Below are 57,671 nucleotides of genomic sequence, written 5' to 3' on the forward strand. Positions count from 1 at the left end.
TCTCATCCGCCGTGGAATTCAGCACGGGATACTTGCGCTTCATGTACCACAGGCAGGCGAATCCGGAGACTCCTTGGGAAAGGATCGTGGCATAGGCCGCACCCGCCACATCCCAGTGGAAGACCAGGATGAACAAGAGATCCAGGAAAATGTTCAGAACGGAGGAGAAGACCAGGAAGTACAGCGGCGTCTTGCTGTCCCCCAGCGCACGGATGATGCCGGAGACCATGTTGTACAGGATGGACAGCGGGATGCCCAGGAAGATGATGCGGATGTAGATCGTCGCCCGGTCCATGATGTCGTCCGGCGTGGACAGCAACGCCAAAAACGGCCGGCAGGTCAGGACGGTCAGCACCGTCATGCCGATGGAGAACAGGATACACAGCTGTTTGGTATTGGACACGTACTTGCGCATCAACGAATAGTCCTTCGCCCCGAACCGTTGGGCGATGGGGATGGTGAAGCCTGCGCACAGCCCCATGCAGAATCCGTTGATCATGAAATTCATCGAACCGGTCGAACCGACGGCCGCCAATGCCGCAACTCCCAGGCTTTTTCCTACAATAATGGTATCCACCACCGTGTAGAACTGCTGGAACAACGCACCCAGCCATACGGGGAGCAAAAATGAGAGGATCAGCCCCATCGGGCGTCCTTCGGTAAGGTCCTTGGTCATGCAATCGAAATGTAGGGGAAAACCGTTCCCTCTGCAAGAGGGTACCATATGTTTTCCCGATGAAAGGGGATCCCGAGGAGAAGCTGGAGGGGTTTGCCCTGCAAACCCCAACCTCGAGACCCCCGAACAGGAATTCCGCTCAGCTCTGGAACTTCCAGATGAAGTCGTCGACCATCAACTGATGTTCCAGATCCTCCGGCTTGGTGTCAGCGGTCAGATGGACGAATTCGATGCCCATGATCCTCGCCCAATCGCGCATCATTTCGGCCGTCACATCGTAGCTGAGCACCGTGTGGTGGGATCCCCCTGCGGTGATCCAGCACTCCAACGCCGTCTCGAACTCACCGGGGGACTTCCACATCACCCGGGCGACGGGAAGATTCGGCATGTCCAAAATCGGCTTGACGCATTCGATGTCCTGGCAGATCATCCGCATCCGCCCGCCCAAGTCAATCAAAGAGACGAACACCGCCTTCCCCGCCTTGCCTTCGAACACCAGACGTGCGGGATCTTCCTTTCCACCGATCCCAAGCGGATGCACCTCCACACGGGGTCGACCCTCGGCGATGGACGGACAAACTTCCAGCATGTGGGCGCCCAGACTGTATTTCTTCCCCGGGGCGAGATGGTAGGTGTACACCTCCATGAACGCCGAACTGCCGTTCTCCTTCAACCCCATCTTCTTCATCACGGCGGTCATGGCACTGACCTTCCAATCCCCTTCGGCGCCGTAGCCATATCCTTGGGAAAGAAGGTGCTGGGTTGCCAGTCCGGGAAGCTGCCGCATGCCGTACAGATCCTGGAACGTATTGGTGAACGCGCCGCACCCTTCGGCATCCAGCATCCGGCGCATGCCGATCTCTTCCCGTGCCTGGTAACGGATGGCGTCGATGTTGTCCGTGTTGAAGTCGTAGGAGGCGCGATAGGTGTCCATCAGGGCATCGACGTCCTTGTCCGTCACGTTCTCCATGTATGCGTCCAGATCCCCGACCGGCCAGGTGTTCACCTCCCAGCCGAACTTCTTCTGCGCCTCAATCTTGTCCCCTTCGGTTACGGCGACATCCCGCATGTTGTCTCCGAAGCGCATCACTTTCAACGAACGGGACGCAGCCACGCCGACGCACACCCGCATCCAGTCGGCAAGCCGCGTCTGGACGCTTTCTTCCTTCCAGAACCCGGCGATCACCTTGCGAGGCTTGCGAAGCCGCGCTCCGATGAACCCATGCTCCCGGTCCCCATGGGCTGCCTGGTTGAGGTTCATGAAATCCATGTCAATTTCTTCGTTGGGGATGTCCCGGTTGTACTGGGTGGCCAGATGGCACCACGGTTTCTGCAGGTTCTCCAACGCGTTCAGCCACATCTTGCTCGGACTGAACGTATGGCACCAGGTGACGATGCCCAGACACTCCGGACGATAGTTCGCCTCCCTGACAAAGTCAGAGAGCTCCTTGCTTGTCTTCGCCGTACCTTTGTAGACCAATGCGTAGGGAAGATGGCGGGACAACTCGCCTGCCATTTCCTTGCCACGCGCCTCGACCGTATCCAGCACTTCCGGACCATACAAAAATTGGGATCCGATCACCAGCCAGAATTCCTTTTTCATTGTGCATCCCCCTTCTTCGCCCCGTGTTTCCGATTGAGCACCAAGCTCTGGACCACCAGGAACAGACAAATCATGATAGCGACCGTGATGTTGGTCCACCACGCCTCATCCAACCCCAGCGACGTCACGATGTTCTTGATGGTGCTGAGGCTCAAGACGCCGAACAACGTACCGATGATGTTCCCCACACCACCGGTGAGCATCGTCCCTCCGATGATCGAAGAGGCGATGGCGTTCATTTCCGCTCCCGTCGCGTGGCTCGGAGAACCCGAACCGACATGGAGGAAGTAGACGAAGCCTCCGATACCGGCCAGCAAACTGCACATCAGGTAAGCGATGAACTTCGTCCTCCGGGCATTGACCCCCAGCATGATGGCGCTCTGCAAGCTGCCGCCGACCGCATAGAACGAACGGCCGAGCTTCGTCCAACGAAGGATGAAGAAGAGCACCGCCACCACAAGGAGCGCCACCACCACCCCGATCTCCACATAGGCGGGCACGTACTTGCCCAGCTTGTTCACCGCTCCCATGAACGGTACGTGAAGCCGAGTAGCCTTCAAGGCTTGAAACGCCGCGTTCTTCACGTTGAACTGGGTGTTGTTCACGATGGTCGTCATGCCTTTGGCGAAAAACATGCCGGCCAGCGTCACGATGAACGGCTGGATGTCCAGGAACGCCACCAGGAACCCCTGGACGATCCCATAGGCAAGCCCGATGCCCAGGGCGAGCATCGCGGCGGAAAAGACCGTCCCCCCATGATAGTCAAGATGCACCGCGCAGCTCATGCAGACCAACGCCGTCAACGTCCCGACGGAAATATCGATGCCTCCGGTGATCATTACCAGACTCATGCCGCAGGATAGGATGATCAACGCGGCGTTCTCGTTCAGAATGTTGAAGAATGCCTGGGGCTTGCGGAATCCCGCCCCCAGGAAGACCACCGCGGCAAGATACATCAGAAAGAACACCACGATGGTGATGAACAGAAGCATGTTGGTGTCCGACAAACTGGTGAACCAATTGGTTCGTGTCTTGGTCGTTTTCATTTTGCCATCCCCTCAGGTACGGTCTTCCGCGGAGAAATCCGCAGATGGCCTGTTTTGCTTTGGCAAGGAGCCGACGCACCGTCGGCGTGCTCAGCACGACGAGGATGATGACCACCACCGCCTTGTACGCGGGAAGCGCGCTGGAGGAGACATTGAACTTGTACAGCGTCGTCGTCAGGAACTGGATGACGTAGGCGCCCAGGATGGAGGCGCCCATGTTGAATTTGCCGCCGGCCAGAGAGTTGCCTCCCAACGCTACGGCAAGGATCGCGTCCATTTCGATGTCCTTGGCGATGACCGAATAGTTGATCGTGGAGAACCGTGACACCTTGATGAAGCCTGCTACGGCGACGCACAGGCCAAGAATCACATAGGTGAGCAGCTTGACCGTCTTGGGGTTGATGCCGTTCAGCCGGGACGCGCTGGCGTTGATGCCCACCGCCTGGGAGTACAATCCCAGATTGGTGCGCTTCAGCACCAGACTGATGACGATCATGCAGATGATGGCGATGAACACCGGAGTAGGGATCGGAATGCCGGGAATGTAATTGCCGAAGTATCCGAACCTCGGATCACTGATGATCGGGAGTTCGTTGTTGTTGATCCACGCACCGATGGAACGACCGGCGGTGTACAGGATCAACGTGGCGACCATCGGCTGGATGTTGAAATAGGCGACCAGCACGCCGTTGAACGCGCCGAAAAGCATCGCCACCATGCAACTGACCAAGAACGCCACGATGATCGGCGCCTGCAGCGTCTCAGGACGGGAATTGGTGCCGCACAGCACCCGGAGCACCACGCTTCCGCTGATGGCGATCGCCGCGCCGACACTGATGTCCTGTCCTCCGGAGGAGGCGGTGACCAGCGTCATGCCGATGGCAAGGATCACCAGCTCGGACGCGTTGTCCAGAATGGTGATGAGATAGCCGGAAAGCACCGGATACCCTGCGTTGTTCTGGGAGAGCGTGATCTTGAAAAACGACGGATCGGCGATCAGATTGAACACGACCAGCCCCAACAACGCCGCCAGCGGAATGAAAATCTGCTTGTTCGACCCTCTGAATGGATTTCTTCCTTTCATTTCTTGCCATCCCCCCCTGCGATCGTCATCATGATGGTATTCTGGTTCATGCGGTCCCCAGAGAGTTCCCCGACCATTTTCCGGTCCCGCATGACAATGAGCCGTGTGCAGGTACGGAGCATTTCATCAATTTCCGAAGAGATGAACGTCACGCTCTTTCCCTGTTCTTCCGCAAGCCTTCTGACCAGCTTCTGGATCTCCACCTTCGTCCCGATGTCAATGCCACGGGTAGGCTCGTCCAAGATCAGGAAATCCGGATTAGCCAGAAGCCACCGGGACAGGATCACTTTCTGCTGGTTGCCACCGGAAAGCGACTTCACCGGCGTATCCTGCGATGCCGTCTTGATATCAAGCAACTTGATGTACTTTTCAGCGAACTGCTGTGCCTGGGAGTATTTGATGGGATGTCCGAATCCCTTGAGGACCTGCAGCGCCAGGATGATGTTGTCCCGTACGGACAAATCCCCGATGATGCCATCGTTCTTCCGGTCCTCGGGAAGATAGCTGATGCCACTTCGCATCGCGTCGATCGGTTTGGCGATCTTCACCTTCTTTCCATTGACCTTCACCACACCGCCGAGCACATGGTCGGCGCCATAGATGGCCCGGACACATTCGCTTCTGCCCGACCCGAGGAGACCGGTGAACCCATTCACTTCTCCTTTTGGGCACGATCTTCGTGCCATTACCCAAAACGTGTACGTTAACGGATGTACAACTTTATTGTAGGCCTCGTTTTTCCCAGCTGTCAACAAAAATTATCGGGAGTTGTCAAAATCCTGCCTATCCCCTCCTTCCGGTTGACAATTCCTGGTATTCCACAGATGCTAAAAGCAGTGAGGTGCACATGAAACGTATCATCCTGCTTCTCGTAGCGGTATCTCTGGCCTGTTCCATGGCATTCGCCGATTACCTGTACGACCAACCAGACTCCCTTCTCGGAGTCCGCTCTGGGATGACCTGGGCATATCAAAATGACACCCGAACCCCGTTGTTCGACGCGGAAGTGAAACTGATCAAATTCCTTTCCGCCGACCTTACCAAAGGTTTTGCCGTGGGGCTGGGTATGGAAAAACCACTGAGCGGGACCAACCAAAATGATCTTCTGTTCCTCACCGACCTGGGGTTCGTGCAGCGGAAATTCATCAACCAGCAACTGTGGCTTGCGGGGGAGCTCGGCATGTTCGTCCGGCTTCGTTCCCATCAGGGGACCCTGTCGGCAGCATACGGACCCATGGGGGACGTTTCCCTCACCCTCGCCTTGAACCAGGATGCCAATCTTTCCGGTGGCGGTACCATACGGTTCCCATTGGGCGGAGAGGATGCAGACGGCATCGCCATCTCCCCATACCTGATGGTTACGCTTCGATTCTGAGGAAAAAAGAATGGTCATTTATTTCAGCGGTACAGGAAACAGCAGGTTCGGAGCGCGCATCATCGCCCAGACGCTGGGAGACGAACTCTGCTCTCTGACGGATATGCTGCGTGACAAAACCAAGGGGCTCCACTCGGAGAAACCGTGGGTGTTCATCACCCCAACCTATGCCTGGCGGATGCCACGCTTCGTCGATGCGTGGATACGACGCACCACGTTCACCGGCAGCACCAAGGCGTACTTCGTCATGACCGCAGGCGGTGGTGTTGGCTCCGCCGGAAGGTGGCTCCAGCTTCTCTGCAAGGCAAAAGGATGGGAATACAAAGGGCCTTGGCGCCGTCCGCATGGGTGAGAATTACCTGGCGTTGTTCCCTGTCCCCACGTCGGAACAAGGGCTGCGGATGGCGCAGACACGCCGCACCCGCTTTGAGAAATTCGCCCATACCATCCAGGAAGGGGGAGTGATTGAGACGGACCGCTCGATGACCCGCATGGGATGGCAGAGTTACGTCACCAATCCGTTCTTCTATGCGTTCATCGTCAAGGACAAAGGATTCTGGACCACCTCAGCCTGCATCCACTGCGGAAAATGCGCCACCGCCTGCCCGCTGGAGAACATCACCATGGCAGGCGGGAATCCCCGGTGGAACGGCAATTGCACCCACTGCATGGCCTGCATCACCACCTGCCCCGTCCAGGCCATCGAATACAAGCACGCCACCCAAGGGAAACCCCGGTATCATTTGGATTGATCAGGCACAAAGCGTGCCAGCACCAAGGCATTCCCATGGCTGTCACGCTTCCACCCTACGATGTCCTTTGGCTGCAACGCTAATGGTGCGCTGACCGTCTCCGTCCCATCCGACAGCAGGACGACGAGCTGATGGGTGGTGGGGATGAAATAGGCAGGGTTCCCCTGCACATCCCCCACCTTGATGCGCCCCGTTCCCTGAGGGATGACGGGTCCGTCTCCATAGGGGAACAACGAAGAGAGGATCTGTACCTCCGCCGTCTGGATGGCCACATCACGTCCTGAAGAACCATCGCCACCACGCTTTCCCCATCCGATGGTGTACATCACCCCATTTTCAGCGGGAACAACCTTCCCCACTCCGTCAAACGATTGGACGGGAAGGACAAACGGACCATCCCCATCGGGAAAGTGAAGATACCGGATGTCATCTTTGTCATAGCTGACCGAAGAAGGGATCCGGGCGGCCAGCCAGCCCTGCCGCTCTTCCACCACCTCCACCAGGGCCAAAGGCACGATAGGCGCTTCTTCCGTCCGCAACGTATTCCCGTCCAATGTGATCCGATGGGAGATTATTCCCGTCCTGCTCGTCATAGTGGAATGAAACGGAGGCGGGATAAGCATTGGTAACCAATTGCTCTCGTGTCACCGTCCGTAGCTGCGCTCCCAACAGCCGGCGTGCATCCGTTTCCAGTGAGGCTCATCCGATCCCGTCACCACCGACATACAAGGACCCGTCGCACTCTCAGCGACCACGCCCTGGCTGGAGTGACACCCCCTCATCCGTCACATACCCGACGGATGACGTCTTGACGTCTGCCGATGACTCCTTCACCGGTTCAGGCACCACCGTTTCTTCCACCGATGGTTGTTTTTTGCATCCTACGACAAACGTCAGGACGCCCAACAGGATGATCACTCCACGTAGTTTGCTTTTCATGGGATCATCGTACCGGGAAACCCGACAAAAAGGAACGGGGAGACTCAGCTACACTCCTGATTGATGGAAGCGATCAAACGGGGAAGCTGAGGCTCGAACTTCACTCCATACCAGTGCTGGGGATCATCCACCGTCCCTTCAATGCAGGAGAGGGTGTAGTCCGCGGCGATGCGCGCCGCGTCAAACAACGGGATGCCCCTGAGCAGGGAGCCTACGAACGCCGAGGCGAACACATCCCCCGTCCCATGACAGCTCCGTTCGATCTTCCGATGGCGGTACAGTTTCCTCTCCTTCCCGTCGGCGACGATCACGCCGGTCACCCCAGGTTCCAGGCTGACGCCTTTGAGAATCACCGTCTGCATGCCAAGCGAGGCAAGCGCATCAAGCAACCCATCAATGTAGGCTTGGTCGTATGTTTCCCGATAGGGAAGCCCGGTCATCAGAGAAGCCTCGGTGATGTTGGGCAGCACGATGTCTCCACTGGCGCATAGTCCCGTCATCGCCTTGACGAAGGGAACGTCAAATCCGGGATACAGGTTTCCGTTGTCCGCCATGGCGGGATCGATGATTCGTTTGGCTCCCGGTCTCCCCATGGAGGAGAGGATATCCTTCACATAGGAAATCTGCTTCACGCTGCCAAGATATCCGGTGTAGAAGGCGTCAAACAGGATGCCTTCCTTCTCCCAATGTTTCTGAATCAACGGAATATCCTCCGTCAGATCACGGAACGTATACCCCTTGAAGCCCCCGGTATGGGTGGAGAGCACGGCAGAAGGAAGCGGACACGCTTCCAGTCCGCAGGCAGAGATGATGGGAAGCGCCACAGTAAGGGAACACTGCCCGACACAGGAGATGTCCTGGATGGTAAGCACACGAAGATAGGCCATATGATTCCTCCCGGAAAACAATTTCCCCCATGGTATCCGTTCTCTTGAAGAAGAACAACCGACGGCAGGTATCAGCAAAGAAAAAAATCTCTTTTGTTTCCATCCAGAACAGGATGATGGATAATTACCTTATCACGAACTTCACCGTCTGGAAGGAGGAACGCATCATGGGCGAAGAAGTCTTCATCGTCATTGCCATTGTCGTCGCAATCATCATCTGGTTGATCTGCAGGGAACTCAACTGCTGGTATTGGAAAATCAACAAACGGATAAGCCAGTTGGAAGAAATGAACACCAACCTGGAACACATGAACAAAACGTTGGAACACATCGTCTCATGTTTGAGAGAAACACCAAAACGCCAGGAGACGCTTCCCCCACCCCAAGGGTGACATCCATCCCATTTTCGTCCCCTAAAAGATGATTGCCATTTTCCAAGAAATAGGATAGGATAACCATCGTCACGAAACGCGCTTGTAGTCCAACGGTTAAGACGCGACCTTCCCAAGGTTGAGACGCGGGTTCGATTCCCGTCTGGCGCTCTTTCCTCCCCGGTTATCAAAACCGGGGTTTTTTCTTTTTATAAGCCATGGTACCGCCCTCTACAACGAATACGTCACCCCCACCGTCACCTGCAGGTCATCCGTTTCCGAACCTTTGCTGTTCTGCCAATTCCAGATCTTGAGGTAATCCGTCTGGCAGAACAGATTGAGATGGGAAGTGAACGTGTAATTCCCTTTGATGCCCACCACCATCGTATACGAGGCGGCGTTTCGTGTCGTCTGGGCATCAGAGTCGTTGAAATTCATCGTCTGGTGACTGGTTGTGGGGCTGGTGTTGTCATCATCCCGTCCAATCCGAGTCCATGCGGTGAATGCGTCGTGGGTCCCGTGGATCATGAAGAACCCGTTTCCTTCCACTGACCATTTGCCAAACTGTTTCAGACCCCCATTCAGGTTGAAGACGATGGCGTCACACCCATACCGGTATCCCAGAAACGTCGTGTGGTAGAAGAAATCGTTATCCACATGGAATTCCCGGAGTGCGACGACATATCCCAACCCATAGGAATCCTGGGTATAATCGCCATCATCACGCAAATACAGATACGGATCCGTATAGGCGGCTTCCAAAGAAGCTTTCGCCACGACCCCCGCAGTTCCGACCGGTCTTTCAAACCGGAGGCCCAGCAGATAGCCCATGGCATTGGGATTGATGGCTCCGGTACCCACCAGTTCGTTGGATGCTGCGAATTCATCCATAACAACCTGTCCGTAGATGTTGAAATGAACCCAAGGCGTCCAGTCAAGTTCCAGACCCAACAACGAATTTGCGTTGGAACGGATGTACAGATCATGGTAGATGACCGCCGGTGACAACACCCGCAAATCCAAGGAACTCGCTTTATTCTGATACATGATGCCCTCGGTAAGCGTGAACCCCACCTTGTCATGGAACATCCTCCATTCCAGACGGTGTGCCATGAACATGAAGATCCCATCGGACGTTGCCTCACCGGCATTGGTTCCCTGATCAACCACCCTCTTCCCCCAGTACGCATCCGGATACGGAAAGAACGAGGTGACGAACGTGTATTTGTACGATTTGCCGAACGCGGTGAAACGCGCCATGTTGTGGTACTTCAGATTGTCCCCCAGAAACAGATTTCCCGTAACACCATTGCCCCAGGAGAGCCGATCCCTCCCCACCTGGACACTCCACCATGGCCCGCCCATGGCGACGAACGCCCGGTACGGGACATTCATGTCGATATCAGAGGATGTCGCAGGATATACGAACGGAAGATTGGTGGAAAACGTCTGGGATCCGAATCCACGACGAAGGGTATAGGTATTACCAATGGAGATTTCCGAGTATCCGTACATGTTGTCACCCGGCCAGCTCTCCAACGAAAACGTCAGCGCAGGCTTCTGATCCAGAAACCCGCGGACCCATTGGTCCCTCCCGACAAAGTCCGCCGTATTGGTATGGGCGTACCCCTCCAACGTGGCGTCCACCCCCCAGGTGAAACTCACGCCCTTGGGATCGGAGATCTGTGGTTCACCCGCAAACGTATCTTCAATGTATTGATAGGTCTTCCTTGCAGAAGAGGAAAGTTTTGTCTGATCAATCTTCTCCAGCATCTTCGCCAGCTCCGCCTGGCTGTACGGAGCCGTGCCGGATGGCTGGGCAAGCCCTTGGTCGAGGTACAGCACCCGAATGGCGTCAACCACCTGACTCTGTACCGGATATATCTTTTGCTGGTTCGGCTGAGCAGCCCATCCCAACCCCGCAGCCACCCATAGCACGAAAAAAAGGAAGCTCCATTTTCCTTTTTTCACAGTTCCTCCCCCGTTTGAACACAATACCTGTTTTACGGTGTATTATCAAACATTTTCTTCCAACGAGTCTTTTGGAATGTTTACAAACGAAACAAAAATATTTTGCACAACAGAGGTCATAAGAAGCCCTCGCGCGCCCTCATTCCTGTCATACACATCTGGGTAGTTTCTGTGGAATGCCGCAATATGCATTCTCATTATCTCACAAATACAACGGTACAGTTGTCCAAAAAATAACAGATTTTGTCATTCTAAACGCAATCAAAAAACTCGTATACATTAAAGATTCACAACGGGATTTTTGGGGTGTATACTTGTGACAAAGGGTTGCAGGAGGAGGTTTTTGTATGGTTACGTTCTTCATTGCGGTCATCGCATTGGTCGCAGGCTATTTCCTCTATGGGAAATTTGTAGAAAAAGTATTTGAGCCACAACCGAACAAAGTCACACCGGCTATGGCGAATCCGGACGGAGTCGATTACGTCCCGATTTCCAACGGAAAAGCGTTCTTGATTGAACTCTTGAACATTGCTGGTCTCGGCCCGATCTTCGGCGCCATCTCTGGAGCGCTGTGGGGTCCGAGTGTGTATCTGTGGATTGTCGGCGGCACGATCTTTGCCGGTGGTGTCCATGACTACATGTCAGGCATGCTGTCTGTCCGCAATGATGGAGCAAGTATCTCCGAACTTACCGGTAAGTATCTCGGACCGGTGATGAAGAACATCATGCGGGTATTCAGTGTCGTCCTCCTCGTCATGGTCGGCGTTGTGTTCATGGTCGGACCTGCCGGTCTGTTGGCAAAACTGACCCCGGCCTGGCTGGACATCAGAGTATGGACCGTCATCATTCTGGCCTACTACTTCCTCGCCACGCTGCTGCCCATCGACAAGATCATCGGAAGAATCTACCCGATCTTCGGCATCTTCCTGATCGTCATGGCTCTCGGCGTCTCCATCTCCACCATCGCCCATAACGGAACCCGCCCGATGATGGAAATGACGTTGGCCAACCTGTATCCGTCGGCCAGCCAGAAACCGATTTGGCCGTTGATGTTCATCACCGTCGCCTGCGGAGCCATTTCCGGCTTCCACGCAACCCAAGCTCCGATCGTCTCCCGTACATTGGAAAATGAGAAAGACGGCCGGAAGATCTTCTACGGCGCCATGGTCGCTGAAGGCGTCATCGCCCTGATCTGGGCATCCGCCGCCATCGCGTTCTTCTGGAATCAGGATGGAGGATCAACCGGACTGAAGGCACTGCTTGACATCCAGGGTGGCAACTCCAACTCCGTGTATGAGATGTGCATTGGACTGCTCGGCAAAGTTGGCGGACCGATCGCCCTGATCGGCGTCATCGTCTGCCCGATCACCTCTGGTGATACTGCCTTCCGCAGCGCCCGTATGGTGATCTTCGACTGGTTCAAGATGGATGAGAAAAAAATCAAGATCAGATTGTCCGTCGCCGTTCCTCTTCTGTTGATCGGCTACGCCATCTCGTTCATCAACTACAGCGTCGTCTGGAGATACTTCTCTTGGTCCAACCAGACGCTGGCCATGATCGTACTGTGGGTCGCCGCCGCGTACTTCGCAACCAACTACGCCAACAAGAACAAGTGCTGGATCGCTGCGGTTCCCGCCACGTTCATGTCGGCAGTGAGCGCAACCTATCTGATGTACGCTCCGGAATGCTTCAACCTGGGAAGGCTCGGGATGAAGGGCATCACGATCTCCTACACCGTAGGCATCATCGTCGCCGCCATCTTCCTCTCCATCTTCCTTGCCACCATCTATCGCCATCCGGCGGAGAGTCTGGCTCGCCAGAAGCTGGTTGTCCTGCAGAGAAAGGAATCGGAAGTCGCGTAAGCTTGGTTCACGAAAAAACAGGGTCGCCCACATGGACGGCCCTGTTTTTTCTTGTGCGAAGGATGATCAATAGTTGACCAGATTGTAGTTCTCGATCGCCTTGTTGATCTCTTTGACCATCCCGTCCAGCGTCTGTTGGGCGTTCAGTTCCTTGTTCGCCAGCCGGGCGATGTACTCCTGGTTGATCTGCCGGGCCTGGGAGAAGACGGACAGAAGGGCACCGGCGTACTGCGGCTTGGATGCGTGCAGCTGGTCCAACGCCACCTGGAACTGCGGGTATTTCGCCACGTTGTCCTTGAACGTCTGGGTGGACTGCGCCGCCACCGTTACCGGGAAATACCCCGTCTTGGAATTCCAGAACGCCTGGTTTTCAGGATTGACCATGTATTTCAGGAATTCCCATGTGGCATCCATCCGCGCTTGATCCTTGGTATCCATCATCCACAGCGAGCCACCACCGACGGACACGCCGCCGATGTCGTCCTTGTTGATGGACGGGAAGTATGCGACACCCAGCTCGAATTTGTCCCCGATGTTGGTGAGCAGGGACTTCAACGCGGCGGTGCTTTCCAGCGTCATGGCGATATCACCGCTGATGAACGCCGCTTTGGCGTCGTTGTTCCCCTGGTTGAGGTACGGCATCACCCCGCTGGAGAGCAGTTTCTCCCAGGTCTGCACGATCTGCAGCCCCGCCCCGTTGGAGTCAAAAGCCACCGCCGTCGCCGGCTTGGCGCCACGTCCGTTGTTGTTGTTGGCGTACTGCTTGCCCATCTTGCCGATCCACTGCTCGAAGAACCAGCCATAGTTGCCCATGCCGAAGCCGTAGCGCTTGACGGTTCCGTCGGCATTGGTCTGTTTCAGCTTGGCGCTCATCGCGATGATGTCGTCGAAGTTCTTCGGCACGTCGGTGATGCCCGCTTCCTGCAACGCCGTCTTGTTGTAGTACAGGATCGGGGTGGAACTGTTGAACGGCATGGAGTACAACGTCCCATCCACCGTATAGTACGCGGCAATGTTCGGCTCGATCTGGCTGACGTCATACTTCGTCTTGTTGATGAACGTCTGTACCGGAGTGATCCATCCGGAGTCGATCATGTACCGGGTGCCGATGTCGTACACCTGGATGATGTCACACGGATAGTTTCCGCCGGAAGCCTGGATCTTGGAGAACTCATCATCATAACTGCCCTGGTACTGGGCCGTCACATGAATTTTCCCCTGGTAATCCTGGTTGAACTTGTCTACCAGCTGGTTCATCGCCTCCCCGTTGACGCCACCCATGGCGTGCCAGAAGGTAAGCTCCACCGGTCCGGAAGGAGCGGCGGCCTGCGTGACCGTCTCCGAGGAACCGGCCCCAAAAACCATCGAAGCCGAAAGTACGGCGACCATGGCCAACAGATACCATTTTCTCATACAGCACCTCCAATGTGCTCTCAGCCCTTCACCGCGCCTGCCATCAGGCCGTTGATGAGCTGTTTGTTCAGAAATACGAAGATGGACAAGGAAGGGACGACGACGATCACCACGCCTGCCATCATCAACCCAAGGGACTCCGCATCGACGTCGTACAGCATCGAGATGCCGATCTGCACCGTGCGGAACTGTTTGGAATTGGTCACCAGAAGCGGCCACAGATACTGGTTCCACGTCATCAGGAACTCATAGGCGCCCAGCGCTCCCAGCGCCGGTTTGGACAGCGGGATGACGATGGAAAGCAAAAACCGAAGGTCGGAACAGCCATCCAGCATGGCCGCCTCATGCAATTCCTTGGCGAAGGTCAGATAGTACTGCCGAAGCAGGAAGATCCCCATGGCGCTGGTCAGGTACGGGATGATCAGGGCGGAATAGGAATCCAGCATCCCCCACCCGCTGATCGTCAGGTAGTTGGCCACGATGGTCACTTCTCCGGGCACCATCATCGTCGCCAACACCAACAGGAACAGCACCCGCTTTCCCTTGAACTCCAGGAAGGCGAAGGCGAACGCCGCCAGGGAGCAGGTGATCATCTGGCCCAGCATGACGGAGACGGAGACGATGAACGAGTTGAGGATCATCCGAAGGAAGTTGTAGTACGGGTTGGTGAACGCCTGGATGTAGTTGGCCCAGCTGATCGCGCTGGGAAGCAACCGGCTCTGGTAAATCTCATCGGCAGGCATCACCGAAATGGCGAACGTGTACAGAAGCGGCACCAGAATGATGGAGAGGAGCGGAATGTTCAGCAGAAGCAACTTGACGTTCCACGGTTTATGTTCACGCATCAGTACGACACCTCCCGCTTCTCAAAGCGGAACTGCACCAACGTGATGCACAGGATGATGAGGAACAGGACCACCGAACGGGCCGCCGCCGCGCCGAAGCGGAAATTGCGGAACGCATCCTTGTAGATCGACCAGACCATCACGTTGGTGGCGTCTCCCGGACCCCCTTCGGTGAGCAGCTTGATCTGGCTGAACGTCTGGAACGCGCCGATCACATCGATGATCACCTGGAAGAACAACGTCGGGGAGATGCAGGGAAGCGTAACGGAGAACAGCCGTCTCCAGTACCCCGCGCCATCCACCGCTGCGCTGTCATACAGTTCCTTGGGAACGTTGCGCAGTCCCGCGCTGATGAAGATGAAGTTGATGCCGCACTGCAGCCAGATGGTCAGCATCGCAATGCTTACCAGGGCGTACCGCCGGTCTCCGGTGAAGTTGATCCGTGTCCCCAGCAGCGTGTTGATCAACCCGTTGGTCGGATGGAGGATCATCCGGAACGCCATGGACGCGGCGGCGTTGGCGATGGCCACCGGCATGGCGTACACCGCGCTGATCACCCCGGATCCCTTGTACGAGGACTCGGTCAGCAGACTGGCGACGAGTCCGACCAACAGACCACCGATGGTGACCATCACGACAAACTGGAAGGTCACTCCCATTCCCCGCCAGAACGACGGGTCGGTGAACAATGTGACGTAGTTTCCCCGGGAAGTGAACCCCACCCAGAGTTTCGGTTTTCCGTATTTGTCCGTCAGAAATCCGCTCAACCAGATGGTCCGGAAGAACGGCAGGTACAGGAACAGGATGAACACCACCGTGGCGGGAAGAAGAAACAGATACGGCTCACAGATGGTTCCAAGGGTTTTTCGTTTGGTTTGCACGGCCCCATCGTCCAATACCAAGATGAGAAAAGTGAAAAGGATTGATGAAAAAACGATGAAACCGAAACCTTGAGGGAATTTCCGTTTGACGATAAGCTGAGAAAGGCATGGAGGTTTTCATGGACCAAATCATCACGTCTCTTCTGGAAACGGACCAGTACAAGTTCAACATGGGGCAGGTTGCCTTTTCCCAATTCTCCTCGATGATCACCACATGGCGGTACAAGTGCCGAAACGAGGAGGTGCGGTTCACCCAAGAGATGTGCGATGAGATCAACCACCAGATCGACCGGTACTGCACCCTCACGTTCTCCAAAGACGAACTGAAACAATTGAAAGGAAAGATCCCCTGGCTGTCCCAGAGCTACCTGCAGTACCTCAGGCTGTGGCATCCGCTCCGTGACCAGATCCACTGCGCGTTGGCAGAAGACGGGAAGCTGGACCTCTCTGCCGAAGGACCTTGGTGCCAGACGATCTACTACGAAGTGCCGCTGCTTGCCATCGTCAACGAAGTGTACTTCCGCTACGCCTACCCCTCCACTGAGTACCAGAAGCTGGTCGCCTCCCTGTACCAGCGTCTGGAGGAAAAGATCCAGGCGCTGCATACCGGCCAATATGTCATCGGGCCCTTCTCCGAATTCGGCCTGCGCCGCCGTTTCAGCGCCCAGACCCAGTACGACATCGTCAAAACATTCGCAGAACGGGGAAAAGAAGGATACCTGGGAGAGAGCGTGTTCGTCGGCACGTCCAACGTCTACCTGGCCTGCCAGCTGGGCATCAAGGCGATCGGCACGATGGCCCACGAGGCCATCGAGGTGATCGGCCAAGGAGATCCTTCCCGCAACCCCGCCTACTCCAACAAGTTCATGATGGACGCCTGGCACCATGAATTCGGACTGCTCAACGGCATCTACCTGACGGACTGCATCGGAACCCGATGCTGTCTGCTGGATCTGGATGATACGGAGTGCCGCCTCTGGGACGGTTTCCGCCATGACAGTGGCGATCCCCTTGCCTGGGGAGAGCTGATGCTCTGCCACCTGCAGGAGCACCACATCGACCCGAAGACCAAGACGCTGCTGTTCTCCGACAACCTGACCTTCGAGCACGCCTCCCAGCTGTACGCGGCGTTCAAAGGCAAGGCAAAGCTTGCCTTCGGCATCGGCACGTACATCGCCAATGACACCGACGTCCCACCGCTCAACCAGGTGATGAAGATCATCAAGGTCAATGGCAACCCGGTGGCCAAGCTGTCCGACACGCCGGGAAAAACGATGTGCGAGGATCCCGGATACGTCGATTACCTGCACCGGGCCATCGCCTGGCGTCTGGCCCACGAGGCGGGCACGCCATGTTCCTGATGATCGGCGTCACCCAGCGGAGAAAGGATTTCCCCTACGCCCAGCCGATCCAGTGCGCCGTCTGCGGCAAGTTCGGCCGCTACCAGGTGTTCATGACCTACTCCGTCCTCCTGCTGTTCTTCATTCCCTGCTTCACCTGGGGACGGAAGTACTACGTGCAGACCAGTTGCTGCGGCACGCTGTACCAGCTGGACAGCGCGGTGGGGGCCGCCATCGCCCATGGGGAGGAAGTCCCTATCCGTCAACAGGACTTGACGATCATCGGAACGGGGCCGAAACACTGCCCCTCCTGCGGATCCGAGGTTCCCGAAGACGCCAGCTACTGTCCGCATTGCGGGACAAAACTGTAAATCAGGGTAGCCACAAACCAGGCAAAACCGTACACTGGAGCCATGTACCACGCGCCTAACCGCAGCTATCCCGTCGGAGTGCTGTTCAAACGATTCAGTCCCTATCTTCTCCGTTACAAATGGTTGATGATCCTTGACCTGTTCTGCGCTTTTCTCACCACCCTCTGCGACATCGTCCTTCCCAAGATCATGAGCTACCTGACCAACTCGGCGGGATCATTGACCGTCGCCATCGTGGTGCGGATCGCCACGCTGTACGGCGTGCTGCGGATCATTGACGCCGTGGCGAACTTCTACATGGCCTCCCAAGGGCACATCATGGGGGTCCACATCGAGACGGACATGCGGCGCGACGCGTTCGACCACCTGCAGCAGATGAGCTACACCTACTACGCCAACACCAAGATCGGGCAGATCATGGGGCGGATCACCAACGACCTGTTCGACGTGACGGAGTTCTCCCATCACTGCCCGGAAGAGTTCTTCATCGCGTTCGTAAAGGTCACGGCATCGTTCGTCATTCTGCTTCGGACCAACGTCGTCCTGACGTTGATCGTCTTCGCCTGCGTGCCCCCGATGATCATCGTCTCCACCATCCTCAACCTGCGCCTGCGCGACGCGTTCAAGGTGCAGCGCCACCAGATCGGGGAGCTGAACGCATCCATCGAGGACAGCCTGCTGGGGGAGCGTGTCGTCAAGGCGTTCGCCGCGGAAGACGCCGAAAAGAAGAAATTCGAGGAAGGGAACAAGCAGTTTGCAGATACCAAGACGAAGACGTACTATTCCATGGCTGCGTACTCCACCTCCACCCGGCTGTTCGACGGCCTGATGTACCTGGTGGTCATCACCTCGGGAGGTTTGTTCCTGCTGAAAGGAAAGATCAACGCGGGAGACTTGGTCGCCTACGTGCTGTACGTCTCCACCCTGATCCTCACCATCCGCCGCATCGTCGACTACGCCGAGCAGTTCCAGCGGGGCATGACCGGCATCGAGCGGTTCCTGCAGATCATCGACGCCCCGGTGGAGATCGTCGACGCGCCGGACGCCAAGCCCATTGTGGTCACCCATGGGGAAATCGTCTTCCAGCACGTATCGTTCGAATATCCCGACGACCACAACAGGGTGCTGCGCGACGTCAACCTGACGATCCACGGTGGGGAGAACCTCGCCTTGGTCGGACCGTCCGGTGGGGGCAAGACCACGCTGTGCAATCTGATCCCCCGTTTCTATGATCTTACCAGCGGCCGCATTTTGATCGACGGCCAGGACATCAAGGGAGTGACGCTGAAGAGCCTCAGGCAGTCCATCGGCGTGGTCCAGCAGGACGTCTACCTGTTCAGCGGCACGGTACGGGAGAACATCGCCTACGGCAAGGAGGGCGCCACGGACGAGGAGATCGTCACGGCGGCCAAGCTCGCCGGCGCCGACGGATTCATTTCCCTCCTTCCCGACGGTTATGAAAGCTATATTGGGGAGCGTGGCGTCAAGCTCTCCGGAGGACAGAAACAACGCATCTCCATCGCCCGGGTGTTCCTGAAGAACCCACCGATCATTCTGCTGGACGAGGCGACCAGCGCGCTGGACAACGAAAGCGAGATTCTGGTGGACCAGAGTCTGGAACGCCTGTCCCACGGACGGACCACGCTGACCATCGCCCACCGTCTGACCACCGTCCGGCACGCCGACCGGATCCTCGTCCTGGGCAAGGAAGGGATCGAAGAGGAAGGCACCCACGACCAGCTGCTGGCCAAAGGCGGCGTGTACTACCGCCTGTGGAACGGCGTGCTTCCCGACGCATGAGGAAATGCGCCTTCGCATCCCAATCTCCCGTTTCCTTGTTGTTCCACACCGGCAGATGAGGTTTTCCCAAAAAAGATTTGACAGCGCCCCCGAAGGGGGGATACAGTGTTGGGTATAAAATAAGTGGAGGCATTATGGCCACAGTACAACTCAAGCACATCAGTAAGGTGTACGAGGGCGGAGTGAAGGCTGTCAACGATGTCAACATCGACATCAAAGACCAGGAATTCGTAGTTCTGGTCGGACCTTCAGGCTGCGGGAAGTCAACCACGCTGCGTATGATCGCAGGTTTGGAAGACATCACCAGCGGCGAGCTCCTCATTGACAACAAGGTTGTCAACGAAGTTCCCCCGAAGGACAGAGACATAGCGATGGTATTCCAGAACTACGCTCTGTATCCGCACATGACCGTCTATGACAACATGGCGTTCGGTCTGAAAATCAGGAAATTCCCCAAGGAAGACATTGACCAGCGGGTCAAGGAAGCGGCGAAGATCCTGGAGATCGAAGAGCTGTTGGACAGAAAGCCGAAGGCTCTCTCCGGTGGTCAGCGGCAGCGTGTCGCAGTCGGACGGGCAATCGTCCGTAAGCCAAAGGTATTCTTGTTTGACGAACCTCTGTCCAACTTGGACGCGAAACTTCGTGTCCAGATGCGGGCTGAGATTTCCTCCCTGCACAACCGTCTGAAGGCGACGATGATTTACGTCACCCACGACCAGGTCGAAGCGCTCACCATGGCGGACAAGATCGTCGTCATGAAGTTCGGCGTCATCCAGCAGATCGGCGGACCGCTCGAACTGTACAACGAGCCGCAGAACAAGTTCGTCGCCGGCTTCATTGGCTCTCCTCCGATGAACTTCCTGGAGACCAAGGTGGAGAAGGATGGCGAAGACGTCTACGTCAATGAAGGCTCCTTCCGTCTGAAAGTGTTGCCTGAGCAGGCGCAGTTCCTGACTCCGTACATCGGCAAATCCGTCGTGTTCGGCATTCGTCCGGAGGATGTGACCTTCAGCAAGGATCCTCAGGATGGACTGACGATCAACGGACACGTCAGTGTCGTCGAGCCGCTCGGTGCCGAGACGCACGTGTACGTCGCCACGTCCAAAGGCCAGGTGATCGGCCGAATTGATCCGAAGCACACCATTGCGGTGGACACCAAGATCTCCCTGATCCCCGACATGCATAAGGCAAAGTTCTTCGATGCCGATACCGAATTGGTCATCGGAAGCAAGAAACCGTTGATGGCCCCCACGGTAAAGCAGGGCGAGAAAACGGAAGACTGAGTTCCGGTCACATACAAAGAGAGCGGGCTTTTGGCCCGCTCTTCTTTTTTGTGCGTCCGTTACAGCTTGAACGCTTTCTCGATGTCAGGAATCGCTTTGGCTGCGGCCTTGGCGTATGCCGTCGCGTCAGCGCCCTCGGGCAGATCCTTGCTGATCATCTTGTCGATCTGCTCGGCCTCCACCATGGACACCTCCAGGCCATGAGCCCGGAACGTCTTCTGCATGCCCCGTGTCTGGCCACGATGCATCATCAGCCGTTTCATGAAGTCCGCGTCGTTCAGCAATTCCTTCAGTTTCGCACCATCCATACCAATGCCCGTGTAGAGAAAGAGGTGGTCACTCGCAGGCTTCTCCGAAACCATTCGGAATGGTTCACCCGACTTCCAATCTACACATACAAAGATACACAATCTGTATGGAATCCGTGTGACGTTTATTTTTTCTGTTTTTTGTTTGTGTCGTTTGTAAAGATTGCCCGGTAGGCAATCTCCTGGGCCTTCTGGATGGCATCCTCACTGATGCCGAACAACGTGCTCTCCTCGGACGACCCATAGTTGACGAACGCGACCCGAACGCCGGCGGCCTTCAGCGCGTCACACACCCGGGAGACCACTTCCGGATGATCCGGGGAGCCCTGCCCCACCACGCCAAGGATGGCATAGCCATGATCGACCGTCACCTCATCCAGGCTGAACTCCGATTTCAATCGGGCGCACATCGTCTTCAGAATGCTCTCGCTGGCCAGTTTGGAATCGAAGAACCAGACCACCGAATCGATGCCGAACAGGGAGAACGACGGCCGGACGCCGAAGACCTGCATCAAGGTGAGCAGACCATGACGGATCCCGCTCTTCTTGAACAGCATCAGCTTGCGTACCGAAAGCCGGCTGAAGCCGCCCTTGGCCGAAACCCCAACGATATCATCGCCGTCCCGAGTGGGGACGATCATCGTACCGGAATCACTGGGCGCGTTGGTATTCTTCACGTTGATGGGAATGGAAGAATCGTACACCGGTGCGATGGCTTCCTCATGGAACACCCCCGCTCCGACACCGGCCAGCTCCCGCACCTCACGGTAGGTCATCGTGGAGACGACATGGGCATCCGGGACGATCCGGGGATCGATGGAGAAGACACCGGAGACATCCGTCCAGTTCTCATACACCTCCGCCTGGCACGCCCGGGCGAAGATCGAACCGGTGATGTCCGAGCCACCCCTGCTGAACGTCCGCACCTTGCCTTCGCTGTCCGAGCCATAGAAGCCAGGGATGATGTATTTCTTTTGGGGATCCATCACCGTCTGGATGTTCTGGTAGGTGACCGGGTCGATCGTACCGTCCGCCTTGATGATGACGACGTTCTCCGTATCCAGGAATTCCCAGCCAAGATACTTGGCGATCAAGCGGGCGTTGAGATGCTCGCCACGGCTTGCCGCGTATTCCGCTCCATAGCCGGCATCAATCTTCTGCCGGATGTTCTCCATAATTCCCTGGAAGGAGGTGATGTCCATCTTCAGTTCGGTCAGGATGGACAGATACCGGTCGGCGATCTGACCAAACACTTCACGGCTGGACATGCCCATCTGCACCGCCTCGTTGCATTTGTACAGCAGATCGGTGACTTTGGCGTCCCCTTTCATCCGTTTGCCGGGAGCGGAAACCACAACTACGGTCCTCCGGGCATCCGCCTCAATGATGGACTTCACCTTCTTGATCTGGTCTGCCGAAGCGACGGAACTTCCACCGAACTTACAAACGATCATACGCGTATCCTCCAGGAAACCACCAGCATTTTAATTCGATGGGCGCATGCATGTCCACCACTCCATTGACAAACCGGTGGCCAACCAGTACAACAAAGGCACATGCCTGACATTTCCACCTCTAAACCAGAAAACAAAATGGGCGTCATGCCCGTTCCACGTCTTGTTATCTCCATGTCGACGCCCATCATGCTTTCCATGCTGGTCCAGGCCTTATACAATATCGTCGACTCGATCTTCGTCTCCATGCAGAGCGAAATGGCCTTGACCGCCGTCTCCCTTGCCTTCCCCGTCCAGAACCTGCTGATCTCCGTGGCAGTCGGAACTTCGGTCGGAATGAACAGCCTGCTGTCCCGCAAACTCGGTTCAAAGGAACGGGATCTTGCCGAACGCTGCGCATCCAACGGCATCACCCTGGCCTTCCTCAGCTGGGTGGCGTTCGCCGTGGCAGGCTTGCTGTTCTCCCGCCCATTCTTCTCTCTGTTCACCGATGACCCCCAACTGGTGTCCATGGGTGTCGTCTACACCAAGATATGCATGGTCTTTTCCCTGGGATGCTTCATCGACATCATGTGCGAACGGATCATGCAGGCCACCGGAGACACCATCCATCCGATGATCGTCCAGATTTCCGGCGCGGTGACCAACATCATCCTCGACCCGATCATGATCTTCGGCCTGTTGGGTTTCCCCGCCATGGGGATCACCGGAGCGGCCATCGCCACAGTGATCGGACAGCACGTCTCCTGTCTCCTTGCCCTGTACTATGTCCGGAAGAACCATGAAGTGGAGATTCGGCTGAAGGATCTTCCTTTGGAACGCAACACCGTCAAGGGGATCTACGCCGTCGGAGTGCCGGCCATCGTGATGCAGTCCATCGGAACGTTGATGACCACCGGCTTCAACAAGATTTTGATCTCCTACGGCACCAGCGCCGTGGCGGTCTTCGGCGTCTACTTCAAGCTGCAGAGTTTCGTCTTCATGCCGGTCTTTGGGTTGAACAGCGGCATGATCCCCATCATGGGGTACAACTACGGAGCCAAGCGGCCCCAACGGATCCTGGACACGCAGAAGACCGGGCTGAAGATTGCCTTGGCGGTGATGGCCGCCGGATTTTTGGTCTTCTCCCTGTTCCCCCACACGCTGCTCTCCTGGTTCAACGCATCCGAGGAGATGTACCGGATCGGAGAGATCGCCCTGCGCAAGGTTTCCATGTGTTTCCTGTTCGCCGGCTTCTCCATCGTGCTGATGAGCCTGTTCCAGGCAGTTGGTGACGGCTACCTGTCCATGATCATCAGCGTGACCCGACAGTTGGTCGTCCTGCTTCCCGCCGCCGCCATTCTCTCCCGCATCGGAGGGCTTGACGCCGTCTGGTACGCCTTCATCATCGCCGAGCTGGTCTCCTTCGTCCTGACCATCCTGTTCTACCGGATGGAATACCGGAGGAAGATCAAACCGCTGTACCAGGGCGCGCGTTGATGACCGCCTGCTTCTTTCTGATGTCCGTGCGCTTCTCCTGACCCATCATTTCCCCCACCAACGTCCACAAGGCATCCCCGCCATCCCGCTCCCCGGAGAGAGGAAGCAGAAACGCTTTGTCCTGGGTGACGTACAGATAGACGCATCCCCAGTTACGATAGGCGTGCCAGACCTTGTCCCAGGAATAAGTTGCTTGTTCCGTTGCGTTCCGGACCTTGATGCCCTCCGGCTCCTTCTCCAGCTGGACGGTGTACACCACCCGGGGAGGATCAAGCTGCTGGAGCCGCACCTGTTTGGAGAGCGAACGGAAAAAGGTGATGAAGTACAGCACCGGCATCCCGCATCCGACGACAAGAAGCACGCTGCCCAACAGCACCGCGCCATCAATGGAATGAAACAGAAAGCAAACAACGGCCGCCGCAGACATGATCACGGCGAACAGCACCGGGCTTTTCCAGTATTTCCGCCGTGAGAGAATATCGAATTTGGTGAAGGTGCGGAACGTTTGTGCATCCAGAAGTGTCGTGATCGTCATGATGCAAGCGTAGTGGCTTTTTTGAAAAAACGCAAACCCTTGCGAGAGAAAACCGAGGATGCTATGCTCGAACAGAAGGAAAGCCATGTACTTGCGACTGCACCAACATATCAGCCTTTTTTCCCGTATCCTTCTGTTCCTGGGGGCGTTTCTCATCTCCCTCGCCATGCAGATGGCGCTTGAGTCGTACCAATCCACCACCATTTTCACCCCGCTGAGGGAACGTACCGGCAACATCCAGGTGATCAGCCAGTTCCTCAACCAGAACAAGGAAACGACCAACCTGTACGCCCAATTCCGATGGGAATACGGGGATGTCGCCCAATTCTCAGCCAGAGCAGGGAAAGCCACGCCAAGGAAACAGCATATCTGGATACCATCCAGGACCAAATTGATGAGATCGGACGCCAGCAATACCTGTTGGTCGTCGCCATCAAGGAGACGTTCCGATCCTTCTCAGACCTGCATGACCAGATCCAGGAACTACTGCTCAACGGAAACAAACGCAAGGCGGAAGACCTGTACTATGACGAGTTCGTCCCATGCGCGTCGTACCTGTCCTCCTATACCCAGCAATTACTCATCCAGGCCATCACGGACAACCAGGCCTTTTACTCGGCATTGATGCGACGAAACACGCTCCTCAGCCAGATACGAAACCTGTTTCCTGGGCATCGTCATGGCATTCGGCACCATTCTGGTCATCTCCCTGCTGGGCATGCTCCGGCCAATCCAGGAACTGAGCAAACGGTCCCATGAGATCGGGCAAGGAATGTTCGACACCCCCGATGTGGATGAATCCCGCAGCGATGAGATCGGAGACATGGCCAAGGCGTTCAACGCAATGAAACGTTCCATGAAACGACAGGTCTCCTTGCTGGAGGAACAAAACAGGATCAAAAGCGCACTGTACCAGAAGAGACCGAGGCACTGGGGCTCCAGAACCTGTTGGAGAAACAGAAACTCCAGACGCTGCGCAGTCAGGTCAACCCCCATTTCCTGTTCAATACGCTGAACGTCCTGATGTACCGCGCCAAGGAAGAGCACGCAACATCCACCGCGCAGATGCTCCGCTCCCTCTCCACCCTGTACCGCTATGCCACGACGAACGACACACCCCAGGTCCCGCTTTCCCGGGAACTGCAGATCGTCACCTCCTACGCATCCCTCTGCGAAGCCCGGTTCGGAGACCGCATGCGCTTCACTCTGATCCTTCCCAAAGAGATCGATGTCACCGAAGTGATGACCCCCCCGTTCATCCTCCAACCCCTGGTGGAAAACGCTTTCAAACACGGACTCACCCCGAAGGAAGGACGCGGGACCGTACAGGTAGCGTGGGTACGGACAACGACATGCTGCACCTTTCCGTACAGGACGACGGCATCGGTATGGATCGTGCCAGTCTGGACGCACTCAGACAAAACCTGTACCATGCGGCGACGGAAAGCGAGCACGTCGGTCTTGCCAATGTCGCGTCGAGGCTCCGTCTGCAATGCCCACAAAGCCAGTTCCACATTTCCTCCGCACCCGGGGAAGGCATGACGGTGGAGATGTGGCTTCCCTTGGTGTTCGCCGATACGGCGCAAGCCGAAGGAGAGGAAGCGGAATGATCAAACTGTTGGTCGTCGACGACGAATTCATCGAACGGAACATCCTCGCCCAGATCCTTACCACCCACTACCATGGTGACGCGTCCGTCCAGTGTGTGGAAAACGGACGGAGGGCGGTCGACGTAGCGAATCTCTGGACCCCAGATGTCGTGTTGATGGACATCGAGATGCCCGGCCTGAACGGCATCGAGGCATCCCGCAGAATCCTCAACAACCATCCCGCCACGAAAATCATCTTCATCACCGCATACAGCCTTTTTTCCTACGCCCATGAAGCGGTGAAGCTCGGAGTGACGGACTACATCCTCAAGCCGGTGGAGGACGAAGCGGTCATCCAGGCGGTCGAACAAGCACTCAGGCAATTGGAGGCGCAACGACAATTGGAAGGATTCGCCCAGGAAGCCAATCGGATGGAAGCCGGAGACGGGACCGAACGCGCCGCCCAGCTCATCGCCAAAGTGCAAAAATACCTCAAACAAAACTACATGCGCTATGATCTTTCCCTGGAAAAGGTAAGTGACCTGTTGGGCGTCAACGCATCCTACTTGTCCGTACTGTTCAAAAAATACACCGGGGTGAACTTCGTAACCTACGTCACCGATCTGAAGATCAACGTGGCCAAACGGTTACTGGAGGATCCCCTCCGGCCGGCAAACGAGATCGCAGGCATGGTCGGCTATGAAAGCGCCAGCTATTTCACCCGGGCGTTCAAGAAACGAACCGGCATGACCCCGACGGAGTACCGTCAGTCCCACCCGGAGGAAAGCTGATGCGTAGAATCCTTCTGCTTTGCCTGATTCCGCTGGCCTTCCTCGCAGGATGCGCAAAATCCAAGCAAAATTCCACACCCCAGGTGATCCTCCGTTATGCCGACAACCAACCCCAGGACCATCCGGCGACCAAAGCGGCCCGATACTTCGCACAACTGGTCAAGGAACGGACGGAAGGGAAAGTGGATGTCCAGGTGTACGCCGAAGGAGAATTGGGAAACGAAGCCAACGTCCTGGAACAGATCCGCTTCGGCGGCGTGGACATCTCCCGCTTTTCGTTGGGGACGTTATCGGCAAGCGATCCGCAATTGGGCATTTTGATGCTTCCCTACCTGTATCGGGACGCGGATCATATGTGGAATGTGCTGGATGGAGAGATCGGTGAGAGGTTTCTCTCCGGCTTTTCTGTCTTCAATGCCGTTGGGCTGTGCTGGTTTGACGCCGGGGCGCGGAGCTTTTACACCCGTAATCCGGTCAACACGATGGCGGATCTGCAAGGCTTGCGCATCCGGGTGATGGAAAACGCCCGGATCGCTTCGTTCGTCAGCACCACCGGAGCCATTCCCGTCCAGCTTCCCTACAGTGATGTGTATGCGTCACTGAGGATGATGAACGTTGACGGGGCGGAAAACAACATGCCAAGCTACGTCGCCATGCGGCACCTTGAAGTGGCGCCGTATTTTCTGAAGAACGAATACCTTCGTATTCCGGAAGTGTTGGTGATGGCCACCTCGGCGGAACGGAGGGTCACCGAAGTCGATCCCGCCTTTGTGGACATCATCAGGGAATGCGCCAAAGAAGCAGGGTTGTATGAACGCCAGCAGTGGACCATCGCCGAACAGAACGCGTTGTCCGCGATGCAGGATGCGGGATGCGTCATCACCGTTCCGGACGCAACAGAAATGGCGGCGTTCAAGGCGGCGATGCAGATTGACACCGCCTCGTTCTCCGATGAAGAACGCAACCTTCTGAAGCGCATCCAACAGGAAGGCACCTGATTTTCCTTTTTCTTTGATTGATAGCACATTTTTTCACTCTCGCTTGCCGGATGGAAAAACCGAGCGTAGAGTATGCTGTCTGCAACAAAAAATCACCGGTTTTGCATAAACCGTGGACTGACTTCAGGAGGAAGAAATGAAAAAAGTTGCGCTTGTATCCGTTCTGTTGCTCGCCATGCTGACCAGCGTCTTCGCTGGTGGCGCCAGTGAAACGCCAGCCCCAGCGGCTGCCCCCCAAGTCATCCGGGGATGTATCCCAAGATCCCAAAGTGACGCTGGTCTATGCGGAAGTCAACCCGCTGGACACCATCGTGGGGAAAACGGGATCGTACTTCAAGGAACAGGTGGAGAAACTCTCCGGCGGTTCCATCACCATCGACATCCAGGCTTCCGGTGTGCTTGGTTCGGAGAACGATGTCCTTGACGCCATTCTGGGTGGATCGACGTCCATCGACATCTCCCGTATCTCTGCGTTCGCTCTGACCAGCTATGGCGCAAAGAAGTCCATGCTGCTTTCCGTTCCGTTCACGTTCGAGAATCGCGCCCATTTCTGGAAGTTCGCCAATTCCGACCTCGCTCCGCAATTCCTCAATGAGCCCCAGGAACTGGGCCTGCCCATCAGAGGCATCTTCTACGGCGAAGAGGGCTTCCGCCACTTCTTCACCAAGAAGCCGATTGCCGGCATCAACGATCTGAAAGGCATGAAGCTCCGTGTTTCCCAGGATCCCGTCATGACCGGTATGGTCAAGGGTCTTGGAGCTTCCCCGACGGTCGTTTCCTTCGGCGAGCTGTACTCCGCCCTGCAGACCGGTGTGGTTGACGGCGCCGAACAGCCGATCGCCAACTACAAGTCCAACGCCTTCCAGGAAGTCGCCCCGTACCTGATCCTCGACGGTCACACGCTCGGCGCCATCCAGGTGGTCATCAGCGACAACGCGTGGAAGAAACTCACCGCAGCCCAGCAGAAAGTGCTGATGGATGCCGGCAAGTTGGCCCAGGCGTACAACGCGGAGATCAGCGAGAAAGCGGAGAACGATGTGCTTGACCAGCTGAAAGCCCAGGGAATCCACGTCATCGACGTGACGGACAAAACCCCGTGGCAGAAAGCTTGTGCCGCCGTCATTGAGGCGAACACCAAGGATCAGGCCGCGCTGTATCAGCAGATCAAAGACCTGAACAAGTAAGAAGATTCCCAACGGGAGGGATGCGACGGCACTCCTCCCGTCTTTCTTGTTCGGGACGGTGTCGAATACGTCCGGGAAACCGGAACTGTCGGTACCGTCTCTTTTTCGTGAATGCACACTGTTTGCAAGGAGCAAATCCATGCCAAAGTTTTTCCAGACAATGGACAAAATCAAACCGGTGTATGACTGGACGTACCGGATTTTTTTGGTGATCTGCAAAGTATTGCTGATCGCCGACATCCTGATCACCTCATACGCCGTGGCGGGACGCATGCTGCACCAGTACGTACCCTTCCTGAAGGATCCCGCGTGGTCCGAGGAAGTCGTACTGACCTGCATGGCCTACATGGCGGTCATTTCCGCGGCACTGGCCATTCGGCGCCAAGCCCACATACGGATGACCGCGTTCGACAAATACATCCCACGGACCGGACTGTTCGTGCTGGATATCATCGCCGACATCGGCGTCTGCATCCTGGGGCTCGTGATGCTGATCGTTGGTTGGAGATACGCCCGGACCATTGGAGCACGGGGAACCTACGTCTCCATGCCGTGGCTGAGCAAATTCTGGATGTACGTCCCCGTTCCACTGGCCGGTCTTGCCATGATCGTCTTCGAAATGGAAGCGATCTACAACCACATCAAGCACTTCGTGCTGAACGACCAGCCCACCCGAGGAGGAAACTGAAATGGCAGGAAATACATTGGCGACCACCGTACTGTTGGTCAGTTTCTTCGTCATGGTGTTCATGCGTTTTCCCATCGCGTATGCCGTAGGACTCTCTTCAGTCCTCTGCATGTTGACGTTGGGACAGAACCTCAATGACGTCTGTCGTCTGATGGTCAAGGGGATCAGCTCCTTCTCCCTGATGGCTGTTCCGTTCTTCATCACCATGGGTGTGCTGATGGGTTCCGGCGGCATCTCGAAGAAGCTCATCGCACTGGCCAACGCCTGTGTCGGCTGGATGCGTGGAGGATTGGCCCAGGTGAACATCGTCGCCTCCTACTTTTTCGGAGGAATCTCCGGTTCCGCCGCCGCGGACACCGCATCGCTGGGAACCATTTTGATCCCGATGATGGTCGACCAAGGCTACGACGCCGACTTCTCCACCGCTGTCACCATCACCTCATCCTGCGAAGGACTGCTGGTCCCTCCCAGCCACAACATGGTCATCTACGCAACCACCGCCGGTGGAATTTCCGTCGGCAGCCTGTTTTTGGCAGGATACCTGCCCGGCGCGCTCCTTGCCGTCTCACTGATGATCGGCTCGTACATCATCTCCGTCAAACGGCACTACCCCAAAGGGAAACCGTTCAGCATCACCTACTTCTTCAAGCAGTTGCTTGATTCGATCTGGGCGCTCGCCGCGGTGATCATCGTCGTGGTCGGGGTTGTTTTCGGGGTGTTCACCGCCACGGAATCAGCCGCCATCGCCGTCATCTACTCGTTGATCGTCTCGGTGTTCATCTACAAAGGGCTTGATTGGAAGGGCGTCTGGCATGCGTTGGAGGACTGCGTCAACACGCTCTCCATCGTCCTGATTCTGATCGCCACCTCCGCCGTATTCGGCAACTGCCTGACGATCCTGCACATCCCTGATCTTGCCGCCAAAGCGATTGTATCGCTCACCAGCAACCGGATCGTGCTGATCCTGCTGCTCAACCTGATCCTCCTGGTGCTGGGATGCATCATGGATATGGCGCCGATCATTTTGATCGCCACCCCGATCCTGCTGCCCATCGCTACGAAGATCTGCGGGCTGGATCCCATCCAGTTCGGTGTCATGATGATTCTGAACTGCGGTATCGGCCTGCTCACTCCACCGGTTGGAGCCGTTCTGTTCATCGGTTCCGCCGTCGGCAAGACCCCGATGGAAAAGGTAGTCAAGGCAACCCTGCCGTTCTACCTCTGCATGATCATCACGTTGCTGCTGATCTCGTACATTCCGTCGATCAGCATGCTGTTGCCCAATCTGGTCAATGGCTGACACATTTCCTCTAGTGGGATGATGGCGCCGGGTTCCGGCGCCATTTCTTTTGTCCTTAGCGCGTCTTCTCCCGTGACACTTTGATCACCGAGAGGGCAAGGAACACCACACAGAAACAGCCGAGGATGATCAGGCTTTCGCCCGCTCCCGTCACGTGGCCATCGAAGCGGTACACCACCCCCATGTACTCCTTGAAGGAGAGGGCCGCATCCTCTGGGGCGCCAGCAAACGAAGCGGCCATCGGATCCTTCAGCATCACCTGACGGAACAGGGCCGCCGAATGGGATGGCGGGAACAGCTTGACCACCCACTGGATCCCGGGAGGAAGCTGTCCCGATGGGCAGATAGATTCCGGTGAGGAATCCGATCAACGTCCCGATGATGGAACTGGCCGTGGAGAACGCGTTGGGGCTGGAGAAACAGGAAACCAGAAAAAACAGGAACACCGTATTGGACAGGGTGGAAAACAGGATCAACCCCAGCGTTTGGACGAGCGCCACCCCAGAGAGAAAAGCCCCGCCCCGGAGGACGATGTACAGCTCGGCAAGCACCAGCGTGGCGAGACTCATGATCACCCCGATGACGAACGAACTGATCACGTATCCCCCGACGATGCTGCTCCGTTTCAGCGGGGAAAAGATGATGTCCTTCTCAATCTTCTTCGCTTTATCCTCCACCATGGTGTCGAAGGCACCCATCGTCGTGGTGATGGACGCCACGGACAAGAGCCCCGCCATGATCCAGGTATCCATCAACGTGCGGACATGGGGGATATCCGCCATGTTCCCCACCCAGGCGTCCCCCAAAAACAGCACGTACAGCCCGATGACGATCAAGACAGCCAACAGGGAGAAAAACACCGTGGCCCTGTCACGGAAAAACACCAGCAGATTCCTATGCACCAACCCGTTCATTCCCGCATCTCCTTCCCAAACACCGACAGGAACACGTCATCCATGCTTCCCGCAACCACCTCGAACCCTTCAAGCATGCCGGAGATTTGATCCAAAATCGGCAAGGCATCCATCGTTGAGGCAAGGGAGACCTCCACCCGACCGCCACAGAGACGTTCATACCGTACGGAGAGCCCATCCAGCCGAGCGCACACCGCTTCGGCATCCTTGGCAAACAACATCAAGCGGTCAGTGGTGTACCGTTCCTTCAACTGTTGGGGCGTGCCCTGGGCGATGATTTTCCCATGGTCGATCATCACCACCTGGTCAGCCAGCGAAGCCTCTTCCATGTAGTGGGTGGTGAGGAACACCGTCATGCCGGTCTTTTTCTGGAGTGCCGTGATGGTGTCCCAGACGTTCCGTCGGGTCTGGGGATCCAGGCCGGTGGTCGGTTCGTCCAGAAACAGGACCTTCGGGGCGTTGGCCAACGCCCGGGCGATGTCGCACCGGCGCCGTTGGCCTCCGGAGAGTTTGCCATACGGACGGTCCAGCAGATCGCCGACACCCGTCGCCTGCACCGCCATCTGGATGTTGTCCCTCAACACCTCACGGGGCAGACCGTAGAACGAACCGCGAATCCACAGGTTCTCCTTGACGGTCAAAAGATTGTCCAACAGGCTGTCCTGGAATACCGCGCCGATGGAGGAGCGGATCAACGAATCCTGCGTCCCCAGCGTGTATCCTGCGATCTTGGCGCTTCCTCCATCGAAAGCGGTGAGTGTGCAGATCATGTCGATGGTGGTGGATTTCCCCGCCCCATTGGGACCGAGGAACGCGAACAGGCTTCCCTGTGGTACGGAGAAGCTGATGCCGTCCACCGCATGGATGGTGCCGAATGTCTTGCGAAGTGAGGAAACGGTGATGATGGGCTCCAACGCGACGCTCCTTCCTTCTGGTGAAGGTCGCCCGGATTGTACCATTACCCTCAAAAACGACACAACAGGAATCATTGCGGTGATCTTTGTAAAATTGATGAAAAACACAACCGACCGCAACGGTGAGCAAGGATTTCCCCACGAAAAAAGCATGCAAAACCAGAGAAAACGCATCCCCTCCGGTCAAAAGATTCCACCTGCTTGCATGGGGATTCAGCATGGGGGAGTAGCCGATTCGCAAAAAAAGTACGATATTAAGAGGAAAGGGTATACCTCGAGGAGGGTGTTTCTTTCTCTTCCCGAAGCAACCCCGCCATGGGAGGCATAACATGAACATGGAACAATATGAACGGATGCGGTCTGGAAAAGGATTCATCGCTGCGCTGGACCAGAGCGGCGGGAGCACCCCGAAAGCATTGGCAGGCCTACGGAATCGACCACAGCGCCTATTCCAACGATGAACAGATGTTTGCTCTGGTGCACCAGATGCGCACGCGGATCATCAAGAGCCCTGCGTTCACCTCGAAGCATATCCTCGGAGCCATCCTGTTTCGAGAACACGATGGACCGGAAGATTGATGGCCAGTATACAGGCCGATTATTTGTGGAACGTCAAAGGGATCGTCCCGTTCCTCAAAGTGGACAAAGGTCTGGCTGATGAAGCGGACGGCGTCCAGCTGATGAAACCGATTCCCAACCTGGACGAACTCCTGAAGAAAGCCAACACCCGTTCCATTTTCGGAACGAAGATGCGCTCGGTGATCAAAGCGGGCGAATCCGGATGCCATCAAGGCGATCGTCGACCAGCAGTTTGAGATCGGCAAGCGCATCATCGCCGCCGGCTTGGTGCCGATCATCGAACCGGAAGTGGACATCAACAGCCCGGACAAAGCGGAATCGGAGAACCTGCTCAAGGCGGAGATCTTCGCCCAGTTGGCAAAGCTCGGCAAGAACGACAAGGTCATGCTGAAGATTTCCATCCCGACGGTGGACAATTTCTACGCCGACGTGATGAAGGATCCCCACATGGTCCGTGTCGTCGCACTGTCCGGTGGATACAGCCGTGAGGATGCGGATGACAAACTGACTCGCAACCATGGCTTGATCGCCAGTTTCTCTCGCGCCCTGTCCGAAGGCCTGAAAGCCCAGCAGAGTGACGATGAGTTCAACGCCATGCTGGATGGCTCGGTGGATTCCATCTACCAGGCGTCCATCACGTAACGGTTCGTTGTCCCAATCGGCCACCCCTCATGGGGTGGCTTTTTTGTGCCCTGGTGCGTTGTTTCTTTGCCCCGTTTTCCGCTACACTCTGGCACAATGAGCCAAGCCATGCGCATCGGAATACTGACCAGTGGCGGGGATTGCCCGGGACTCAACGCGGTGATCCGGGGATTCGGGAAATACGTCGTCAACCAGATGAAGGACGTACAACTCATCGGCATCGCCGATGGCTACGGTGGGTTGATCAACCAAGAGTACCGGGAACTGAAGGAAAGTGATTTCTCTGGCATCCTGACCGTCGGCGGCACCATTCTGGGAACCAGCCGGCAACCATTCAAGACGATGACCATCGAAGACCAGCACGGTACATCCAAGCTGGAACAGATGGTGCAGAACTACAAGAAGATGAACCTGGACCTGCTGGTGACCTTGGGAGGGGCGGGGACCCACAAGACGGCCGCTCTCCTCGCCTCGGAAGGATGCAGGATCATCGGGCTTCCCAAGACGATCGACAACGACATCTGGGGGACTGACGTCACCTTCGGCTTCCACACGGCGGTGGATATCGCCACAGGAGTGTCTGGACCGGATCCATACCACGGCGGAGAGCCATGGCCGGCACGATGCTCGTCGAGTTGATGGGCAACAAGGTCGGCTGGCTTACCCTGTACGCCGGCATAGCCGCCGGGGCGGACATCATCATCATCCCGGAAATCCCCTATACCCCGGAGATCGTCGCCAAAGAAGTGGTCAAACGGAGGAACGCCGGCAAGGCGTTTACCATCATCGCCATCGCCGAAGGCGCCAAGACCGTCGAGGAAGCGAAGATGAAGAAGAACGAACGGCAGGCCAAACGGAACGCCGAAGGCACCGTCTCCTCCGCGCTGGCCCAGTACATCAGCGAGAAGACCGGCGTGGAGACCAGGGTGGTCGTCCCCGGCCATCTGCAGCGGGGAGGAAGCCCTTCCGCCTATGACCGCGTGCTGAGCACCGAGATGGGCAACTTCGCCGGTCAGCTCGCCCAGGACGGCATCTCCGGGGTGACGGTGGCCATCAACGGGCCCTCGCTGACGTACAACGCCCTGATGGACATCGCCGGCAAGACGAAGTTCGTACCAGAGGACAATTTCCTGATCAAGACTGCCAAAGGAATGGGTGTTTCGTTTGGCGACGGAATCCCCTACCACCGGCCTTGAATATCGATTTCACACTTTTTTCATTGGTTTTGTCTGTAAGAATCGGTATGGTCGGGATACACTGTCTCTAAAAACGGAGTTGCATGAGCCTGTATTCCATCATTGACATCAGTTCCACCAGCATCTCGATGATCATCGCCCAGGAAACCGACGGGGATCCTGTGGTGTTTGACCGTGACCGCCAGTACATCTCCATGCTGAGTTACCTGGATGGACCGAACCTGTCCGCCCGTGGCATCGAGAAAGCATCCAGACCATTCAGCTCTACAAGGAAAAAACAAACCGCCTCGGCGTCGCCCATTGCCATCTGATCGGCACCGCATCGCTCAGGCACATCGACAACCTGGAGGAAATCCAGACCCAAATCGCTTCCCAGACCGGACTTGGATTGATCATCCTGGACGGGACGATGGAAGCCTACTGCGACGCCATCGCCAACAGCCAGTACCGGAATTGTGACCGCCCCGTTTTGATCGACATCGGAGGAGCCAGCGTGGAGATCTGCGACCTGTCCAAACAGCGACGTGACGAAATGAACTTCCTGGACTTCGGCGCCATCACGCTGAACCAGCGGTTCGTCTCCGGCATGCAACCGGACAAGGACGAGGCGAAAAAGATCAAGAAGTATCTGCGGAAGCAACTGGAAACGCTCCCCTTCCCCGCTTCCACCTCGTTCAACACCGCCATATTGGTCGGAGCGACCAACAAAGCGTTGTATGAGTTCCATCAAGACCTCTTCTGTTCCACAGAGGTGGGAAACGCCATCCAGCGATTCTCCACCAAAGAACTGAAGCATCTGGCCACCTATCTCATCGAAGCCCCGGACCGCTCCTACCAGATTCTCAAGCATGCTCCGGAGCGGATCCACATCCTGGCCGTCTCAGCCATCATCCTGAAGGAAGTACTCCGGCGCCTGGACGTGGAAGACATCATTGTCAGCGATGCCGGCGTCAAGGAAGGATACCTGAAACTGCTGCTGTCCATGACGCAACAAACGGGAACCAGCATTTCCCAACCGAAGGGAGCGTAGGAGGGAGCCATGACCGCGAAGAAAAAAGCCACTCCTTCCCGTTTCATCAACGGCCCGTACATCAACCGGGAACACTCCTGGCTGCTGTTCAACCGACGCGTGCTGGAGCAGGCGAGCGACCCGGCAAACCCCTTGTTGGAACGTTGCAAGTTCCTCTCCATCTTCTCCTCCAACCTGGATGAGTTCTTCATGATCCGGGTGGGCAGTCTGGTCACCCAAATGCACCACGCCCCGAAACTGAAGGAAAACAAAACGGGTCTGACGGCCGAGCAGCAACTTGCCGGAATCCTCTGCGAAGTGCAGAATCTGTACGCACAGGGAAAACGGACATTCGCTTCGCTCCGGACCCAGTTGTACGCCCATGGAGTCGCCATCACCAAAGGCTCGGAACTGACGGCACACCAGAAAAATCTCTGCCGCTCGGCGTTTCTCCTCCGGTTTCTTCCCCTCCTCTCCCCGATGGTGCTGGACGCCAAGCATCCGATGATCCGCTTTGAGAACCTGGAGACCTACCTGGTCGTCCACCTTCACAAGGTAAACCGAAGCATGATCGGCATTCTGGGCATCTCGCCGAAACTCGACCGGTTGTTTGAAATCCCCGGGGGAAGAAGACCCATGTGATCACCAGCGAGGAACTGGTGGCGACCTTCGCCGACCTGGCGTTCCCCGGCTATGCGCTGAAGGACAAAGCGCTGGTGCGCGTCACCCGCAACGCGGACTTTGACACCCGGCTTCAGGACGGCGACCTGGAAACGGATTTCGACTTCACCAAGTACATCCAGGACAAGGTGGAGGAACGGAGCATCATGAACGTGGTGCGGCTGGAGATGGATGGGGACAATGAGACGATCCGCTCGTTCCTGTTGAAGAACCTGAATCTGTCCGACAAATTCTGCTATCGCATCAAACACGCCTTCGACTACTCGTTCATGACCAAGCTGGATCCGTTCTTCCCGATCGAACAGCTTCCCGCCCTCCACTATCCCCCGTTCAAAGGCGCCGTCCCTGCGGATTTGAAGGAAGTGCCCGGCATGATCGAGCGGGTACGCCAGGGGGACGTGTTCCTTTCCTACCCGTTCGAAAGCATGGATCCGCTGGTCCAGCTCCTCAATGAATGCGCCGACGACCCTCGGACGGTGAGCATCAAGATGACGATCTACCGGATCGACAGCCACTCCCGTATCGTGGAAGCGTTGAAACGGGCGAGTGAGAACAAAAAAGAGGTGACCGTCCTGATCGAACTGTTCGCCCGCTTTGACGAGGAGAACAACCTGTACTACGCCAACATGCTCCGGGAAGCGGGATGCACCATCTTCTATGGCACGGCGAACTACAAGGTCCACGCCAAGATCATCTCCATCATCCGTACCGACGGTGAGGAGATCAGCTACATCACACACTTGGGAACCGGCAACTACAACGAGGATACCAGCCGGCAGTACACCGACCTGAACCTGATCACCAGCGACCGGAGGATCGGAGAAGACGCGGTGGCGTTTTTCCGCAACCTCGGCCATCATGAACTACCACTTCCCCTACCAGGCCATGTTGATCGCCCCGTTCACGCTGAAACAGGGAATCATCGCCGCAATCGATGGGGAGATATCCAAAGCGAAGGCAGGGATCCCTGCCCGGATCATCGCCAAGATGAACAGCCTGACGGACAAGGAGATCATCGACAAACTGATCCAGGCAAGCTGCGAAGGCGTTCCCATCTCCCTGATCGTCCGGGGCATCTGTTGCCTGCGGCCCGGACTGAACGGTCTGACGGACCATATCAGCGTGATCAGCATCGTCGGGCGCTTTTTGGAACACTCCCGAATCTACTGTTTCGGGGTTGGGGCCGAGCGGAAGATTTTCATCTCCAGCGCCGACCTGATGACCCGCAACACGGACAAACGCATCGAGATCGCCACTCCGATCTTCGATCCCCGGATCGTCAAACGGATCAGCGGCATGCTGGAGGTACTCCTGTCCGACACCATCAAGGCGAAGAAGCTCACCTCCAAAGGAACTTACAAACCGATTCAGGCCAACGGGAAACCGATGGACTCCCAGGCCTTTTTCCTCCGCAATCCGGAAGGGGCGGTCCCCTGATTGTATCCAGTCCCGTTTGGGGCTATCATGGAAACGTACACCAGATATCGGGGATAACCCCGAAGAAGGAGAAAGCAATGAAAGTACTCTTTGGTGGTCAGCCGGTAAAGCTGAAAGGAACGCAATTGAACGTCGGCGACAAAGTGCCGCACTTCACCGCGGTGGCGAAAGATCTCGGCACCTTTGATTCAAAAACCCTCAAGGGAAAGGTCCTGTATGTTTCCGTCCCCTCTCTGGACACCAGTGTCTGTGACACGGAAGTCCGCAGGTTCAACAAGGAAGCGGCAGCGCTTGCCGATACGACGGTCGTCACTGTCTCGATGGATCTGCCGTTCGCCCAGGCCCGCTGGTGCGGAGCTGCGGGAATCGACAAGGTCATCACCGTCAGTGATTTCCGTGATCATGAGTTCGGTGAGAAATTCGGCGTCAAGCTCGCCGGCATCGGCCTGCTTACCCGCGCCGTCTTCGCAGCCAACGAAGAGGGCATCATCACCTACGTCCAGTACGTGGAGGATGTGAGCAAACAACCGGATTACGACAAAGCGCTCGCCGCGGTCAAATAACCTAGCTCTTGTGTGGAACGGGCCGGTGAGGCATGTACCTCACCGGCCTTTTTTCTTTCCTTACGAAACCAAATCCGCCACAGGGCGTGGTTTGACCTCAGCGGGAAGCGGACGGTACGTCCGGTGCTGCATCGTCTCCTGGAACTCTTCTTTGACCGCCTTGAGCGACGAAGGATCCTGAAGGATCCGGATGGCGGAGAGGGAGATGACCTTGGCGCTCCACAGCATCATCTTGTGGGCGATGCTTCCTTTGCCCTGGGCGACGACCTGCCAGGTGTGCCCCGGCGTCCCCGGAGCCCAAGTTGCCGCCAGGAACTGCGCCGTCGGACAGTTCCAGCTGACGTCCCCGACATCGGTCGACCCATAACTCATCCTCAGCGGCGCGTCTGCATCATACGGCACCAGGAATTCGAAGAGAGCGTCATCCCTGTGCTGGAGGATTTCCCGGACCACCGAACGGTCCCGTACCGCGGAAGCGACCTTCTCCAGATCCCGCGCCGCGTTGGATGGCGCCACGTACCGTTTGGCGTACGCGCGCTCCTTCTCGCTGAACGAAGGAAGCGGGACATCCTGCATCGTTTGGTACACCTCCTCTGAGAGCGTACGGTTGGGCAGATAGTTGGCGCATGCCTTGATCGTCTCCCAGCTCACCTGGGTGCCGGTCATCAACGCGGCGCCCCGGGCGATGTCATTGACCCGCTGCTGCAGTTCGCCCAACTGGCTCACATCGGGAAGACGGATCATGTACAGTACATCCGCCTTGGCAGGCACCACGTTGGGGGACAGCCCCCCGGCGTTGGTGATGGCATAGTGCATCCGCGCCTCCTGCACCACGTGCTCGCGGAGGAAGTTCACCCCGACATTCATCAACTCCACCGCGTCCAGCGCGCTTCTTCCGTACTCCGGAGCGGCGGCGGCATGGGAGCTCTTCCCCTTGAAATGGTACAGCGTCATCTCATTGGCCAGGGAACTTTCCGCGTACACCTTGTTCAACGTCCCGGGATGCCAGGTGAGCGCGCAGTCCAAGGAGGCGAACGCCCCTTCCCTGGCCATGAACGCCTTGCCCGACCCATTCTCCTCGGCGGGACAGCCAAAGTAGATCACCGTACCGGAAACCCCATGGGTTTGCAGGTATTCCTTGACGGCAAGCGCGCCCCCGATGGACGCCACACCCAGCAGGTTGTGGCCGCACCCATGTCCCGGAGCTCCGGGAACAAGCGGGGATTCCTCCGGCCCGTCGGCAACCTGGCTCAAACAACTCAACGCGTCAAACTCACCAAGAATTCCGATCCGGGGAGCACCCGAACCATACTGCGCGGTGAACGCCGTTGCGATGCCGAACGCGGGAGACTGGATGGAAAATCCATGCGCCTTGAGAAAATCCATCTGGAGGTTGGCTGATGCCGTCTCCTGATATCCCATTTCCGGATGATCCCAGATGGCGTCGGACAACGCACACAATCCATCAGATTCCGTATCAATGACTCCGATGAGTTCCTGAATATCCATGTAGCTTCTCCTCAAAACCGTGACAGCACCGCGGAAAGCGCGATGCGGTAACCACTCTGGAGACTTGCGACCTCCACCCACTCCTGGTAGGTATGGGCGCCGCCTCCCAGATAACAACCAAAACAGATGCTGGGGATTCCCAGCGAAAGCGGGATGTTGCAGTCGGTGGAACCGGGAAGGATCCGCGGTGACGTCCCGCTCTCCCGGGCGATGGCGGCCCGGGCAAGCTGTACCAGCGCATCCAAGCGCGCCGCGTCGACATCGCCGGAGCAGGGACGCTCCCCCAACGGCTTCACCTCGACGGAAACGCCTTGACCGCGGAACTCCTGGATGACCGTCTGGAACCGTTGCTGCATCGTTGAAAGATCGGCGCGCTCGTCAGAACGGAACTCGTAGGCCATCCTGGCCTCCTGGGCGATGGTGTTCACCGACGTGCCGCCGCTGATCAAGCCGACGTTGTACGTGGTGCGCCCGGTATGGGGAACCTCCACCTGGTACAGTGTGGTGATCATCTTCGCCAAGTACGCGATGGCGTTCTTGTTGCCGAAATCGGCATAAGAGTGCCCGCCTTCCGTCCGTACGGTCACCTCCATCCGAAGCGACCCCACCGCCTTGTTGACGATTCCTTTGTACGTGCCGTCAAAGGAGATCACCTGGGAAAGGCGGGAGCCGTACGTCGCGCAAATCTTCCGCGACCCCTTCAGGTTTCCCAACCCCTCCTCACCGGCGTTTGCCACAAACAAGACCCCTTCTCCGTTCCGTGGACGGAGGTTCTTTTCCGTCACGTACCAGGCGGAGAAGAGAAGCGCCACCAGGTTTGCCGTATCGTCCCCGATCCCCGGTGCCTTGATCATCCCACCTTCCACCGTTACGGGAAGGGGATCGGTATCGGGGAAGACCACATCGGTATGGGCCATGAACACGGACAGGGGATTATCCCCTCGGTCCCCCACCGGGTAGACCACGTTCAGGGCATCGTCGATGTACACCCCGGTACATCCCTTGCCCTCAAGCCACGTTTTGACGAACCGTGCCCGCTCCTCTTCATGGTTGGACGGAGAGGGAATCCGGGCGATGGTTTGCAAGGAGGTCGAACGCCTGATCCTTGTGCTGTTGGATGAACGCCTCGGCCTCATCTGGCACCACCCATGACGCTGCTTCTCTCATACCCCTGCCTCCTTGACCGTATCCATCAACTTGATGAACGTATCATCGTACAGGTGGCACGCCACCTTGTGGCCCCGCTTCTCCGGGAACCTTGCGCAGCGGGGGTTCGAACTGGGAGCAGACCGGCATCGCCTTGGAACACGCGGGGATGGAACACGCATCCGGTCGGTGGGTTCATCGGAGAGGGAGGATCGCCCTGCAGGATCACCCGCTGGCGCTTTTCATGGGGGTTGGGCTCCGGTACGGCGGAAAGGAGCGCCTGGGTGTACGGATGCATCGGATGGTCGAACAGCGAATCCGTCAGTCCTTCCTCCACCAGGTGTCCCAGATACATCACGCCGATCCGGTTGGAGATATACTTCACCACGCTGATGTCGTGGGCGATGAACAGGTAGGTCAGATGATCCTTCTCCTGCAGATCGAGCAGCAGGTTGATGATCTGCGACTGGATGGACACATCCAACGCGGAGACCGGCTCGTCGCAGACGATCAACTGGGGGTTGAGGATCAACGCACGGGCAAGCCCGATCCGCTGACGCTGCCCACCGGAGAACTCATACGGATAGCGGTAGAAATGCTCCGCCCTGAGCCCCACCTTCTCCAGGATGCTCATCGCCATGTCCGCCTTTTCCTGGTGACTATGGCCCAGATGGTGGATGTCCAACACTTCGATCAGGCAGTCGCTGATCTTCTGGCGGGGATCCAGCGACATGTACGGGTCCTGGAAGACCATCTGCATGTTCCGCCTGAGGGGCCGGAGCGCCTTCTCGTCCCAATCGGTGATCTCCTGATCCCCGATGTACAACCGCCCGTCGGTCGGTTTGACCAGACGAATCACCGTTCGTCCGAACGTGCTCTTGCCACACCCCGTCTCACCGACCAGTCCGTACGTCTCCCCCTGGTACAGCCGCATCGTCACGCCATCGACGGCCTTCACTTGGTTGAGTACCCGACCGAACGCGTTCTTGATGGGGAAGTAGGTTCTGATGGCCTGTGCGCTGAGCACAACCTTCCGCGTCTCATCCATGGCTCTCCCCTCCTTCGGTCATCTTCCAGCACCGTACCCGGTGTCCCGGCGCCACATCCTTCAGTTGTTGCTGCTCATGGAAACAGCGCTCCTCGGCAAACGCGCACCGCTTGGCGAACCGGCACCCCTGGGGGATCTGGTCCAGAAGCGGCACGGTACCGGGGATCATGGACAGCCGTTTGCTCCGGTCATCGCTGATCTTCGGAATGGAGGCCAACAGCCCCCGGGTGTACGGATGGGTCGGATGGTCGAACAGATCGTCGACCAACGCCTCCTCCACCACCTGTCCCAGGTACATCACCACCACCCGGCGGCAGGTCTCCGCCACCACGGCAAGATCATGGGTGATCAACATGACCCCCATGTTCAGCCGCTTGTTCATGTCGACGATCAACTCCATGATCTGCGCCTGGATGGTCACGTCCAGCGCCGTCGTCGGCTCGTCGGCGATCAACAGCCGGGGACCGCAGGCCAGGGCGATGGCGATCATCACCCGCTGGCGCATCCCGCCGGACAACTCGTGGGGATACTGGTCCACCCGTTTCTCCGGCGAAGGAATGCCGACCATCTTCAGCATGTCGATGGCCTTCTCCCGCGCCTGGGTCTTGGAAAGTTTCTGGTGGATCCTCAACGGCTCCATGATCTGCTCCCCCACGGTGAACACCGGGTTCAGCGCGCTCAACGCGTCCTGGAACACCATGGAGATCATCTTCCCCCGATAGCGTTGCATCGTCCGCTGGGGAAGGGAAAAGAGGTTGGTGCCCTGGAACAACACCTGGCCCCCGTAGCGGGTCAGCTTCTTCTCATCGTACAACCGGAGAATCGATTGGGAGGTGACGCTTTTGCCGCATCCCGACTCCCCCACCACACCGAGAATCTCTCCCTGGGTGATGGAGAAGGAAACCCCGTCCACCGCTTTCAGCCAGCCTCGCTCCGTCTTGAATGACGTGGTAAGGTGGTTTACTTGGAGCAACTGCGCTTCATTCTGTCCCATCATTTCCTCCTAGCCATTCTGCGGATCCAGCAGATCCCTCAGCCCGTCCCCGAACAGGTTCAAGCCGAGAACGGTCAACGCCGTGACGATACCGGGGAAGATGATCATCCACTGGGCGTTGTAGATCACCGTCCGGCCCTCACTGAGAATGGCGCCCCAGCTGGGCTCGGGAGCCGGCACCCCGGCGCCGAGGAAACTCAGCGCCGCCTCGGTGATGATCGCCGTCGCGAAGACGAATGTCATCTGGATGATCAACGGAGAAAGAATGTTGGGAGCGATATGCTTCCACAGGATCCGCTGCGTCCCCGCACCCAGCCCACGCATCGCCTCGATGTACGTCTGCTCCTTGATGACCAGAGCCGAAGAACGGGCAAGACGGGCCATGTTCGGGGTGCTGACCACCGCCAGGCTGATGATGACGTTCTTGATGTCGGCCCCCAACGCGGTCATCAAGGCGATTGCCAGAAGAATCGACGGGATGGCTTTCAGACCGTCACAGATCCGCATCATGATGCTGTCCATCGTCGAGCTGACCGAGGAGTACAATCCAATGACCAGTCCGAGAAACCCGGAGATCAAGCCAACGGAAAAGCCCTACCGTCATGGAAATCCGCGCGCCATACACGACACGGGAGAAAAGATCCCGTCCCAATGAATCCGTCCCGAACCAGTGCGCCTTGGACGGCGCCTGGAGCCGGTGCGCCACATCCACGGCGTACGGCGACTGCCGGGCGATCAACGGCGCAAAGATGGCGACGAGGAGCACCACGACGAAGATCACCAACCCCATGACGGATTGCCGGTTGTACAGGAATTTCCTGAGTTTCAGTTCCCGTTGTTCCTTGGCCAGCTTCCGTTGCAACTGCAACATGTCTTCGGGAGACTCGCCATTGTTCCGCATCGTAGCAGAAACGTCCATATCCGCCTCCTTCCGCTCACCCGAGCCGAATCCGTGGATCGACGACGCCGTACAGCAGATCCACCACCAGACTGATCGCCACGTTGATCAGCGCGATCATCAACACCACCGCCTGGATCACCTGGTAATCCCTGCGCCCCACCGAATTGACCACCAGGGACCCGATGCCGGGGATGCCGAACATCGACTCCACCACCGTCGCTCCGGAGAGCGCGCCGATGAAACTCTGTCCGATGATGGTCAGCACCTGGACCAGCGTGTTGCGGAACGCGTGCTTGGCCACCAGGGCGAACTCCTTCACCCCTTTGGCCTTGGCCATGCGCACGTAATCACTGCCCAACGCCTCCAGCATGGACGCCCGGGTCATCCGCATGATCAACGCGGCGTACATGAACCCCAGCGCGATGGCGGGGAGCGTCAAGAACCGGATGTGTTGGCCGAAGCCGGCGGAAATCGGTTTGTACCCGGAGACGGGAAACCACCGGAGTTTCACGGCGAAGAACAAGATCAGGAACAAGCCGAGAAGAAAACTGGGAAGGCTGATGCCCAGGAGGGACAGCACGGTGACAGACTGGTCGACGATGGTCTGTTTTTTCCGCGCCGCCACCATGCCCAGCGGCAAGGCGATCACCACGCTGATGATCATGGCGTAGATGGCCAAAGACAGGGTCGGAAGCATATGGGATTTCAGCATTTCCGACACCGGCGTGTTGTTGGACACCGATACGCCCAAATCCCCGGAGAACACGTTCCCCAGCCAGTGGAAATACCGGGTCACCGGGGGATCGTCCAACCCCATCCGGGTCCGGAGCGCCATGATATCCTCAGGCGTCGCGTTATCCCCCAGGATCACGGCGGCGGGGTCCCCGGGAATCAGATACACAATGCTGAACACCACCACCGATACAATCAACAACACTGGGATGATGGACAGCACCCGACGAATCACATATTTTTTCATCGCTCCTTCCCTTCCTGCCATCGGAAAAGGGGGCGAACCCCCTTCTCCGTTTCCAATCACTTATTCGCGTACCTGGACATTCCAGAAGTAGACACCGCTGTAGATGTTCAGGTTTTCCACCTTGTCACTCCACGCCATGGCTGCGTTGTAGTGCCCCAGGTTCATCAACGGCAGGTATTCCCACGAGTAGCCCTGCAGCACATCCCAGTTGTGCTTCGCCTCCTCCCTGGTCTTGGACGCGTTGAACGCGTCAACCAACGAAAGGATGTGAGGATCATCCGTACCGGTCCAGCCAGGGTACGTCGGGCCGAAGTACAGCTTCAGCGACGGAACCGGCACGCTGGCGAACGAGGTGACGTACACATCGTACTTGGACGAGTCGGTGCGGAACTGCGTCAACGTCGCCCAGTCGACGACGATCAACTCAACCTTGATTCCCACCGCTTCCAGTTCCTGCTGCACCACCAGCGCCGTGCGATCCATGCCGTTCAGCGTGGAGACCAGAATCCGGAACGGCTGCCCGTTGTATCCGGCTTTCTTCAGCAGTTCCTTGGCCTTGGCGGCGTCATGCTGGTTGTAGTACTCGCTGCCCGCTTCACTGACCCAGAACGGCTCGCTGGAATCCATGTAGCTGGAATTCAGTTCGTACAGACTCCCATAGGCGGCCCGCATGACATCATCGAAGTTCAGCGCCGCGTTGACCGCCTGGCGGAAGTAGATGTTGGAGGCAACGCCTTCCTTCTTGTTGAACACGTAGGCCACCGTTCCTGCCTGGTACCGGATCACCTTGACGCCATCCATTGAGACGACACGGTCGTAGCTGTCACCGGTGACGTTGTAATCCATATCATACTGGCCGGTCTCCAGACCCGCCGTCCGGGTGGTCGGCTCGGAGACATAGTGGAAGTACAGCTTCTTGATCTTCGGATCCTTGTACCCAGCCCAGCCATCCACCGGTTTGGAAGGATCACCGTACGGTACGTAATCGTCGAACTTCTCCAGCAACGTGTACTGGTTCAGCTTCCACTCGACGAACTTGTACGGACCGGTTCCGATGTAGTCCGTCATGAATCCTTTGGTGTCCTCTTTCGCCGCGGCGGTCGCCGTGGTGATGGCAGCCGGCTGCGCCGCGCCAGCCATGACGTCCAGGAATGTCACCGCCGGATGGTCGAAGGTGATGCGGACCGTGTAGTCGTCCACCTTGACGAACCGAGCCTTGCCGGCAAGCTGTTTGGCCACGGAGAACCCGTTGATCCACCGGTTCATCGACGCGACGACGTCATCGGCCGTCATGATCGTTCCATCATGGAACTTGACCCCTTTGCGAAGATAGAACGTGTACTCCGAAGAGTCGGCGTTGGTCTCATACCGCTCCGCCAGCTCCGGCACCACCTCCGACTTGGAGTTCAGCGTCACCAGCTTCTCCCAGACGGAACCGGAAGTCATCTGCCGGGCGATCAGGGAGCTGTTCTTGTGCAGGTCGAGCGAAGGAGCTTCCTGGGCGACGGCGATGTGCAGTTCATCCTTGTACTTCACCGGCGCGGTTCCCTGCGCTGCAGCGGCACCGCTTCCCGCTTCCTTGCTCCCTCCGGCCCATCCCACGCTCATGACGATGGCAAGGACTACTCCCACCATCAACGTTATCCGTTTCGTTCTCATCGTCGTTCCTCCCATATTGGTGTGGAAATTGAAACAAAAAAAGCGCGACGGGACGAATCCTGTCGCGCCTTTGCGTTTGGTATTGGGGAGGTAGTACACCAACACCCGATGAGTTGTCAACAGACCCAATCAAGCTCTTTCATGTCTGCTTTTTCTTCCATAGCCTTTTCATCTTTCGCTCAGCAAAGAAAATACATGCGCCCATACGCATACGTATCGGGAGATGTCATGCAAAGATTCTTGCAGGCATCTACAGAATATTCTCTTGAAAAATTGATGAAATCGGGCTTGGTCTGGATCATGACACCCCGGAAAGCGTGCCATCGTCCGCCACATCAATCCCCTCTGCGGCAGGAACTTTGGGAAGACCGGGCATCGTCATGATCTTCCCGCTGTAGGCGACGACGAACTGGGCCCCGGCGGACAGCTTCACGTCGTGGATCTTCACGGTGAATCCGGTGGGCCGGGCAAGCAACTTGGGATTGTCGGAGAGGGAATATTGCGTCTTTGCCACGCACACCGGAACCTTGTCCAACCCAAGACGCTCAAGACGATCCATCTCTTCGTTGGCCTGGTCGGAGAAGCAGACATCCTCCCCGCCGTACACCTGGGTGACGATCATGCGGATCTTCTCGGAAAGCGGGAGATTCAGATCGTACAGCGGCCGGGCAGGCAGACGCGGATGGTCAGCCAGACGAACCACCTCGTTCGCAAGATCCACCGCACCTTCACCACCCTTCGCCCAGGCATTATCCACCACCACCGGCACCCCGTAGGTTTGGCAGAAGGCACGCACCATATCCGTTTCCGCCCCGCTGTCCGTCGGGAACTGGTTGATGGCCACCACGGCGGGCAAATGGTACACCCCGGTGATGTTCTCGATGTGCTTGCCCAGATTGGGAAGTCCGCCCTTCAGCGCTGCCAGATCCTCCTGGGCCAACGTTTCCTTGGCCGCCCCTCCATGCATCTTCAACGCCCGGATGGTGGCGACGATCACCATGGCATCAGGGAACCGGTCCAGCTGGCGGCAGACGATGTCCAGGAACTTCTCCGCCCCCAGGTCGGCGCCGAATCCCGCCTCGGTGACGGTGTACTGTCCCAACCGGAGCGCCGTACGGGTGGCGATGATGCTGTTGCACCCATGGGCGATGTTGGCGAACGGTCCGCCATGGACCAATGCCGGATGATGCTCCAGCGTCTGCACCAGATTCGGTTTGATGGCATCCTTGAGAAGAGCGGCCATCGCGCCCTGGGCCTTCAGGTCGGAAGCGGTCACCGGCTTGTCATCCACCGTATACCCGACGATGATGTTCCCCAGCCTCCGTTTCAAGTCGGCGAGATCCTCGGAGAGGCAGAGGATGGCCATCACCTCGGAGGCTGCGGTGATCTCAAACCCATCGTCCCGGGGTACCCCGCCGGTCTTTCCCCCCAGTCCGTCGGTGATGAAGCGGAGCTGACGGTCGTTCATGTCCATCGCCCGCTTCCAAGTGATCCGCTTGGGATCAATACCCAGGCTGTTGCCCTGGTAGATATGGTTGTCCAGCATGGCGGCAAGCAGGTTGTTCGCCGATGTGATGGCGTGGAAATCCCCGGTGAAGTGAAGGTTGATGTCCTCCATCGGCATGATCTGGGCGTACCCACCGCCGGCGGCCCCGCCTTTCAGACCGAAGACCGGACCAAGCGACGGCTGGCGGAGGGCAAGGACCGCATTGTGGCCACAGCGGTTCATCGCGTCGGCAAGCCCGATGGCAGTGGTGGTCTTCCCTTCCCCCGCAGGTGTCGGATTGATCGCCGTCACCAAGATCAGTTTCCCTTCCGTCCGGTGGGTACGCTGGATCTCTTGGGGATCAACCTTCGCCATGTACGCCCCGTAGGGAATAATCTCCTTGATCCCCAACGAAGATGCCACATCCCCGATCCGCGCCATCGTCGCCCGATGGGCGATCTCGATGTCCGTCTCCTGCTGTTCCACACTGGCCTCCCCACCTGGGACAACGCCTCAGGCTTGTTTTCTTCATCCTATCCACCGGATAAAAATCATTCCAGTGGCGTCATCCCCTTTTTCTCAGGTTTTGGATACGGAACCATGGCTCTTTCCCTATCATTTCCCCTCCTGAACTGGTACGCTTGTCCTATGGAGCGCACCGATGCGGATCGCCATCTGCGATGACAACCCAGCTGACGCCCGGCACGTCAAGGAATTGATGGAGCAGTTTCTCCATGCCCATCAGTATGCCGCGGAGATCCATCTGTTCCTCCATCCCGACGAATTGCTTGCCACCATGGAACACACCCGTTTCTCCCTGTACCTGCTGGACATCCTCATGCCGATGGTCAACGGCATCGAAGCGGGCAGAAGCATCCGGTTGCTGGACCGTACCACCCAAATCATCTACGTCACCGGTGAGGCGCGGTTCGCGCTGGAATCCTTTGACACCAACCCCACCACCTATCTGCTCAAACCGGTGGACGCACCCAAACTCTTCGCCACGCTGGAACGGATTTTCCCCCGGCTGTCCGCCGAGGAAACGCGCGTCATCACCGTCAAAAGCAGCAAAGGCCTGCGCGTCCTCCATTTTTCCGAAATCCTCTGCTGTGAATACCGCGCCCACACGCTTCATTTCACGCTTTTTTCCGACGCAAAGCTGGAAAGCAAGTACCTGTCTCAGAGTTTCAGCGAGTACATCGCCCCCTTGATGGAAACCGGGGAATTCGTGAAAACCCACGAGTCGTTCATCATCAACCTCGGATATCTCACCCATCTGTCCCCGACGACGGCAACGCTCAAAGGAGAGCTGAAGGTTCCGGTCTCCCGAAACCACTATGCCGCCGTCCGGGATGCCTACCTGACCTCCCGGCTGGGTACTGGGACGAGGGACTGACATGTGGCCTGATCTGATCCGCAGCTTCACCACCAACCTGATGGTCGCCGTCCTGATCTTCTCCCTTGCCCAGCCACGAAAAGCGTTATGGAAGGTGTATCTGGTGACGTTTTTGATCTGCATCCTCGACATGATTCCCAACGGGATTTGTTACGCGAAAGGACAGTACCACCTGGTCGTTCTGGTCGACGTGTTTGTCCTGATCCCCGCCCTGCTTTTGATCAAACCGATGTTTCATGACACGTTCATCCAGTGGTGCTTCAACATCATCACCTCCCTGAACACCCTGTGCGTCGTCCGCTTCCTCGGCCTGGAGATGTTTCCCTCCGCACCCCACTCCCCGTACAGCGTGACGGTGGTGCGGGTGGTGCTGCTCGCCCTGATCGCCTGGCTCTTCTACCACAAGCTCAGGCCCCTGTACATTCTGGCCCAGCAGCACTGCGCCCCATACTTCGTGGTGGCGACCGCCATTCTCACCGGATACGGCATTCTGATGACCCACTCCACCCAGTTTTCCTCCTACCCGTTGTTGTACGCGTTCCTGACGATCATCACCATTTTGTTCTACCTGTCCGTCTTCTGGTCACTGAGGGAAATATCAGAGAACGTGATGATCCACGAAGAGAACCTCAAGATGAAAGACGATGAAGCAATTTTGTACGCATCCACCAAAGCGATGGAGCACAGCCTGCATCTGATGGAAGATTCCCAGAAGCAGATGCAAATCGCCAGTCATGACCAACGACATCGGGACGCGACGTTGCTGGGCCTTTTGAAGGAGGGTGACACCGAGCACGCCAAAGCGATGCTTTCCCAAAAGCTCGATACCGCCCCCCAGCAACCCAAACGGTACTGCCACAACTCCGTCATCAACGCCATCACCACATACCATCTTGCCCAGGCTGCGCAGCAGGGAATCGCCTTTCGCTCCAACCTGGACATTCCCGAACAGCCGGGCATCGACTCGTTCGAACTGGCCATGACCATCTCCAACCTGCTGGAGAACGCCCTCCATGGATGCATGGATCTTCCCGCCGACCACCGGTGGATCACCTTCACCGCATCCTGTACCGACCAGCTGTTGCTGCAAGTCAGCAACTCCTGTGCCCCGGATGTCCGTCTGGATTCCCAAGGCTTTCCCGTCTCTCACCAGACGGGACATGGCATCGGAACCCGCAGCATCCTTGCGTTCGTCAACCAGCACCAAGGACAGGTACGGTACGACATCACCGACGGCACCTTCCGCGTCCGCATGATCCTTGAACCCACCTCCAAATCAGCGGAAAAACCCACCAGATAAGCTGACACGCCCTCTGGACTCCGTTTTCTCCCCCATACTTTCCCTGACTCCCGGAAGGGAACCAAGGAGTTCACATGAAACAAAACATCTTTACCGCCATTGCACTGGCGGTCGTCATGCTGGGTGGATGCGCCACCAAACCGTTCAGAACCGCAACCACCCCACTGTGGGACGCATCCCCCACACGGGACAAGATCGTCGTCTGCAGTGACATCCACATCGGCGTCGAGGACGCCTACGCGGAGAACGTCGCCAACCGGCCGTACTTCGTCGAATTCGTCAATCGTCTGGCGGAAACCACCGACGTGCGGGAACTGGTCCTCAACGGCGACTTCCTGGATGAATGGTACCTGCCGCTCTCCTATGTGGAGACGGACCGTACGGCATTCTACCAGAAGAACCTGGACAACAACCCCACCGTCATCAAGGCACTGAAGAACGCCATCGCCAGCGGCATCAAGGTGGTATACATCGTGGGCAACCACGACATGTCCATCAAACAACAGATGATCGAGCAAGCCATCCCCGGCATCATCGTCGTCAACCAACCGCTGGGTGTCGGATTGTATCGTACCGGAGACCGGGGCGAGATCGCCCTGGAGCACGGACACCGCTACGATGTCTATTCGGCGCCTGACACCATCACCAACGCCGCCATCACCACCGGGGAGACGATGCTCCCGCCAGGATACTGGTACGCACGCTACGCCGCAGATTGGGTGATCGCCGGCAAACCCTCCTTCCCGCCTGACATTCCTGCGATCACCACCGTGCCGGACAAGACGAAGGACCGTGACCAGTACTACGCCTACGCCTACTACCGGACGCTGGCCGTCGAATTCACCCGCATCACGCTGGGAAACGCCTTCTCCGACAAGATCTTCGACATCCAGGTGGACGGATACAACGGCACCTACTCGCTGCAGGATCTGTTCCCCGTCCTGAACAACGACGGAAAGATCACCGCGCCGCTTCTCTACCCCAACTACCAACGGACCTGGGACGCTCGGCAGGAAGCCAACGGCGTCAAGGTGAAATCCGATTTCGGCGAAGCTGCCCTGGGTGCGTTGGGCGGAGCGTACTTTGAGAAACAGGCGCGCATGCAGTACGACGTGGACAAGACGGAAAGCCCCGTCGAAGTGGTCTCGTTCGGCCACACCCACATCCCGGAGTTCTACTCCTACGGCCCGGGAAGGTTCTACATCAACACCGGCACCTGGATCGACCACAACACCAACTACAAGGAAGGCGATGGTTCGATGCTCTCCCGCACCTTCACCGTCATCACGACGGGAGCGCAGGACAAGGTGGATGTCTACCAATACCAGACGGACGGAAACCTCAGGGACATCAAGGCGATGCTCCTCACCGACCATCCCTGAAGCACAAACCCTTGCACGGGGCGGAACCGCTTGGTTCCGCCCGTTTCTTTTCTTCCCCACCTGTTGTATGATCATCCCCGAGAGAAAGAAAGCATGAAACATATAGAACCGTATCATGGGGCGGGCATTCAGCTATGGACCACCAGGGAAAGCCTCACCTCCGTGCTGCTGGTCCTGCGGGCCATCCCACCCCAAAAGGGGAGCTGGTCGATCCCCGGTGGCGGCTGGGAACGGAGGAAGGACGGTTTTGATACCAAGGGAAAGCCTGACTACCGCGCCACGGCCATCCGGGAATGCAGGGAGGAAATCTTTTTCTCCATCGAAGATCCCCAGAAACTCACGCTCCTCTGGCAGATCCACCTCCCGTTCTTCCACTACGTCGTCTCTACCATACACCTCCCCTATGAGGTCTCCGTTTCCTGGGACCATGAGAACAAGGAAGCCGCATGGTTCCCCATCGATCATCTCCCAACACCGCAGGCCACCTTTCTGGGGAGCGAGATCGCCGCGTTGCGTCATCTGGCCAAGCACCAGAAAACCTGATCCCCTTCCCCGCTCTTTTTTCAAAGCGTGTTGACAAAGAAGTTCGGTATGGCTACATTGTGATTGTTTAGTAAGTAAACTAAACAGGAAGGGGCGACGATGTACTGCAAAGTGACCGACCAGATGATCCACATCATGCGGATGATGGATGGGGAAAGCAAGAGACCGCACGTCTATGGCGGCGTCTCGCTCTCCCTCTCGGAGATCACGTTTTTGGAGTCCGTCGTCCGGTACCCTGGAGAAAACGTCAGCGGCATCTCGCAGAAACTGGGCATCACCAAAGGAGCCGTCACCCAAATGGTCGGCAAACTGGATGGGAAACGGCTGATCAAAGTCCAGATGCGGGAAGACAACAAGAAAGAGAAATACCTGTATCCTACCGAAACGGGAACCAACGCACTGCGTGCCTACCAAGCGGACCACGAAGCGGCGAACCGGAAACTGTGCGCCTTCATCGGGAGTCTCAATCAGGAGGAAACCAGACTGGTGCACCGTTTTCTGGAATGCATACAGGAATGCGTGCCGTTTTCTGAATTTGAATGCATGCATGTACAGCGTGAAGCAGAAGGAAAAACAACATGACAAACCAACCCTTATTGGATGTGCGCGGACTGCACGTCGCACTTGAGAATGGAGAAGAAATTCTTCGCGGGACGGACCTGAAGATCAACCCCGGCGAAGTCCACGTCATCATGGGACCGAACGGATCGGGCAAATCCACGCTGGCCAACACCATCATGGGAAGCCCGGAATACCACGTCACGGCGGGAACCATCGCCTTTGACGGACAGGACATCACCACCGCACCGGTCAACGAACGAGCCAAGAAAGGGCTGTTCATGGCCTTTCAGAGCCCGGAAGAGATCGACGGCGTTTCCGTCTCCGATTTCCTGCGGACGGCGAAGCTCGCCCGTGACGGCAAACCGGTGAAGATGCTGGAATGGAAAACCCAGGTGGATGACACGCTGAAATCACTCGGCCTGGACGACACCTACGCCGACCGGGCGCTGAACGTCGGCTTCTCCGGCGGAGAAAAGAAGAAGAGTGAGATTCTCCAGATGTTGATGCTCCAGCCCAAACTGGCCATCCTGGATGAAACAGACTCCGGCTTGGACGTGGACGCCGTGCGGATCGTCACCGACGGCATCCTTCGCTTCAAGACCAGCGAGAACTCCCTTTTGATCATCTCCCACAGCACCCGGCTGTTGGAACGGCTCCCGGTGGACGCCGTGCATATCCTGTACAAAGGACGGTTCGTCCACAGCGGAGCGCGCAATCTGATCGACGAGGTGGAAGCCAATGGTTTCGCCAGCTTCATCGAAGAAGCAGAGAGGTGACACCGTGAACCGCAAAAAAACAGAGATCGGAGAATTTGACCGGGGCATCTATGATGTCCGGGACAAGAACGACCCCCGCTACCAGGTGGCCCCGGGTCTGACGGAAGACATTGTCCGCAAGATATCGGAGGGACAGCACGAACCGCAGTGGATGCTGGACCTGCGCCTGCAGAGCCTGAAGGATTTCAACCGGATTCCCCTTCCCACCTGGGGACCGTCCCTGGATGAGCTGGACATGAACAACATCGTCACGTTCATTCTTCCCAAGACGAAGATGACCGACGACTGGAAGAAACTGCCTGACGACATCCGCAACACGTTCGACCGTCTGGGCATCCCCAAGGCAGAACAGGACTACCTGGCCGGTGTGGGAGCCCAGTACGACTCCGAGGTGGTCTACCACCACATGAAAGCCAAGATGGAGAAGCTCGGGGTGGTCTACACCGACATGCAGACGGCCGTCCGGGAATATGAGGACCTGGTCAAACCCCGCTTCCTCAAACTTCTGCAACCCACCGAACACAAGTTCATGGCGTTGCACGGAGCCGTCTGGTCCGGAGGCTCGTTCGTCTATGTGCCGGACGGGGTGGAGGTGGACATGCCGTTGCAGTCCTACTTCCGTCTGAACGCCCCAGGCGCAGGACAGTTCGAGCACACGTTGATCATCCTTGGCAAGGGAGCCAAGCTCCACTTCATCGAAGGATGCTCCGCGCCGAAGTACAACGTGCTGAACCTCCACGCCGGATGCGTGGAACTGTACGTCGGCGAGGGCGCGACGCTGCGCTACTCCACCATCGAGAACTGGTCGAAGAACATGCTGAACCTGAACTCCAAACGGGCCCAGGTGGAAAAGAACGGCACCATCCAGTGGGTTTCCGGCACGTTCGGCTCCCACATCACCATGCTGTACCCCAGCTCGGTGCTGAAGGGTGAAGGCGCCAGGAGCGAATACGTCGGCGTCAGCTTCGCCGGCACGAACCAATTCCTGGATACCGGTTCGAAGGTGATCCACGCCGCGCCGAACACCTTCTCCACCATGTCCTCCAAGTCAATTTCCAAGGAGGGGGGAAACACGACGACGCGTACCTCCGTCACCGTGATGCCCCAGGCGAAAAACAGCAAGTCCAGCGTGATCTGCGAATCGTTGATCCTGGACAGCAAGTCCCGCTCGGACACCGTACCTGCCATGGACATCCGCAACGACAAGGCGGACATCGGACACGAGGCGCGCATCGGACGCATCAGCGAGCAGTCCATCTACTATCTGATGACCCGCGGCCTGAGTGAGGAAGAGGCCAAAGCCTTGATCGTTCGGGGCTTCGTCGAACCGGTCACCAAGGAACTGCCGCTGGAATACGCGGTGGAGATGAACCGCTTGATCGGACTGGAGCTGGAAGGCGCCATTGGATGAGGAGTGAATATGAAACTCACACAACTGAATGAACTGCAAATGCCCACGTGGCGCTGGCTTGGCATCAACGCCGCGGAACTGGATATCAATGAGCTTCCCGATGAACGATGGACAAAACCGGTCGTCTCCGACGCGCCCAAGGAAGTCATTCTCACCGAAGAACCGACCAGCGTGGAGCGTGAAGGATTACCCGTCGACATGGCACGCATCAGCCAGGTGGTGGCAAAGCACCACACCTATGCGCTGAAGGTCACCATCCCCGACCACACCACCCTGTCCAAACCACTTTTGCTGGACTTCCAGCTGGATGACGAGCATCCCCAGGTGGTGGAGTCGCTGACCATCCTGGCCGGGGAAGAGAGCCAGGGCGATGTCATCGTCCGCTACCACGCAAGCGGAAGCAAGGTTCACATCCATGGGGGCTTCACCTCCATGACCGTGAAGAAGAACGCTTCCCTCCGCCTGTTCAAGGTCCAGACGCTGGGCGGCAGGGACGCCCATCTGGACGGAACCGAAGCCACGGTGGAGGAAAACGGCAACGTGGAAGTGGTCTTCTGCGAACTGGGAACGGCAAAAACCGTCTCCGGCTGCAACTTCCTGCTCTCTGGAAGGAAGAGCGTCGGCACGATGCAGACGCTGTTTCTGGGAACCGGAACACGGCACCAGGACTTTGACGACAGGATCGAACTGCGCGGCAGAGACACCCAGGGGGCGATCATCGCCCGAGGCGCGCTGTCCGGCACGGCAAAGAAAGTGCTCCGCAGCACGTTGGATTTCATCCACGGCGCTGCGGGCTCCAAAGGGAGTGAACAGGAGACGGTGCTGACGCTGAGCGACAAGGCGGTGAACCTTTCCGCTCCATTGCTCCTCAGCGGGGAATCCAACGTGGAAGGATCCCACGCCGTCTCCAGCGGCAGTCCCAATCCACAGAAGCTGTTCTATCTGATGAGCCGTGGCTTCTCCGAACTGGACGCGAAGCGGCTGCTGGTGGAGGCGTCCTTCGCCCCCATTCTGGCTGCGCTCCCGCTTCCGGAACTGAAGGAAACGGTCTCTCAAGCCATACGGGAGGCGGTGCACCATGCAAATTGATTACAAACAGGATTTTCCCCTTCTGAACCAATTGGGGGAGGACGGACTTCCTCTTGCCTATCTTGACAACGCAGCGACAACGCAGAAGCCACAGGAAGTGATCGACGCCGTACGGAACTTCTACGAGACGTTCAACGCCAACCCGCACCGTGGCTCGTACGCCATCAGCGAACAGGCGACGGAAACATTTGAGCAGGTACGGGAGAAGTTCGCCCGGTTCATCGGAGCGAAGGACAGCAGCGAGATCGTCTTCACCTCCGGCACGACGGACGCCATCAACACGGTGGCGTTGAGTTGGGGAAACGCCAACATCCATGCCGGGGACGAGATTCTGATCTCCGTCCTGGAGCACCACAGCAACCTGCTTCCCTGGCAGCGGCTGGCCCATGAGAAAGGAGCGACGCTCGTCTACGTCGATCCCGATGAGAGCGGATGCGTCAATCCCAACGATGTGGCGGCAAAACTGACCCCCAGGACCAAGCTGCTTGCCCTGACCCAGGTCTCCAACGTGCTGGGCGGCATCAATCCGATCAAGGAGATCACCAAGATCGCCCACAAGAACGGCACGTTGGTGCTGATGGATGCGGCGCAGAGCGCGCCCCACATCCCGGTGGACGTGACCGACCTGGACGTCGACTTCCTCGCCTGTTCCGGTCACAAGATGCTGGCTCCAGCCGGCATCGGGGTGCTGTACGGCAAGAAAGCGATCCTGGACGGCATGGAGCCGCTCA

General features: G+C 57.3%; 57 protein-coding genes, 1 tRNA gene and 3 pseudogenes (2 of these 61 only partly in view). 35 read left to right on the forward strand and 26 right to left on the reverse strand.

Annotated elements, in window-relative coordinates; genetic code table 11:
- The 5 genes from LKE28_08625 to LKE28_08645 all read right to left on the reverse strand — a co-directional run.
- Window positions 1–676: the beginning of an MATE family efflux transporter gene (locus LKE28_08625; GenBank protein MCH3908283.1), read on the reverse strand. The gene continues 710 nt to the left of window position 1, outside the view; only the first 676 of its 1,386 coding nucleotides appear in the window; its start codon is at window positions 674–676; its stop codon lies off the left edge, out of view.
- A gap of 139 nt (window positions 677–815) precedes the next feature.
- A complete protein-coding gene (gene araA / locus LKE28_08630) occupies window positions 816–2,279 on the reverse strand; it encodes an L-arabinose isomerase (GenBank protein ID MCH3908284.1) in 1,464 nt (487 codons plus the stop codon).
- The gene (locus LKE28_08635; GenBank protein ID MCH3908285.1) at window positions 2,276–3,130 is read right to left on the reverse strand and encodes a sugar ABC transporter permease YjfF; all 855 of its coding nucleotides are present in this window, start codon (window positions 3,128–3,130) and stop codon (window positions 2,276–2,278) included. Before LKE28_08635 ends, araA begins: the two co-directional genes overlap by 4 nt.
- The gene (locus LKE28_08640) at window positions 3,042–4,409 is read right to left on the reverse strand and encodes an ABC transporter permease (protein ID MCH3908286.1); all 1,368 of its coding nucleotides are present in this window, start codon (window positions 4,407–4,409) and stop codon (window positions 3,042–3,044) included. The genes LKE28_08635 and LKE28_08640 overlap by 89 nt, the downstream gene beginning before the upstream one ends.
- Complete coding sequence (locus tag LKE28_08645; GenBank protein MCH3908287.1) at window positions 4,406–5,095, reverse strand: ATP-binding cassette domain-containing protein; 690 nt, start codon at window positions 5,093–5,095, stop codon at window positions 4,406–4,408. The genes LKE28_08640 and LKE28_08645 overlap by 4 nt, the downstream gene beginning before the upstream one ends.
- Before the next feature lie 161 nt (window positions 5,096–5,256).
- Here LKE28_08645 and LKE28_08650 point away from each other — a divergent pair, with 161 nt between their 5' ends.
- Both LKE28_08650 and LKE28_08655 read left to right on the forward strand, forming a co-directional pair.
- Window positions 5,257–5,784: a hypothetical protein gene (locus LKE28_08650; GenBank protein MCH3908288.1), complete on the forward strand. Its 528-nt coding sequence runs from the start codon at window positions 5,257–5,259 to the stop codon at window positions 5,782–5,784.
- Window positions 5,785–5,794: 10 nt separating this feature from the next.
- Window positions 5,795–6,536: pseudogene (locus LKE28_08655) on the forward strand (EFR1 family ferrodoxin).
- On the opposite strand, the gene LKE28_08660 reads toward LKE28_08655, so the two are convergent.
- The 3 genes from LKE28_08660 to LKE28_08670 all read right to left on the reverse strand — a co-directional run bounded on the left by LKE28_08660 (window position 6,524) and on the right by LKE28_08670 (window position 8,362).
- Complete coding sequence (locus tag LKE28_08660) at window positions 6,524–7,129, reverse strand: hypothetical protein (GenBank protein MCH3908289.1); 606 nt, start codon at window positions 7,127–7,129, stop codon at window positions 6,524–6,526. The pseudogene LKE28_08655 and the gene LKE28_08660 overlap by 13 nt on opposite strands.
- Window positions 7,130–7,280: 151 nt before the next feature.
- Entirely contained in the window at window positions 7,281–7,475 is a 195-nt protein-coding gene (locus LKE28_08665) for a hypothetical protein (protein MCH3908290.1), read from the reverse strand.
- A 44-nt stretch (window positions 7,476–7,519) separates the two neighbouring features.
- On the reverse strand, window positions 7,520–8,362 hold the full coding sequence (locus LKE28_08670) for a pyridoxamine kinase (GenBank protein ID MCH3908291.1): 843 nt from the start codon (window positions 8,360–8,362) through the stop codon (window positions 7,520–7,522).
- A 167-nt stretch (window positions 8,363–8,529) separates the two neighbouring features.
- Between LKE28_08670 and LKE28_08675 the strand changes: the two genes are divergently transcribed.
- On the forward strand, window positions 8,530–8,754 hold the full coding sequence (locus LKE28_08675; GenBank protein MCH3908292.1) for a hypothetical protein: 225 nt from the start codon (window positions 8,530–8,532) through the stop codon (window positions 8,752–8,754).
- A gap of 78 nt (window positions 8,755–8,832) precedes the next feature.
- Window positions 8,833–8,904, forward strand: a tRNA-Gly gene (locus LKE28_08680).
- Window positions 8,905–8,964: 60 nt separating this feature from the next.
- On the opposite strand, the gene LKE28_08685 is transcribed toward LKE28_08680, so the two are convergent.
- Window positions 8,965–10,596, reverse strand: a complete 1,632-nt coding sequence (locus tag LKE28_08685) for a hypothetical protein (protein MCH3908293.1) — start codon at window positions 10,594–10,596, stop codon at window positions 8,965–8,967.
- 455 nt (window positions 10,597–11,051) lie between these two features.
- Here LKE28_08685 and LKE28_08690 point away from each other — a divergent pair, with 455 nt between their 5' ends.
- Window positions 11,052–12,566, forward strand: a complete 1,515-nt coding sequence (locus LKE28_08690) for a carbon starvation protein A (protein MCH3908294.1) — start codon at window positions 11,052–11,054, stop codon at window positions 12,564–12,566.
- Window positions 12,567–12,632: 66 nt separating this feature from the next.
- Here the strand turns inward: LKE28_08690 and LKE28_08695 are convergent, their stop codons facing one another.
- Genes LKE28_08695 through LKE28_08705 form a run of 3 tightly spaced genes read right to left on the reverse strand, consistent with a single transcriptional unit; the run spans window position 12,633 to window position 15,705 of the window.
- A complete protein-coding gene (locus LKE28_08695) occupies window positions 12,633–13,979 on the reverse strand; it encodes an ABC transporter substrate-binding protein (protein MCH3908295.1) in 1,347 nt (448 codons plus the stop codon).
- A gap of 20 nt (window positions 13,980–13,999) precedes the next feature.
- Window positions 14,000–14,824, reverse strand: coding sequence for a carbohydrate ABC transporter permease (locus LKE28_08700; protein ID MCH3908296.1), 825 nt, complete (start codon window positions 14,822–14,824; stop codon window positions 14,000–14,002).
- A complete protein-coding gene (locus LKE28_08705; GenBank protein MCH3908297.1) occupies window positions 14,824–15,705 on the reverse strand; it encodes a sugar ABC transporter permease in 882 nt (293 codons plus the stop codon). Before LKE28_08705 ends, LKE28_08700 begins: the two co-directional genes overlap by 1 nt.
- A gap of 119 nt (window positions 15,706–15,824) precedes the next feature.
- Here LKE28_08705 and pncB point away from each other — a divergent pair, with 119 nt between their 5' ends.
- The 4 genes from pncB to ugpC all read left to right on the forward strand — a co-directional run bounded on the left by pncB (window position 15,825) and on the right by ugpC (window position 20,499).
- Window positions 15,825–17,066 carry a nicotinate phosphoribosyltransferase gene (gene pncB / locus LKE28_08710; protein ID MCH3908298.1) on the forward strand — a complete coding sequence of 414 codons (1,242 nt, stop codon included), beginning with the start codon at window positions 15,825–15,827 and terminating at the stop codon, window positions 17,064–17,066.
- The gene (locus LKE28_08715) at window positions 17,057–17,416 is read left to right on the forward strand and encodes a zinc ribbon domain-containing protein (protein ID MCH3908299.1); all 360 of its coding nucleotides are present in this window, start codon (window positions 17,057–17,059) and stop codon (window positions 17,414–17,416) included. The genes pncB and LKE28_08715 overlap by 10 nt, the downstream gene beginning before the upstream one ends.
- 42 nt (window positions 17,417–17,458) lie before the next feature.
- Window positions 17,459–19,216, forward strand: coding sequence for an ABC transporter ATP-binding protein/permease (locus tag LKE28_08720; GenBank protein ID MCH3908300.1), 1,758 nt, complete (start codon window positions 17,459–17,461; stop codon window positions 19,214–19,216).
- A gap of 134 nt (window positions 19,217–19,350) precedes the next feature.
- Window positions 19,351–20,499 (forward strand): sn-glycerol-3-phosphate ABC transporter ATP-binding protein UgpC, encoded by a 1,149-nt coding sequence (ugpC, locus tag LKE28_08725; protein ID MCH3908301.1) that lies wholly within the window; start codon window positions 19,351–19,353, stop codon window positions 20,497–20,499.
- Window positions 20,500–20,558: 59 nt separating this feature from the next.
- Here ugpC and LKE28_08730 read toward each other — a convergent pair whose 3' ends face one another.
- Both LKE28_08730 and LKE28_08735 read right to left on the reverse strand, forming a co-directional pair.
- Entirely contained in the window at window positions 20,559–20,807 is a 249-nt protein-coding gene (locus LKE28_08730; protein MCH3908302.1) for a hypothetical protein, read from the reverse strand.
- A 125-nt stretch (window positions 20,808–20,932) separates the two neighbouring features.
- Window positions 20,933–22,261 (reverse strand): aspartate kinase, encoded by a 1,329-nt coding sequence (locus tag LKE28_08735; GenBank protein ID MCH3908303.1) that lies wholly within the window; start codon window positions 22,259–22,261, stop codon window positions 20,933–20,935.
- Between the two features lie 174 nt (window positions 22,262–22,435).
- Between LKE28_08735 and LKE28_08740 the strand changes: the two genes are divergently transcribed.
- Window positions 22,436–23,740: an MATE family efflux transporter gene (locus LKE28_08740; protein ID MCH3908304.1), complete on the forward strand. Its 1,305-nt coding sequence runs from the start codon at window positions 22,436–22,438 to the stop codon at window positions 23,738–23,740.
- Here the strand turns inward: LKE28_08740 and LKE28_08745 are convergent.
- The gene (locus LKE28_08745; protein ID MCH3908305.1) at window positions 23,712–24,275 is read right to left on the reverse strand and encodes a YcxB family protein; all 564 of its coding nucleotides are present in this window, start codon (window positions 24,273–24,275) and stop codon (window positions 23,712–23,714) included. The two genes, LKE28_08740 and LKE28_08745, sit on opposite strands and share 29 nt — an antisense overlap.
- Window positions 24,276–24,575: 300 nt before the next feature.
- Between LKE28_08745 and LKE28_08750 the strand changes: the two genes are divergently transcribed.
- The 7 genes from LKE28_08750 to LKE28_08780 all read left to right on the forward strand — a co-directional run bounded on the left by LKE28_08750 (window position 24,576) and on the right by LKE28_08780 (window position 30,825).
- A complete protein-coding gene (locus LKE28_08750; protein MCH3908306.1) occupies window positions 24,576–25,034 on the forward strand; it encodes a hypothetical protein in 459 nt (152 codons plus the stop codon).
- Window positions 25,035–25,223: 189 nt separating this feature from the next.
- Entirely contained in the window at window positions 25,224–25,817 is a 594-nt protein-coding gene (locus tag LKE28_08755) for a histidine kinase (GenBank protein MCH3908307.1), read from the forward strand.
- Window positions 25,818–25,881: 64 nt separating this feature from the next.
- Entirely contained in the window at window positions 25,882–26,655 is a 774-nt protein-coding gene (locus tag LKE28_08760; GenBank protein ID MCH3908308.1) for a response regulator, read from the forward strand.
- Window positions 26,655–27,653, forward strand: a complete 999-nt coding sequence (locus LKE28_08765) for a TRAP transporter substrate-binding protein (GenBank protein MCH3908309.1) — start codon at window positions 26,655–26,657, stop codon at window positions 27,651–27,653. The genes LKE28_08760 and LKE28_08765 overlap by 1 nt, the downstream gene beginning before the upstream one ends.
- Before the next feature lie 206 nt (window positions 27,654–27,859).
- Window positions 27,860–28,837 carry a TRAP transporter substrate-binding protein gene (locus tag LKE28_08770; protein MCH3908310.1) on the forward strand — a complete coding sequence of 326 codons (978 nt, stop codon included), beginning with the start codon at window positions 27,860–27,862 and terminating at the stop codon, window positions 28,835–28,837.
- A gap of 139 nt (window positions 28,838–28,976) precedes the next feature.
- On the forward strand, window positions 28,977–29,525 hold the full coding sequence (locus LKE28_08775; GenBank protein MCH3908311.1) for a TRAP transporter small permease: 549 nt from the start codon (window positions 28,977–28,979) through the stop codon (window positions 29,523–29,525).
- Window position 29,526: 1 nt separating this feature from the next.
- The gene (locus LKE28_08780; GenBank protein MCH3908312.1) at window positions 29,527–30,825 is read left to right on the forward strand and encodes a TRAP transporter large permease; all 1,299 of its coding nucleotides are present in this window, start codon (window positions 29,527–29,529) and stop codon (window positions 30,823–30,825) included.
- Here the strand turns inward: LKE28_08780 and LKE28_08785 are convergent.
- Window positions 30,741–31,739, reverse strand: a complete 999-nt coding sequence (locus tag LKE28_08785; GenBank protein MCH3908313.1) for an ABC transporter permease — start codon at window positions 31,737–31,739, stop codon at window positions 30,741–30,743. The genes LKE28_08780 and LKE28_08785 overlap by 85 nt on opposite strands.
- Window positions 31,736–32,653: an ATP-binding cassette domain-containing protein gene (locus LKE28_08790; GenBank protein MCH3908314.1), complete on the reverse strand. Its 918-nt coding sequence runs from the start codon at window positions 32,651–32,653 to the stop codon at window positions 31,736–31,738. Before LKE28_08790 ends, LKE28_08785 begins: the two co-directional genes overlap by 4 nt.
- Here LKE28_08790 and LKE28_08795 point away from each other — a divergent pair.
- The 9 genes and pseudogenes from LKE28_08795 (at window position 32,640) to tpx (ending at window position 38,760) form a co-directional block, all read left to right on the forward strand.
- Window positions 32,640–32,981 (forward strand): hypothetical protein, encoded by a 342-nt coding sequence (locus LKE28_08795; protein ID MCH3908315.1) that lies wholly within the window; start codon window positions 32,640–32,642, stop codon window positions 32,979–32,981. The two genes, LKE28_08790 and LKE28_08795, sit on opposite strands and share 14 nt — an antisense overlap.
- A gap of 17 nt (window positions 32,982–32,998) precedes the next feature.
- Window positions 32,999–33,232 (forward strand): hypothetical protein, encoded by a 234-nt coding sequence (locus LKE28_08800; GenBank protein MCH3908316.1) that lies wholly within the window; start codon window positions 32,999–33,001, stop codon window positions 33,230–33,232.
- Window positions 33,232–33,468, forward strand: coding sequence for a hypothetical protein (locus tag LKE28_08805; GenBank protein ID MCH3908317.1), 237 nt, complete (start codon window positions 33,232–33,234; stop codon window positions 33,466–33,468). The genes LKE28_08800 and LKE28_08805 overlap by 1 nt, the downstream gene beginning before the upstream one ends.
- A 31-nt stretch (window positions 33,469–33,499) precedes the next feature.
- Window positions 33,500–33,874: a hypothetical protein gene (locus LKE28_08810; GenBank protein ID MCH3908318.1), complete on the forward strand. Its 375-nt coding sequence runs from the start codon at window positions 33,500–33,502 to the stop codon at window positions 33,872–33,874.
- A 108-nt stretch (window positions 33,875–33,982) separates the two neighbouring features.
- Window positions 33,983–35,070 (forward strand): annotated as a pseudogene (locus LKE28_08815) (ATP-dependent 6-phosphofructokinase).
- A gap of 83 nt (window positions 35,071–35,153) precedes the next feature.
- Entirely contained in the window at window positions 35,154–35,381 is a 228-nt protein-coding gene (locus LKE28_08820) for a hypothetical protein (protein ID MCH3908319.1), read from the forward strand.
- Window positions 35,327–36,100: a hypothetical protein gene (locus tag LKE28_08825; protein ID MCH3908320.1), complete on the forward strand. Its 774-nt coding sequence runs from the start codon at window positions 35,327–35,329 to the stop codon at window positions 36,098–36,100. The genes LKE28_08820 and LKE28_08825 overlap by 55 nt, the downstream gene beginning before the upstream one ends.
- Window positions 36,101–36,109: 9 nt before the next feature.
- A pseudogene (locus tag LKE28_08830) lies at window positions 36,110–37,044 on the forward strand (hypothetical protein).
- A gap of 141 nt (window positions 37,045–37,185) precedes the next feature.
- Window positions 37,186–38,760: a thiol peroxidase gene (gene tpx, locus LKE28_08835; GenBank protein MCH3908321.1), complete on the forward strand. Its 1,575-nt coding sequence runs from the start codon at window positions 37,186–37,188 to the stop codon at window positions 38,758–38,760.
- A gap of 60 nt (window positions 38,761–38,820) precedes the next feature.
- On the opposite strand, the gene LKE28_08840 is transcribed toward tpx, so the two are convergent.
- The 9 genes from LKE28_08840 to LKE28_08880 form a co-directional block, all read right to left on the reverse strand.
- On the reverse strand, window positions 38,821–40,269 hold the full coding sequence (locus LKE28_08840; GenBank protein ID MCH3908322.1) for a M20 family metallopeptidase: 1,449 nt from the start codon (window positions 40,267–40,269) through the stop codon (window positions 38,821–38,823).
- An 11-nt stretch (window positions 40,270–40,280) separates the two neighbouring features.
- Entirely contained in the window at window positions 40,281–41,354 is a 1,074-nt protein-coding gene (locus LKE28_08845) for a M20/M25/M40 family metallo-hydrolase (protein MCH3908323.1), read from the reverse strand.
- A 107-nt stretch (window positions 41,355–41,461) separates the two neighbouring features.
- A complete protein-coding gene (locus LKE28_08850) occupies window positions 41,462–42,463 on the reverse strand; it encodes an ATP-binding cassette domain-containing protein (protein MCH3908324.1) in 1,002 nt (333 codons plus the stop codon).
- Window positions 42,456–43,460, reverse strand: coding sequence for an ABC transporter ATP-binding protein (locus LKE28_08855; protein MCH3908325.1), 1,005 nt, complete (start codon window positions 43,458–43,460; stop codon window positions 42,456–42,458). Before LKE28_08855 ends, LKE28_08850 begins: the two co-directional genes overlap by 8 nt.
- Window positions 43,461–43,466: 6 nt before the next feature.
- On the reverse strand, window positions 43,467–43,967 hold the full coding sequence (locus LKE28_08860) for an ABC transporter permease (protein ID MCH3908326.1): 501 nt from the start codon (window positions 43,965–43,967) through the stop codon (window positions 43,467–43,469).
- A complete protein-coding gene (locus LKE28_08865) occupies window positions 43,951–44,376 on the reverse strand; it encodes a hypothetical protein (GenBank protein ID MCH3908327.1) in 426 nt (141 codons plus the stop codon). Before LKE28_08865 ends, LKE28_08860 begins: the two co-directional genes overlap by 17 nt.
- Before the next feature lie 16 nt (window positions 44,377–44,392).
- The gene (locus LKE28_08870) at window positions 44,393–45,337 is read right to left on the reverse strand and encodes an ABC transporter permease (GenBank protein ID MCH3908328.1); all 945 of its coding nucleotides are present in this window, start codon (window positions 45,335–45,337) and stop codon (window positions 44,393–44,395) included.
- A gap of 60 nt (window positions 45,338–45,397) precedes the next feature.
- Window positions 45,398–46,996 (reverse strand): ABC transporter substrate-binding protein, encoded by a 1,599-nt coding sequence (locus LKE28_08875; GenBank protein ID MCH3908329.1) that lies wholly within the window; start codon window positions 46,994–46,996, stop codon window positions 45,398–45,400.
- Between the two features lie 298 nt (window positions 46,997–47,294).
- Window positions 47,295–48,923, reverse strand: coding sequence for a formate--tetrahydrofolate ligase (locus tag LKE28_08880; protein ID MCH3908330.1), 1,629 nt, complete (start codon window positions 48,921–48,923; stop codon window positions 47,295–47,297).
- Window positions 48,924–49,143: 220 nt separating this feature from the next.
- On the opposite strand from LKE28_08880, the gene LKE28_08885 reads away from it, so the two are divergent.
- The 9 genes from LKE28_08885 to LKE28_08925 all read left to right on the forward strand — a co-directional run.
- Window positions 49,144–49,878, forward strand: coding sequence for a LytTR family DNA-binding domain-containing protein (locus tag LKE28_08885; protein MCH3908331.1), 735 nt, complete (start codon window positions 49,144–49,146; stop codon window positions 49,876–49,878).
- Window position 49,879: 1 nt separating this feature from the next.
- Window positions 49,880–51,178 carry a GHKL domain-containing protein gene (locus LKE28_08890; protein ID MCH3908332.1) on the forward strand — a complete coding sequence of 433 codons (1,299 nt, stop codon included), beginning with the start codon at window positions 49,880–49,882 and terminating at the stop codon, window positions 51,176–51,178.
- Window positions 51,179–51,252: 74 nt separating this feature from the next.
- Entirely contained in the window at window positions 51,253–52,560 is a 1,308-nt protein-coding gene (locus tag LKE28_08895) for a metallophosphoesterase (protein ID MCH3908333.1), read from the forward strand.
- A gap of 93 nt (window positions 52,561–52,653) precedes the next feature.
- On the forward strand, window positions 52,654–53,103 hold the full coding sequence (locus LKE28_08900; GenBank protein ID MCH3908334.1) for an NUDIX hydrolase: 450 nt from the start codon (window positions 52,654–52,656) through the stop codon (window positions 53,101–53,103).
- A gap of 99 nt (window positions 53,104–53,202) precedes the next feature.
- Window positions 53,203–53,685, forward strand: coding sequence for a MarR family winged helix-turn-helix transcriptional regulator (locus LKE28_08905; GenBank protein ID MCH3908335.1), 483 nt, complete (start codon window positions 53,203–53,205; stop codon window positions 53,683–53,685).
- On the forward strand, window positions 53,682–54,440 hold the full coding sequence (gene sufC, locus LKE28_08910) for a Fe-S cluster assembly ATPase SufC (protein MCH3908336.1): 759 nt from the start codon (window positions 53,682–53,684) through the stop codon (window positions 54,438–54,440). Before LKE28_08905 ends, sufC begins: the two co-directional genes overlap by 4 nt.
- On the forward strand, window positions 54,403–55,851 hold the full coding sequence (gene sufB, locus LKE28_08915) for a Fe-S cluster assembly protein SufB (protein MCH3908337.1): 1,449 nt from the start codon (window positions 54,403–54,405) through the stop codon (window positions 55,849–55,851). The genes sufC and sufB overlap by 38 nt, the downstream gene beginning before the upstream one ends.
- Before the next feature lie 9 nt (window positions 55,852–55,860).
- Window positions 55,861–56,940, forward strand: coding sequence for a SufD family Fe-S cluster assembly protein (locus LKE28_08920; GenBank protein MCH3908338.1), 1,080 nt, complete (start codon window positions 55,861–55,863; stop codon window positions 56,938–56,940).
- Window positions 56,930–57,671, forward strand: the 5' portion of a protein-coding gene (locus tag LKE28_08925) for a cysteine desulfurase (GenBank protein MCH3908339.1). Its footprint extends 479 nt past the window's final position; 742 of the gene's 1,221 nt are visible here — the first part of the coding sequence; it begins with the start codon at window positions 56,930–56,932; its stop codon lies beyond the right edge, outside the window. Before LKE28_08920 ends, LKE28_08925 begins: the two co-directional genes overlap by 11 nt.

The organism is Sphaerochaeta sp. (assembly GCA_022482495.1).
Taxonomy (GTDB): domain Bacteria; phylum Spirochaetota; class Spirochaetia; order Sphaerochaetales; family Sphaerochaetaceae; genus RUG023.

Bases quoted from the DNA above. Each gene is read 5' to 3' on its own strand.
- LKE28_08860 (MCH3908326.1), bottom strand. From the start codon at position 43,967: ATGATGCGGATCTGTGACGGTCTGAAAGCCATCCCGTCGATTCTTCTG.
- LKE28_08635 (MCH3908285.1), bottom strand. From the start codon at position 3,130: ATGAGTCTGGTAATGATCACCGGAGGCATCGATATTTCCGTCGGGACG.
- LKE28_08745 (MCH3908305.1), bottom strand. From the start codon at position 24,275: ATGACGATCACGACACTTCTGGATGCACAAACGTTCCGCACCTTCACC.
- LKE28_08765 (MCH3908309.1), top strand. From the start codon at position 26,655: ATGCGTAGAATCCTTCTGCTTTGCCTGATTCCGCTGGCCTTCCTCGCA.
- pncB (MCH3908298.1), top strand. From the start codon at position 15,825: ATGGACCAAATCATCACGTCTCTTCTGGAAACGGACCAGTACAAGTTC.
- araA (MCH3908284.1), bottom strand. From the start codon at position 2,279: ATGAAAAAGGAATTCTGGCTGGTGATCGGATCCCAATTTTTGTATGGT.
- LKE28_08905 (MCH3908335.1), top strand. From the start codon at position 53,203: ATGTACTGCAAAGTGACCGACCAGATGATCCACATCATGCGGATGATG.
- LKE28_08890 (MCH3908332.1), top strand. From the start codon at position 49,880: ATGTGGCCTGATCTGATCCGCAGCTTCACCACCAACCTGATGGTCGCC.
- tpx (MCH3908321.1), top strand. From the start codon at position 37,186: ATGGATCCGCTGGTCCAGCTCCTCAATGAATGCGCCGACGACCCTCGG.
- LKE28_08720 (MCH3908300.1), top strand. From the start codon at position 17,459: ATGTACCACGCGCCTAACCGCAGCTATCCCGTCGGAGTGCTGTTCAAA.
- LKE28_08875 (MCH3908329.1), bottom strand. From the start codon at position 46,996: ATGAGAACGAAACGGATAACGTTGATGGTGGGAGTAGTCCTTGCCATC.
- LKE28_08665 (MCH3908290.1), bottom strand. From the start codon at position 7,475: ATGAAAAGCAAACTACGTGGAGTGATCATCCTGTTGGGCGTCCTGACG.
- ugpC (MCH3908301.1), top strand. From the start codon at position 19,351: ATGGCCACAGTACAACTCAAGCACATCAGTAAGGTGTACGAGGGCGGA.
- LKE28_08715 (MCH3908299.1), top strand. From the start codon at position 17,057: ATGTTCCTGATGATCGGCGTCACCCAGCGGAGAAAGGATTTCCCCTAC.
- LKE28_08900 (MCH3908334.1), top strand. From the start codon at position 52,654: ATGAAACATATAGAACCGTATCATGGGGCGGGCATTCAGCTATGGACC.
- LKE28_08735 (MCH3908303.1), bottom strand. From the start codon at position 22,261: ATGATCGTTTGTAAGTTCGGTGGAAGTTCCGTCGCTTCGGCAGACCAG.
- LKE28_08920 (MCH3908338.1), top strand. From the start codon at position 55,861: ATGAAACTCACACAACTGAATGAACTGCAAATGCCCACGTGGCGCTGG.
- LKE28_08785 (MCH3908313.1), bottom strand. From the start codon at position 31,739: ATGAACGGGTTGGTGCATAGGAATCTGCTGGTGTTTTTCCGTGACAGG.
- LKE28_08850 (MCH3908324.1), bottom strand. From the start codon at position 42,463: ATGGATGAGACGCGGAAGGTTGTGCTCAGCGCACAGGCCATCAGAACC.
- LKE28_08650 (MCH3908288.1), top strand. From the start codon at position 5,257: ATGAAACGTATCATCCTGCTTCTCGTAGCGGTATCTCTGGCCTGTTCC.
- LKE28_08795 (MCH3908315.1), top strand. From the start codon at position 32,640: ATGATGGGCTCCAACGCGACGCTCCTTCCTTCTGGTGAAGGTCGCCCG.
- sufC (MCH3908336.1), top strand. From the start codon at position 53,682: ATGACAAACCAACCCTTATTGGATGTGCGCGGACTGCACGTCGCACTT.
- sufB (MCH3908337.1), top strand. From the start codon at position 54,403: ATGGTTTCGCCAGCTTCATCGAAGAAGCAGAGAGGTGACACCGTGAAC.
- LKE28_08700 (MCH3908296.1), bottom strand. From the start codon at position 14,824: ATGCGTGAACATAAACCGTGGAACGTCAAGTTGCTTCTGCTGAACATT.
- LKE28_08855 (MCH3908325.1), bottom strand. From the start codon at position 43,460: ATGATGGGACAGAATGAAGCGCAGTTGCTCCAAGTAAACCACCTTACC.
- LKE28_08645 (MCH3908287.1), bottom strand. From the start codon at position 5,095: ATGGCACGAAGATCGTGCCCAAAAGGAGAAGTGAATGGGTTCACCGGT.
- LKE28_08895 (MCH3908333.1), top strand. From the start codon at position 51,253: ATGAAACAAAACATCTTTACCGCCATTGCACTGGCGGTCGTCATGCTG.
- LKE28_08870 (MCH3908328.1), bottom strand. From the start codon at position 45,337: ATGAAAAAATATGTGATTCGTCGGGTGCTGTCCATCATCCCAGTGTTG.
- LKE28_08670 (MCH3908291.1), bottom strand. From the start codon at position 8,362: ATGGCCTATCTTCGTGTGCTTACCATCCAGGACATCTCCTGTGTCGGG.
- LKE28_08800 (MCH3908316.1), top strand. From the start codon at position 32,999: ATGAACGGATGCGGTCTGGAAAAGGATTCATCGCTGCGCTGGACCAGA.
- LKE28_08865 (MCH3908327.1), bottom strand. From the start codon at position 44,376: ATGGACGTTTCTGCTACGATGCGGAACAATGGCGAGTCTCCCGAAGAC.
- LKE28_08805 (MCH3908317.1), top strand. From the start codon at position 33,232: ATGGCCAGTATACAGGCCGATTATTTGTGGAACGTCAAAGGGATCGTC.
- LKE28_08775 (MCH3908311.1), top strand. From the start codon at position 28,977: ATGCCAAAGTTTTTCCAGACAATGGACAAAATCAAACCGGTGTATGAC.
- LKE28_08880 (MCH3908330.1), bottom strand. From the start codon at position 48,923: ATGGCGCGGATCGGGGATGTGGCATCTTCGTTGGGGATCAAGGAGATT.
- LKE28_08760 (MCH3908308.1), top strand. From the start codon at position 25,882: ATGATCAAACTGTTGGTCGTCGACGACGAATTCATCGAACGGAACATC.
- LKE28_08675 (MCH3908292.1), top strand. From the start codon at position 8,530: ATGGGCGAAGAAGTCTTCATCGTCATTGCCATTGTCGTCGCAATCATC.
- LKE28_08660 (MCH3908289.1), bottom strand. From the start codon at position 7,129: ATGACGAGCAGGACGGGAATAATCTCCCATCGGATCACATTGGACGGG.
- LKE28_08730 (MCH3908302.1), bottom strand. From the start codon at position 20,807: ATGGATGGTGCGAAACTGAAGGAATTGCTGAACGACGCGGACTTCATG.
- LKE28_08690 (MCH3908294.1), top strand. From the start codon at position 11,052: ATGGTTACGTTCTTCATTGCGGTCATCGCATTGGTCGCAGGCTATTTC.
- LKE28_08695 (MCH3908295.1), bottom strand. From the start codon at position 13,979: ATGAGAAAATGGTATCTGTTGGCCATGGTCGCCGTACTTTCGGCTTCG.
- LKE28_08840 (MCH3908322.1), bottom strand. From the start codon at position 40,269: ATGGATATTCAGGAACTCATCGGAGTCATTGATACGGAATCTGATGGA.
- LKE28_08740 (MCH3908304.1), top strand. From the start codon at position 22,436: ATGTCGACGCCCATCATGCTTTCCATGCTGGTCCAGGCCTTATACAAT.
- LKE28_08780 (MCH3908312.1), top strand. From the start codon at position 29,527: ATGGCAGGAAATACATTGGCGACCACCGTACTGTTGGTCAGTTTCTTC.
- LKE28_08750 (MCH3908306.1), top strand. From the start codon at position 24,576: ATGGGAATACGGGGATGTCGCCCAATTCTCAGCCAGAGCAGGGAAAGC.
- LKE28_08820 (MCH3908319.1), top strand. From the start codon at position 35,154: ATGAGCCTGTATTCCATCATTGACATCAGTTCCACCAGCATCTCGATG.
- LKE28_08885 (MCH3908331.1), top strand. From the start codon at position 49,144: ATGCGGATCGCCATCTGCGATGACAACCCAGCTGACGCCCGGCACGTC.
- LKE28_08640 (MCH3908286.1), bottom strand. From the start codon at position 4,409: ATGAAAGGAAGAAATCCATTCAGAGGGTCGAACAAGCAGATTTTCATT.